The sequence below is a fragment of the Streptomyces sp. NPDC051364 genome, assembly GCF_040682115.1.
In the GTDB taxonomy this organism is placed as follows: domain Bacteria; phylum Actinomycetota; class Actinomycetes; order Streptomycetales; family Streptomycetaceae; genus Streptomyces.
The window spans coordinates 1-56,320 of the sequence record NZ_JBFBAH010000012.1; the positions used below are offsets into that span (position 1 = coordinate 1).

Below are 56,320 nucleotides of genomic sequence, written 5' to 3' on the forward strand. Positions count from 1 at the left end.
GCACCCTGGTACGTCCAGTACAAGCGTGCCGCTCCGCCTTGCGATGCACCGCACCGGACGACGCGAAAACGAAACCCCACTTCCCCGAGGCCGCTCAGGCCACCGGAAGGACCGCGTGCACCCGGTAGCCGCCCCCGTACCGGGGCCCGGCGAAGCAGGAGCCGCCCAGCGCCGTGGCCCGCTCGCGCATGCCGAGCAGCCCGTGGCCGCCGCCCGCGCCGTCGTCCGCGGGGAGCTCGGCGGTGCCGCCGTCGTCCAGCACGGTCACCTCCACCGAGGGGCCGACCCGGACCACGCTGACCTCGGCCCGGACCTCCGGGCCCGCGTGCTTGCGCACGTTGGTCAGGGCCTCCTGGATCACCCGGTACGCCGCCAGGTCCACGGCGGCCGGCAGCGGGTCCCGCTCCCGGCCCATCTCGACCATCACCTTCACCGGCAGTCCGGCGTGCCGGAAGGTGTCCACCAGTTCGTCCAGTACGGCCAGCCCCGGCGCCGGTTCGGTCGGCGCCTCCGGGTCGCCGGACTGGCGCAGCAGGCCGACCGTGGCCCGCAGCTCGTTCAGCGCCGAGCGGCTCGCGTCCCGTACGTGGGCCAGGGCCTCCTTGGCCTGGTCGGGACGCTTGTCCATGACGTGCGCGGCCACCCCCGCCTGCACGTTGACCAGGGCGATGTGATGGGCCACCACGTCGTGCAGGTCGCGGGCGATCCGCAGCCGCTCCTCGGCGACCCGCCGCCGGGCCTCCTCCTCGCGGGTCCGCTCGGCCCGTTCGGCCCGCTCCCGTATCGCGTCGACGAACGCCCGTCGGCTGCGCACCGCGTCGCCGGCCGCCGCGGCCATCCCGGTCCAGGCGAAGATGCCGATGTTCTCCTGCGCGTACCAGGGCAGCGGGCCGGCCAGCATGGCCACGCCCGTCAGCCCGGCCATCGTGAGCAGGGCGATCCGCCAGGTGGTGGGCCGGTCGGTGCGGGAGGCCAGCGTGTACAGGGCGATCACCGTGGACATGGCGACGGGGGCCCGGAGCTCGCCGGTGGTCAGCTCCAGCAGGCAGAGCCCGATGGTCACGGCGAGCACGGTGCGCGTGTGCCGCCGCCGGAACACCAGCGCGGCCGCGCCCAGCACGATCAGCAGCAGGGAGAACGGCTCGGGGGTCCGGGTCCCGAAGGTGGGCCCGTGCGGGCCGTGCGGATCGGCGAACGAGCCGACGACCATGGAGACGAGCGCCCCGAGCGCGAGAACGGCATCAGTGGCGAGCGGATGGGTCCGCATCCAGTGCCGGGTGGGGGCGAACGGCCCGAGGTCTGTCGTCACCCCGATACGGTACGGCCTGCCTCCGGCCGGGCGGACGGCGTCAGAAGCCGGGACGCTGCGGGGGCAACGGGGTGGCCGGGGGCGGGCGCCGGCCGAGGGGGGCGCGGGAGCGTGCCGGGCCCCATTTCGCGCGGACCACGCACACCGCCATGACGGCGGCGATGGCCGCGAGATGCTCCTTGCCCGCCAGGTTGTCCTTGACCAGCACCTCGCCGATCATCACCACGATCACTGCGGCGCCGGTCAGGTACGCCCGGTAGCGCCAGCAGACGTAGATCGCGAGGCCGACCACCGCCGCCGACGGGCCGGTGTCGTTGACGACGCGGTCGGACACCGGCAGGCCGAAGGGGTGGTCGGGGCCCAGCGAGAGCCCGATCCGCGCGTACGTGGTCCCGGCGAGGGTGGCGACGTAGCCGATCAGCAGCGTGCGCCACCAGCCGATGCAGATCTCCGAGATCCCGAAGACCAGCAGGATCTGGGCGAGGGCCCCCCACACGGGCAGGTCGAGGGCGGGGACGAACAGGGACAGCGGGGTGCGCAGCACGGCCAGCCACAGCGGGTCGACGGCCTTGACCGACCCGAGGTTCTGGACCGGCTGGAAACCCCAGGCCGTGTTCTGGACGATCTGGAAGACCGACGTCAGGCAGACGGCCCCCAGCGTCATCGGGGCGGCCCGCCACGTGTCGCGGACGAGGGCGTCCCGGACGGTCCAGAACAGGGGCCCCCACTCGCGGCGGGCAAACCGCCGGAGGGGGGTGGTCGTCCACGCCGTCAACGATTGGTCTCCAGATGTCTGCGGTTCAGCCACTTCGGCAGCCCGGGAGCCTCCAGGAAGCCCTCGGCCCGGCCCGCCGCGATACCGATCCGCAGCAGGTCGGAGCTCTTCTCGAAGAGCATGAACCGCGGTTCCCAGATCGGTCGGTATTTGGCGTTGGCCCGGTAGAGGGACTCGATCTGCCACCAGCGGGAGAAGAAGCTCAGCAGCGAGCGCCACATGCGCAGCACCGGACCCGCGCCGAGCTTGGACCCCCGCTCGAAGACGGAGCGGAACATCGCGAAGTTGAGCGAGACCTGTGTGACGCCGATCTCCTTGGAGCGTTCCAGGAGTTCGATGACCATGAACTCCATCAGACCGTTCTCGGAATCACGGTCGCGGCGCATCAGGTCCAGCGACAGACCCTTGGGGCCCCACGGCACGAAGGACAGCACGGCGCGCAGATCGCCGTTGCCGTCGGTGCACTCCAGCATCACGCACTGGCCGTCGCCGGGATCGCCCAGTCGGCCCAGCGCCATGGAGAACCCGCGCTCGGTCGCACCGTCGCGCCAGTCGTCGGCCCGGGTGAGGAGTACGTTCATCTCCTCGGCCGGGATGTCGGCGTGGCGGCGGATCCGGACCGTGTACCCGGCGCGCTTGACGCGGTTGTAGGCCTGCCGGACGGTCCGCATGGCACGGCCCTCCAGGGTGAACTCGTCGGTCTCGACGATGGCCTCGTCGCCCAGCTCCAGCGCGTCCAGACCGTGCCGCGCGTAGATCTGCCCGGCTTCCTCGCTCGCGCCCATCACGGCCGGCACCCAGCCGTGCTCGCGGGCCTCGGCCAGCCAGGGCTCGATGGCGCCGGGCCAGGCCTCGGGGTCGCCGATCGGGTCGCCGGAGGCCAGCGAGACCCCGCCGACGACGCGGTACGTGACGGCGGCCTTGCCGGTGGGGGACCAGATGACGGACTTCTCGCGGCGCAGCGCGAAGTAGCCGAGCGAGTCGCGGTCGCCCTGCTTGGCGAGCAGCGCGCGCAGCTTCTCCTCGTCCTCCTCGGTCAGCGGGTCGACGGCGCGGCGCGAGCGGAAGGCGGCGAGCAGCACGGCGATCAGCAGCAGCGTCGACATGACGTTGATGACGATGTCCACCCAGCCGGGCGTGGTGATCGCCGCGTAGTCGCGGGCGTTGGGCTCCAGGGTGATGAGCCGCATCACGCCGTACCGCCAGCGGGCCAGGAACGTGGCGTCGGCGGCGTCCGGGTCGGTGTTGGCGGCGCCGACGATCAGCGCGGCGAGCAGCGAGGTGACCAGCAGGCCGACGGCGCCGACGATGGTGGCCAGCCTGGGGTTGGAGCGGTCGCCCTTGGCGTAGAACTCCCGGCGGCCGAGCAGCAGGGCGCCGACGAAGGCCGCGGTCAGCGCGAGGGAGACCCAGTTCTGGGTGTGGTCCCGGAACTCCGGGTAGCAGAGGTTGAAGTCGCCGCTGGTGCACGGGGCGAAGGCCGCGGTGGCGAAGGCCAGCAGCAGCATGCCGCTGAGCACCAGGTTCAGGATCCACGCGGCCCGCTTGCGGCGGCCCATGGTGACCGCGAGCAGCAGCGAGAACAGGCCGGACGCGAAGCCCGCCGTGAGCAGGTACGGGGTGTAGAAATCGGCGGTGTTGTGCCGGCGCAGGTCCTGCCCGAGTGAAAGCCACACCGCGCTGAGGAAGTTGACGAAGGTGACGGCGCGCAGGTACCAGACCGCGAACGCGGCGCTGCGCCGTGACCGGGCGGAACCCCGGGCGGAACCCCGGCCGGTCTCCCGGCCGCCCCCTTCGTTTTTCCTGCTGTTCGTGTCCTTGCCGGATCCCTGTGCTGCCTTGGCAGCCTGTGCGGGCCGGTCGATGTCTGCGCTGGTCAAGCGGGCCTCTCCCATAAAACGCGATCATATGGGGCGCCGCCGACCGGTTGCTCAGTCCTTCGGCTCCTCCGGCTGCTGGGCCGCCTGCTCCGGGAGTTCCGCCGAGAGTGCGGCGGCCGCCTGGACCAGGGGGAGAGCCAGCAATGCCCCGGTTCCTTCTCCCACAGTGACGCCGTGGTCGAGCACCGGGTTGAGTGCCATCCGGTCCAGGGCCTTCGTCTGGCCCGGCTCGCCGCTGGCCTGCCCGGCCAGCCACCAGTCGGGGGCCCGGAACGCGGCGCGCTGGGCCACCAGCCCGCAGGCTGCCGAGACGATGCCGTCGAGGATGACCGGCGTACGGCGGACCGCGCACTGGAGCAGGAAGCCGGTGATCGCGGCCACGTCGGCGCCGCCGACCGCCGCGAGCAGGGCCACCTGGTCGCCGAGGACCGGGCGGGCCCGGCGCAGCGCGTCGCGGATCGCCGCGCACTTGCGCATCCACGTCAGGTCGTCGATGGGCAGTCCGCCGCGCCCGGTGACCACAGAAGCATCGGTTCCGCACAGGGCGGCGACGAGCACCGCCGCGACCGTGGTCCCCCCGACGCTCACGTCCCCCAGGACCACGAGGTCGGTGCCGGAGTCGGCCTCCTCGTCGGCGATCCGCATCCCGAGCCGCAGGGCCGCGTCGGCCTCCTCGAGGGTGAGCGCGTCCTCGATGTCGATCCGCCCGCTGCCGCGGCGCACGCGGTGGCGGACCACGTCCTCGGGCAGCAGCCCGGGCTCGCAGTCCAGGCCGGCGTCCACGATCCGTACGGTGGCGCCGAGGCGCCCGGCGAGGATCGAGACGGGGCTGTTCCCGTCGAGCACGGAGCGCACCAGCTCGTGCGCACTGCCGGCGGCGCGGGCGGAGACCCCCTCGGCGGCGATCCCGTGGTCGGCGGCGAACAGCACGACGCGGGGCCGCTCGATCGGCCGGACGGGCACCCGCCCCTGCGCGGCGGCGAGCCACTCGGCGAGCTCGTCGAGCCGCCCCAGCGCTCCGGCCGGCACGGCCAGCCGCTCACGGCGTTCCTCGGCGTCACGCCGGACGCCCCCGTCGGGGCGCTCGATCAGATCGGAGAAGTCGTCGAGATTCAGCGTGGTCATCTGCCAGAGCGTACAGCGGGTAAGGCCCTCCCCAAGCCCCGTCCGCGCTGCTCGCCGGGCGGGGTGCGGAGTCAGTCCTTAAGGACCACCGCCTGCCCCGCGACCACCATCAGGACGTGCTCGCACTCGGCGGCCACCAGGCTGTTCAGGCGCCCCAGTTCGTCGCGGAAACGCCGACCGGACGCGGTCGCGGGAACGATGCCCGAGCCCACCTCGTTGCTGACGGCCACCACCGTGCGGCGGGTCGCCCGCACGGCCGCCACCAGCTCCGCCACCCGTTCCCGGAGCTCCTTTTGACCCTGCGCCGCCCAGACGGCGTCGTCCCAGGCCCCCGCCCGGTCCATCGCGTCGGTCAGCCACAGCGCCAGACAGTCGATCAGCAGCGGCGGCCCTCCCTCCACCAGCAGCGGCGCCAGCTCGCACGTCTCCACCGTGCGCCAGCTCCCCGGCCGCCGCTCCCGGTGCAGGCCGATCCGCGCCGCCCATTCCGTGTCGCCGTCCCGAGAGCCGCCGGTGGCCACGTAGACCACCTCCGGGAAGCTCCCCAGCCGCCGCTCCGCCTCGAAGGACTTCCCCGAGCGGGCGCCGCCGAGCACCAGCGTCCGGCGCGGCAGGTCCGGCACCGAGTGGTACTCGCCGACCGTCACCGTCGTCCCGTCCGGCACCGCCCGCGCCCCGGCCGCCGCGCACCGGCGCGCCAGCTCCCGGCCCGGCGGGGTGTCGTGGTCCAGGTGGACGGCGATCACGTCGGTGGTCGGCCCGGCGGCGCCGCTCGCCCGCAGCCGCGCCAGCGCCTCCGGCCGGCCCAGCACGTCCGCGAGGACCAAGTCGTACGGGCGCTGCCCGACGGCGCCGTTCGTTCCGGCCGGCGCCCCTCCGGGCGGCAGGTACAGCAGCCGGCTCCCGTCCGGCCCGGTCACCTCGTACCCGGTGCCCGGCGCGTCCATGGGCACCGCCCGCACCCGGTGCCCGCTGATCACCGCGAGCTCCCGTCCGTCCGGTACCCGCCCGGCGGCCGGCAGCCCCGGCGGCAGTTCGACCGGCGGCCCGTCGTGCGGATGGGTGAGCAGGACCTGCCGTACGCCGGCCAGCGAATGCCCCGCGCGGGCGCCGGCCAGCACCGCCCCGGGGGTCAGGTCGAGCAGCAGCGCCCCGTCGACGAGGAGGGACGTCGCGGCGCGCGACCGGGGGCCGACGGAGACCGCGCAGGCCGCGCAGGGACAGCCGGGGCGGGGCAGTCCTTCGGGTGTGCCGGTGCCGAGCAGAGTGAGTTCCACGAGAAGATCCTCCCGCGTCGCCGGGACTGCTGCGCGCCCGGCTACTCTGCGGGCAGACTCAAGACGAAGAGCGTGCGGGAACGTGCGAGCAGCGGACGAGCAACGGAGGCGGACATGGCGTGGACGTGGCGGTTCGAGAAGGCCGACGGCACCGAGACGAGCCCGGCGGTCGAGCCGGAGGAGTTCACCACGCAGGGCGACGCCGAGTCGTGGATCGGCGAGGTCTGGAAGGAGCTGCTGGAAGGCGGCACCGAGCAGGTGAAGCTGTCCGACGACAACGGCACCGAGCTGTACACGATGAGCCTGCGTGAGGCTCTGAACGCCTGAGCGGCGGCTGCCGATGCAGGAAGCCCGGACCCCGTCGGGGTCCGGGCTTCTCCGGAAGTCGTGCCGGGGGCGGGTCAGCCCCGTACGCCGCACAGGTGCAGCAGCGCCGCGACCCCGCGGTACGGGTCGGTCCGCCCGGCGCGGTCCTCGGCGGCCAGCAGCCGCTCCAGCTCCTCGTCCGGGGGAAGTTTCTCGCCGGCCTCGGTCCCGTCGGTGAAGACGCGTACGCCGTACCAGGCCTGCAGCGGTGCGCCGATCCCGGAGAGCGTGGCCGTGAGCCCGGCCAGCCGGTCGGCCCGTACGTCCAGGCCCAGCCGGTTCGTGTAGTCGATGGTGTCGAAGGCGGCCAGGGCGGCCGGCCAGTCGGCGTCCAGTCCGGGCCGCATCGCGAGGGCGTCGCCGTTGCGCACCAGCAGGGACAGCAGTCCGCCGGGCGCCAGCATCCGGGCCAGCCCGGCGAGCATCGCGTCCGGCTCGGGCACGTACATCAGAACGCCGTGGCACAGCACCACGTCGAAGCTGCCCGGCAGGAAGTGCGCGCCGGTCTCGCGGCCGTCGCCCTCCATGAGCCGGACCCGGTCCTGGATCCCGGCGGGCTCGGCCGCCAGCGCCTCCTGTGCGACGGAGAGCATCGCGGGGTCCTGCTCCAGTCCGGTGACCTTGTGCCCGGCGCGGGCGAGACGCAGCGCCTGGGTGCCCTGGCCCATGCCGACGTCCAGGACGCGCAGCCGCTGCCCGACCGGGAAGCGGTGCGCGATCTGTTCGTCGACCTGCCGGCCCACGAGTTCCTGGCGGACGGCGTTGCGCAGTCCGCCCAAGCCCTCGAGCCACAGCCTGGCGCCCCCCGCGAAACCGTCCCCCGACGCTCCGGGCTTCCCTCCGGTCAGGGCCGTTCCCCGCGCTTGACCTGCGGCTTCGGCAGGCGCAGCCGGCGCATCTGGAGGGTGCGCATCAGGCCGTACGCGATGGCGCCGCGGCGCGGCTCGTCGGGGAAGCGCTCGGCGAGGGCCTTGCGCATGCGGAAGCCCATGGCGATGGAGTCGACGAGGATCAGGGCGATCACCGCGAGCCACAGCAGCAGGGCGATGTTCTGGATGGACGGCACCCGCACCATGCTCAGCACCAGGATGATCACTGCCAGCGGCAGGAACATCTCGGCGACGGAGAAGCGGGAGTCCACGTAGTCGCGGACGAACTTGCGCACGGGGCCCTTGTCGCGGGCCGGCAGATAGCGCTGGTCGCCGTTGGCGAGGGCCTCGCGCTGCTTCGCCATCTCTTCGCGACGGCGCTCGCGGGCGCGCTTTGCATCCTCCTTGCGATTGCCGGTCGATGCCACGACGGCCTTGCGCTGCGACTGGGCCACAGCACGCTTCGGGGTCGGGCGGCCCTTCGGGGCCTGCGGGTCACGGGGCTGCGAGAGGTCGGCGGTCACCTTGTCGGTGGCTGCGGCCTTCTCTTCCTTGGAGGAACGGCTACCAAACACAAAACCCAAGCCTACGTGGTTGCGGGCGGGTACCCCACTCTGCCGGGGAACGATCCGGCAACGGCGGGCGTCTTCCCTGTGCAGGGTTCGTACAGCGGGTCGGGCCTTCCCGGACCCTCCGGCGCCCGTCGGGGGAGCACCTACTCCCTACGCCTGACAAGGGCGGGGGCGGAGTCGTCCTGGAGGAGGAGCGCATCCGTACACGAACAGTGCGGTAATGGAGACAGGGCCCGTACTGTGGGTTCTGATGGTGGTCGGCCCGGCAGGCCGGGGTGATCGCCATGGCTGGTGACCTGGAGCGAAGTCCGTCAGAAGGGGGCGCGCGAAGCCCATGAGCGGTGTCATGAAGCGTATGGGGATGATCTTCCGCGCGAAGGCGAACAAGGCCCTGGACCGGGCCGAGGACCCGCGCGAGACCCTCGACTACTCGTACCAGAAGCAGCTGGAGCTGCTTCAGAAGGTGCGCCGCGGCGTCGCCGACGTGGCGACCTCCCGCAAGCGCCTGGAGCTGCAGCTGAACCAGCTCCAGGGCCAGTCCGTCAAGCTCGAGGACCAGGGCCGCAAGGCCCTCGCCCTGGGCCGCGAGGACCTGGCCCGCGAGGCGCTGTCCCGGCGCGCCTCGCTGCAGCAGCAGGTCAGCGACCTGGAGGTGCAGCACCAGACCCTGCAGGGCGAGGAGGAGAAGCTGACCCTCGCCGCGCAGCGCCTCCAGGCCAAGGTGGACGCCTTCCGTACGAAGAAGGAGACCATCAAGGCCACGTACACGGCGGCGCAGGCGCAGACCCGGATCGCGGAGTCCTTCTCCGGCATCTCCGAGGAGATGAGCGACGTCGGCCTGGCCATCCAGCGGGCCGAGGACAAGACCGCCCAGCTGCAGGCCCGTGCCGGCGCGATCGACGAGCTGCTGGCCTCCGGCGCCCTCGACGACCAGAGCGGCCTCGGCTCCAAGGACGACATCCAGGCCGAGCTGGACCGCCTCTCCGGCGGTACGGACGTGGAGCTGGAGCTCCAGCGGATGAAGGCCGAGCTGGCGGGCGGTCCGTCGGCGCAGCAGCAGGCCATCGAGGGCGGCGCCCCGGGCAACGCCCAGCAGCCGCAGACCCAGCACCGGTTCGACAAGCAGTAGGACGGGGCCCGTCATGATTGTCCGCATCATGGGGGAAGGTCAGGTGCGGGTGGCCGACAGCCACTTCACCGAGCTCAACAAGCTGGACGACGACCTGCTCGGCGAGATGGAGAGCGGCGACGAGGAGGGCTTCCGGCGCACGCTGGGCGCGCTGCTCGAGGCCGTACGGCGGCTCGGCGAGCCGCTGCCGGACGATGCGCTGGAGCCGTCCGAGCTGATCCTGCCCGCGGAGGACGCCTCGCTCGACGAGGTCAGGGAGATGCTCAGCGACGACGGCCTGATCCCGGGCTGAGCCGCCCGGCAGCAGGACACGGAAGTGACGGCGCCCGGCCGTCCCCCTGCGCGGGGGCGGGCCGGGCGCCCCCGTGTCCAAGCGGCCTCGGGGGCGTGCCCCACTTCCCCGAGGCCGCTTAGTGCTTCGTCGGCTTCGGGACCGCCGCCCGCTCCGGATCCGGGGTCCCGCCGATGAAGTTCTCGAACTTGCGGCGCGGGGCCGCCCAGCGCCGGTCGTGATGGAACGCGCGCAGCTTGGCCTTGGCGCGGGCCCGCGGGCGTTTCGCGTAGAACCTCTTCGCGTACGGGGAGCCGGGCCGGGCCAGCCGGATCGCCCCGATCAGCGCCACGAAGGGGACGACCGTGCCGAAGAACGCGGTCCGCGCCTTGCCCTTCCACAGGGCGATCAGGGCCAGGAAGAAGTTGGTGGCGGTGTTCATGATGATGAGCCCGCGGCTCTGCCGTTCATCGGCGGTCAGGTCGTTGACGCCGAACGGCAGGAACCCGCCCAGCACCAGCGCCACCAGCGCGGCCGTCAGGACCACGATCTCGACGCTCTTGCGGCCCTGCTCGCTCCAGTAGACGTCGTCGAGGTGCAGGATCAGCGCGAACTCGTCCAGCACCAGGCCGGCGCCCAGCCCGAAGATGACGGCGGAGAGCAGCGCGCCGAAGCCGTACCGGCCGCTGCCGACGGCCCCGAACCCGCCGATGATCACGAGGACGACGCCCGGCACCACGTGGTGGATGTGCACGCCGCCCGGGGTGATGTTCTTGAACGGTCCCCGCCCGGCCCGGATCAGCCGGGTGATCACGCGGGTGACGAGGAACGACATGACGAACGAAAGCAGGGCGAGGAGCAACGGGAGCTTCCCCGGTTCGACGATGTTCCGGTACCACCAGTGACCCATATCGCCGGCTCCCTGTTGTGGGCAGCTCCCCAATTTTCCTGTATGCGGCAATTTACCGCCCTCGGCGAACGGGTAGCGTTCGCGCCGATGAAAGATTCGTTCGACGACCCACCCCCCGCGTCGCCCCTGACGCCGCCCGCGGAGCGCGCCTCGCTGCGCGACGGCCTGCGCTTCGCCTTCGGCACGCTCACCGTGCTGCCCGCCCGCATCACGCGCTGGGACCGGCCCGCGGCCCGCACCGGCATGGCCTGCGCGCCGCTCGCCGGGCTCGTCGTGGGCCTGCTCGCGGCCGTGCCGGGGGCGCTGCTGCTGGTCCTGGGCGGCGGCCCGCTGCTCGCGGCGGCCGTCACCGTCGCCGTACCGGCCGCCCTGACCCGGGGGCTGCACCTCGACGGCCTCGCCGACACCGCCGACGGGCTGGGCAGCGCCAAGCCGGCCGAGGCGGCGCTGCGCATCATGAAGCAGTCCGACATCGGCCCCTTCGGGGTGGTGGCGCTGCTGCTCGTGCTGCTCGTCCAGGTCGGGGCGCTGGCCGACCTCTACGCCGAGAGCTGGGTCCACGGGGCCCTGGCGACGGTCATCGCGGCCGTCACCGCCCGGCTGGCCATGACGCTGGCCGCCCGTGACGGCGTACCGCCGGCCCGCCACGAGGGGCTGGGGGCGGCGGTCGCCGGGGTGCTCCCCAAGGGCTCGGCCGCCGGCATCGCCGCACTGGTGGCCGTCCTGGCCGGGGCCGCCGCCCTGCCGGTGGGCCCGGGGGCCGCCGTGCAGTGCGCGGGCGCGGTCCTGATCGCCCTGGCGGCGGCGGAACACCTGCTCCGCCGCTGCGTACGCCGCTTCGACGGGGTCACCGGCGACGTCTTCGGCGCCCTCGCCGAGATGGCGGCGACCACGGCCCTCGTCATCCTGGCCCTGGGCTGACCCCCCTGCCCCCGGAGGGGAACACGTAGGGTTCGGGGCGTGGAAGAGACGCCGACGACCATCAGGGTGCTGCTCGCCGACGACCAGGCCCTGCTCCGCAGCGCCTTCAAGGTGCTGGTCGACTCCGAGCCCGACATGGAGGTCGTCGGCGAGGCCTCCGACGGCGCCCAGGCCTGCGAACTGGCCCGGCAGACCCGGCCCGACGTGGTGCTCATGGACATCCGGATGCCCGGCACCGACGGCCTCGCAGCCACCCGCATGATCAGCGCGGACCCCGAACTCGCCGCCGTCCGCGTGGTCATGCTGACTACCTTCGAGGTCGACGAGTACGTCGTCCAGTCCCTGCGGGCCGGCGCCTCCGGGTTCCTCGGCAAGGGCGCCGAGCCCGAGGAGCTGCTCAACGCCATCCGCGTCGCCGCCGCCGGGGAGGCCCTGCTGTCCCCGGCCGCCACCAAAGGGCTCATCGCCACCTTCCTCGCCCAGGGCGGCGGCGCCGACCCCGGCGGCCCCGCCGCCGTGCACGCCGAACGGCTCGCCGCGCTGACCGTCCGGGAGCGCGAGGTCCTCGTCCACGTCGCCGCGGGCCTGTCCAACGACGGGATCGCAGGCCGGCTCGAGGTCAGCCCGCTCACCGTCAAGACCCATGTGAACCGGGCCATGGCCAAACTCGGCGCCCGCGACCGGGCCCAATTGGTGGTCATCGCCTACGAATCGGGACTGGTCCGGCCCCGGGCCGAATAAGCGGCCTCGGGGAAGTGGGGTTTCGTTTTCGCGTCGTGCGGTGCGGTGCATCGCAAGGCGGAGCGGCACGCTTGTACTGGACGTACCAGGGTGCTGCGACAACGCGGCGAGGCGCCGTGCCGGGCGGCGCGGGGGCGTGCCCCACCTCCCCGAGGCCGCTTAGCGCCGCTGCCGCCCGCGGGCCGACGCGTACGGCCGGCGCGCAGCGGCGTGGAGTACGGCCGCGTACTGCGGACGCGGTATGCGGCACATAAAGACGCGGCACCTGGGGGCGACGCAGCACCGCCCCGGCGTGCGGAAGGCTGAAGGCCCGCGGCCTTCAGGCCCAGCCCCGCGCACGCCACAGCAGAGAGATCCCACCCATGTCCTGGCTGTCCCGCTTCAGCCTGGCCCAAAGAGCGCTGATCGGCCTCGTGTCGATCACCGCACTGCTCTTCGGCGCCATAGCCATCCCGCAGCTCAAGCAGCAGCTGCTGCCGTCCATCGAACTGCCGATGGTGTCCGTGCTCGCGCCGTACCAGGGCGCCTCGCCCGACGTGGTGGAGAAGCAGGTCATCGAGCCGATCGAGGCCACGCTCAAGGGCGTCGACGGCATCACCGGCATCACCTCCACCGCCAGCGAGGGCAACGCCCTCATCATGGCCAAGTTCGACTACGGCGACAGCGGCACGAAGCAGCTCGTCGCCGACGTCCAGCAGGCCGTGAACCGGGCCCGAGTACGGCTGCCCGCCGAGGTGGACCCGCAGGTCGTGGCCGGCTCCACCGACGACATCCCGACCGTCGTCCTTGCCGTCACCTCGGACAAGGACCAGCAGGCACTCGCCGACCAGCTGAACCGTTCGGTCGTCCCCGTCCTCGAGGACATCGCGGGCGTCGGTCAGGTCAGCGTGGACGGGGTCCAGGACCTCCGGGTCGCCGTCACCCCCGACAACGCCAAGCTCGCGGCGGCCGGCCTCGACGGCGCCGCCCTCGCGCAGGGCCTCCAGGCGGGCGGCGCGACCGTCCCCGCCGGCTCCTTCGACGAGGCGGGCAAGAACCGGACCGTCCGCGTCGGCGGCGGCTACACCTCCCTCGCCCAGCTCGAGGACCTGCGCCTGAGCGCCGGCCCCGGCAAGCCGGCCGTGCGCCTGGCCGACGTCGCCACCGTCAAGCAGGAGCCCGCCAAGGCCGTCTCCATCACCCGCACCAACGGCAAGCCCAGCCTCGCCCTCGTCCTCACCATGGACAAGGACGGCAGCGCCGTCGCGATCTCCGACGCCGTCCAGGACAAGCTGCCCGGGCTGCGCACCGCGCTGGGCGCCGGCGCCGAGCTGACCGTCGTCAGCGACCAGGGCCCGCCCGTCGCCAAGTCCATCTCCAGCCTCACCACCGAGGGCCTGCTCGGCCTGCTCTTCGCGGTGATCGTGATCCTGGTCTTCCTGGCGTCGCTGCGCTCGACGCTGGTCACAGCGGTCTCCATCCCGCTGTCCGTGGTCCTCGCGCTGATCGTGCTGTGGACCCGCGACCTGTCGCTCAACATGCTGACCCTGGGCGCGCTCACCATCGCCATCGGCCGCGTCGTCGACGACTCGATCGTGGTCCTGGAGAACATCAAGCGCCACCTCGGCTACGGCGAGGAGCGCGAGGCCGCCATCATCGCCGCGGTCAAGGAGGTCGCCGGCGCGGTCACCTCCTCCACGCTCACCACCGTCGCCGTCTTCCTGCCGATCGCGTTCGTCGGCGGCATGGTCGGCGAGTTCTTCGGCCCGTTCTCCCTCACCGTCGCCGCGGCCCTGCTGGCCTCGCTGATCGTGTCCCTGACGGTCGTGCCGGTGCTCTCGTACTGGTTCCTGCGCGCGCCGAAGGGCGTGGCGGCGGGGGACCCCGAGAGCGCAGCGAAGGCGCGGCGCGAAGCCGAGGAGAAGGAGGCGAAGAGCCGCCTCCAGCGCTTCTACGTACGGGCCCTGGGCCTGGCCACACGCCGCCGGATCGCCACCCTGGCCGTCGCGGTCGTCGTCCTCATCGCCACCTTCGGGATGGCCCCGCTGCTGAAGACCAACTTCTTCGACCAGGGTGAGCAGAGCGTCCTGACGGTCAAGCAGCAGCTGCCCCCGGGCACCTCGCTGGCCGCCTCCGACGCGGCGAGCCAGAGGGTCGAGAAGGCCCTGACCGAGGTCAAGGGCGTCAAGGACTACCAGGTCACCGTCGGCTCCTCCGGCTTCCTGGCCGCCTTCGGCGGCGGTACGGGCTCCAACCAGGCCTCGTACCAGGTCACCCTCGAGGACTCCGGCGACTCCGATGGCGTCAAGAAGCGCATCGAGGACGCCCTCGGCAAGCTCGACGGCATCGGTGACACCAGCATCTCGGCGGGCGGCGGCTTCGGCAGCCAGAACCTGAGCGTGGTCGTCAAGGCGGGCGACGCGGCCGTCCTCGCCCAGGCCGCCGAGCAGGTCCGGGCCGAGGTGGCCACGCTCGACGACGTCACCGACGTACAGAGCGACCTGTCCCAGTCCGTGCCCCGGATTTCGGTGACCGCCACCCCGAAGGCCGCCGAGGCGGGCCTGAACCAGGCCGCGCTCGGCGCGATCGTGGCCCAGGCCGTACGGGGCAACCCGGCGGGCAAGGCCGTACTGGACAACACCGAGCGGGACATCGTCATCAAGTCCGCGCAGCCGGCCACCACCCTGGCCGAACTGCAGGCGCTCCCCGTCGGCCCGGTCAAGCTCGGCGACGTCGCCGAGGTCAAGGAGGTCCCCGGCCCGGTCTCGATGACCCGGATCGACGGCGCCCGCGCCGCCACCGTCACCGCGAAGCCGGTGGGCGACAACACCGGCGCGATCGGCGCCGCGCTCCAGACGAAGATCAGCGCACTGGACCTGCCCGAGGGGGCCACGGCCACCATCGGCGGCGTCTCCGAGGACCAGGGCGAGGCCTTCGCCTCCCTGGGCCTGGCCATGCTCGCGGCCATCGCGATCGTGTTCATGCTGCTCGTGGCCACGTTCCGCTCGCTGATCCAGCCGCTGATCCTGCTGGTGTCGATCCCGTTCGCGGCGACCGGCGCGCTCGGCCTGCTGCTGGTGACCGGCACCCCGCTGGGCGTCCCGGCGATGATCGGCATGCTGATGCTCATCGGCATCGTCGTGACCAACGCGATCGTCCTGATCGACCTGGTCAACCAGTACCGTGCCCAGGGCCTCGGCGTCGTCGAAGCCGTCATCGAGGGCGGCCGGCACCGCCTGCGCCCGATCCTCATGACGGCCCTCGCGACGATCTTCGCGCTGCTCCCGATGGCGCTCGGCGTCACCGGCGAGGGCGGGTTCATCTCGCAGCCGCTCGCGGTGGTGGTGATCGGCGGCCTCGTCAGCTCGACCCTGCTGACGCTGCTCCTGGTGCCGACGCTGTACACGATGATCGAGCTCCGCAAGGAGCGCCGCCGCGCGAAGCACGAGGCCAAGCGCACGGCCCGCCTGACGGTGGTCCCGACGCCGGACGAGTCCTCGGACGAGGAATCCCCGGTCACAGTCTGAGCACGTACAAGGGTGGAGGGGCGTCCCGCAACGGCGGGGCGCCCCTCCTCGGATCTGCGGCAGGTACGCGGCCAACTCCCCCTTCGTACCGGGGAGGTTAAACGAAAGGGGCACCCGTCGGGGTGCCCCTTTCGCTGATCGGTGCCGTGGCTACGGCAGCGCGAGCATGCGCTCCAGGGCGAGCTTCGCGAAGCTCTCCGTCTCCTTGTCGACCTGGATCTGGTTCACCAGGGTGCCCTCGGCCAGGGACTCCAGGGTCCACACCAGGTGGGGGAGGTCGATGCGGTTCATCGTCGAGCAGAAGCAGACCGTCTTGTCGAGGAAGACGACCTCCTTGTCCTCCGCGGCGAATCGATTCGCCAGGCGGCGGACGAGGTTCAGCTCGGTGCCGATGGCCCACTTGGAGCCGGCCGGGGCCGCCTCCAGCGCCTTGATGATGTACTCCGTCGAGCCGACGTAGTCCGCGGCCGCCACGACCTCGTGCTTGCACTCGGGGTGGACGAGGACGTTCACACCGGGGATGCGGGCGCGCACGTCGTTGACCGAGTCGACCGAGAAGCGGCCGTGCACCGAGCAGTGGCCGCGCCACAGGATCATCTTGGCGTTGCGCAGCTGCTCGGCGGTCAGGCCGCCGTTCGGCTTGTGCGGGTTGTAGAGCACGCAGTCGTCCAGGGACATGCCCATGTCGCGGACGGCGGTGTTGCGGCCCAGGTGCTGGTCCGGGAGGAAGAGGATCTTCTCGCCCTGTTCGAAGGCCCAGTCGAGGGCCTTCTTCGCATTGGACGACGTGCAGATCGTGCCGCCGTGCTTGCCGGTGAACGCCTTGATGTCGGCGGAGGAGTTCATGTACGAGACGGGGACCGTCACGTCGGCTATGCCCGCCTCGGTGAGCACGTCCCAGCACTCGGCGACCTGCTCGGCGGTGGCCATGTCGGCCATCGAGCAGCCGGCCGCGAGGTCGGGCAGGACGACCTTCTGGTCGTCCGAGGTCAGGATGTCCGCGGACTCGGCCATGAAGTGCACGCCGCAGAAGACGATGTACTCGGCCTCCGGCTTCGCGGCCGCGTCCTTGGCCAGCTTGAAGGAGTCGCCGGTGACGTCGGCGAACTCGATCACCTCGTCACGCTGGTAGTGGTGGCCGAGGATGAAGACCTTGTCCCCGAGCTTCTCCTTGGCCGCGCGGGCGCGCGCGACCAGGTCCGGGTCCGACGGCGAGGGCAGGTCGCCGGGGCACTCCACCCCGCGCTCGCTCTTGGGGTCGGCCTCACGGCCGAGCAGCAGCAGGGCAAGGGGCGTCGGCTGGACGTCCAAAGGCTGGGCGGTGGTCACGACACGCACCCTTTCTGTTCTGCGACAAGGGGAACTTCTGAAGCAGAGCTTCGACTTCTCGTCTATTTGACGCTATCTATCATAGCTGCTTCACGTCACTTTGACGATGCCGATAGTGTCGATGTGACGAATTCCCCTGAGATGAAGCACTCGGTCCGTCGGGCCCAGCTGCCCACGACGGTGTGCGAGCATGAATATCTAAGACATACGTCGGGTCCGGAATGAATCCGCGGCCCCGCTCGTTGCCATCGACGGCAAGAGTCCGACGTTTCCCTGCTTCCGGCGGGGAGCCGCCCACCCCGGGAGTGAATGCAGATGTCCGTACAGGACGACAAGACCACTGTGAGCGACGGCATCCTCCTGTCCGACGCCGCCGCCGAGAAGGTCAGGACCCTGCTGGAGCAGGAAGGCCGCGAGGACCTGGCGCTTCGCGTCGCCGTCCAGCCCGGCGGCTGCTCCGGCCTGCGCTACCAGCTCTTCTTCGACGAGCGCTCCCTCGACGGTGACGTCGTCAAGGACTTCGACGGCGTGAAGGTCGTCACGGACCGGATGAGCTCCCCGTACCTGCACGGTGCCTCGATCGACTTCGTCGACACCATCGAGAAGCAGGGCTTCACGATCGACAACCCCAACGCCACCGGCTCCTGCGCCTGCGGCGACTCGTTCAGCTAAGCCGGTCGTCCGGCTGAGCCCGGAGCGAGCCCGTACGACGAAAGGCCCCCGGCACCGAGAGGTGCCGGGGGCCTTTCGTCGTACGGGGCTACTGCCGGGGGAGCGGCTTGCCCGAGGTCACGTCGACCACCTTGCGCTCGCCGAGCGGCTGCTGGAGGGTCGTCGACACCGTCATCTCCTGGGCGATCATGATGCAGGCCCGGCCCGGCTCGTTCGGGGTGTCTGTGATCTTCACCATGACCGACCCGGCCTCCTCCCGCGCCTCCAGGGCGTAGGTGCTGCACACCCCGCCCCAGAAGTTCACGGTCAGCTTCTTGTCGGCCTCCTTGTAGGAGAACCCGGGCACGGTCTTGCCGCCCTTGGGGGCCGAAGGCGCAGTCGAGCCGTTCTCACCGGCCGGCTGGACCACCGTGCGCCCGGGCCCGCCGTTGCTGCCCGCCACCTCGAACAGCCAGGCCGGCACGAGCCCGCGCGCGCCGTCCACGGTCCCCGGGGCCAGCCCGAGCACGGCCCCCTTCACGGTCTCCGTCCGCGGCGGCTTCATCGGGCGCGGCTCCGGGTTGCAGGGCGGCGTGTCCGAGGGGCCGACCGGGGTGTCCGGGGTCAGCGGAACCGAGGTCGCGCAGCCGCTCGGCCCCGGGTCCGTACCGCCCGTCCCGGCCGAGGACCGGTTCAGCCGGGCCAGCGCCTCGACGGCCCCGACCACCGGCTGCTCGGCGGCGCGCACGGGCGCCTTCAGCTCGCCGCTGCCCGCCACCACCTGGGAGTCCGCGCCCACGCTGACCTTCGTGGACCAGCCCTGCGTGGGCAGCCCGTCGATCACCGGGTCGGCGTTGACCACGCGGACGGCGCCCTGGACGAGCCGGGCGTCCAGCTTGGCCCCACCCTGGCCGGCGGCCGCGAGCACCGGGGCGGCGGCGGCCCTGGCGGCCTCCTCGCTCACCGGTGTACCGCCCTTGCCGCCCGCGCCGTCCGCCTCCTGGGCGCCCTGGGGGAGCGTGGCCGGGCCGCAGGTGTCCTTGCCGCGCTTGCAGTCGTCACCGGCGCCGCCCGTCCCCTGGAAGCGGGAGAAGTTCCAGGTGCCGGGCGCCTTGCGGCTCACCGTGAGCCGGGGTCCGGCGCCGTCCGCGGTCTCCCCGGCCTGCCAGACGTCGCCGGTCAGCCGCGGGGTGCCCGGGATGCCGAGGGCCGTCGCGAGCCGGGCCACCTCCTCCGAGGTGACCTCGCCGGTCGCGGCGAAGGCCGGCGCGGTCGCCGGAGCCTCGGGAAGGGCGATGTCCGCCCGGTACGTCACCCCGCTGCCGTGCGGATCCGGCTCTCCGGGGGCGATGCCCGGCCCGGAGGGGCTCGGCGCGACGCGGGGCGCCGAGGCCGCGCTGTCACCCGTACGGCCGCCCGGCGTACCGTCGCCGTAGGCCGTCGACGCCCAGTACGCCGTACCGCCGCCGGTGAGCAGGACGGCGGCCGCGATCGAGCCGATGGCCCAGGCCGGCCGCCGCCGTGTGCCGCGTGATGTGTCGGGTTGTTCGCTGGTCACCGCTTGCTCCTTCGCCCGTACCGCAGTGGCTGATGCGGCTGTGACGGAACAGACGGCGAACCGGTTCCGCAGCTCCGGGAGGAGCTTCCGGAAGGAGCTTCCGGAAGACCGGCCCTACTCGCCGTACTCGGCCGTGGAGGCGATCAGGCGGGCCGAGGCCGGCGGGACGCTGATCCCGTGGATCTGGGAGGGCGCCACCCGGTCCGGCCGCGGGTCCGCCGGGACCGTCCAGTGCGGGGCCATCCTGGCGCAGTCACCCAGCAGCCGGGCGAAGCCGGGCTGCGTGTCGGCCGTCTTCTCGGCGTTTCCGCCGTTCGCGGCGTACCCGAAACCATCGGAATAGGTCATGGGGCACGGTAGGCACGGCGCAGCGGGCGAAGAAAGACCTACTACGGGGTAGTTTCGTGCGGTCGGCCGCAGGGCAGCGACCGGGTAGTTTTGAATGTCCCCCTCGCCGTCCCTCGCAGGAGCGTCCACGCCGTGCGTATCGCCATCACCGGCTCCATCGCCACCGACCACCTCATGACCTTCCCCGGCCGCTTCGCCGACCAGTTCGTCGCGGACCAGCTGCACACGGTCTCCCTCTCCTTCCTCGTCGACAACCTCGACGTACGGCGGGGCGGTGTCGGCCCGAACATCTGCTTCGGCATGGGCCAGCTCGGCATCCGCCCGATCCTGGTCGGCGCGGCCGGGTACGACTTCGACGAGTACCGCGCGTGGCTGGACCGGCACGGCGTCGACACCGACTCCGTGCGGATCTCCGAGGTCCTGCACACCGCGCGCTTCGTGTGCACCACGGACGCCGACCACAACCAGATCGGCTCCTTCTACACGGGCGCGATGAGCGAGGCCCGCCTGATCGAGCTGAAGGCGGTCGCGGACCGGGTGGGCGGGCTCGACCTGGTCCTCATCGGCGCCGACGACCCCGAGGCGATGCTGCGCCACACGGAGGAGTGCCGGACGCGGGGGATCCCGTTCGCGGCGGACTTCTCGCAGCAGATCGCCCGGATGGACGGCGAGAACATCCGCACCCTCATGGAGGGCGCGACGTACCTCTTCTCGAACGAGTACGAGAAGGGCCTCATCGAGTCGAAGTCCGGCTGGTCGGACGAGGAGATCCTCGCCAAGGTCGGCACCCGGGTGACGACGCTGGGCTCGCGGGGCGTGCGGATCGAGCGGGTCGGCGAGGAGCCGATCGTGGTCGGCTGCGCCGAGGAGACGGCGAAGATCGACCCGACGGGCGTCGGCGACGCGTTCCGCGCCGGGTTCCTGACCGGTCTGGGCTGGGGTGTGGGGCTGGAGCGGGCCGCGCAGGTCGGCTGCATGCTGGCCACGCTCGTGATCGAGACGCTGGGCACCCAGGAGTACACGCTGGCGCGTGCGCACTTCATGGAGCGCTTCACGAAGGCCTACGGCGAGCCCGCCGCTTCGGAGGTCCGCGCCCACCTGGCGGCGTAGCCGCTGGGGCTGGGATGGGCCGGCGGGGCTGAAATCAGCCCCGTCGGCGTCACACCCGCCGGCGGACCGTGTACGCCACCCCCACCGGGCGGGGGGCTTCGCCCACGTATGTGTGGCCGCGCATCGTGCACCAGGCCGGGATGTCCAGGCGGGCCACCTCGTCGTCCGACAGGACGGTCACGGTCCCGCCGACCGGGACCGTGCCGATGACCCGGGCCAGCTCGATCACCGGCTGTGGGCAGCGCAGGCCCAGCGCGTCGATCTCCCGCGCGTCCGACACCGGCGCCACGGCCACCGGTTCGCCCACGCCGAGCGTGGCGCGGGCCCCCGCCACCACCCCGGGCAGGACCTCCAGGAAGCCGTTCACCTCCTCCGCCGTCGTCCCCGACGGCAGGGAGACCCGTACGTTTCCCTCCGACAGCACGCCCATCGCCTGAAGCACATGACTCGGGGTCAGCGTGGAGCTGGTGCAGGAGGAGCCCGACGAGACGGAGTAGCCCGCCCGGTCCAACTCGTGCAGCAGCGTCTCGCCGTCGACGTACAGGCAGGAGAACGTGACCAGGTGCGGCAGCCGCCGCTCCGGGTCACCGACCACCTCCACGTCCGGCACCAGCCGCGCCACGCGCCGCCGGATGCGGTCCACCAGGATCCGCAGCCGGGCCGCCTCCGTGTCGGCCTCGGCCCGCACCGCCCGCAGCGAGGCCGCCGCCGCCACGATCGCCGGGAGGTTGGTGAAGCCGGGGGATCGGCCCGACTCCCGTTCGTCCGCGGGGAATTGGGGCGAGAAGCGGACGCCCTTGCGGACCGCCAGCAGCCCGACTCCCGCCGGGCCGCCCCATTTGTGCGCGCTCGCGGTGAGCACCGACCAGCCGCCCTCGACCGGGCCCCAGCCCAGCGACTGCGCCGCGTCCACCAACAGCGGCACCCCCGCCGCCGCGCAGACCTCGGCCACTTCCGCCACCGGCTGGACCGTGCCCACCTCGTGGTTGGCCGACTGGAGGCAGGCCAGGGCCGTCGTCGCGTCCAGTACGGAGGCGTACCCGGCCGGGGACACCGCCCCCGCGCGGTCCACCGGGACCTGCGTCACCGTCCCGCCGGCGGCCTCGTGCGCCTCCGCCGCATGGAGGACAGAACTGTGTTCGACCGCTGATACGACCAGATGACCGCCGACGCGCCGGCGCCCGGCGAGGGCTCCCGCGACCCCGGTGTGAACCGCGTGCGTCCCCGAAGGAGTGAACACGAGCTCGTCGGGGCGACAGCCCACGGCCTCCGCCGCCGCCTCGCGCGCCGCGTCCAGCAGCAGCCTCGCGCGCCGGCCCTCCCGGTAGAGCCGGGCGGGGTCCGCCCACCCCTCGTCCAGGGCGGCCTGCAGCGCCTGCCGGGCCACGGGGTGCAGGGGAGCGGCGGACGCGGTGTCGAAGTAGGGCATCCGGCCACGCTAACCGGAGGCCGGCACCGTTCGAGGTCAGGGGCCGTCAGATGCCCCCCGGAGGCCGCCATTCAGGGGGTGTTGGGCCGTCCCCCGTACGGCGGATCCATCCCTTCGGGGGCAGTAGCGGCGCGTTGGGCACCCTCCCCGCGCGACCCCAAATAGCGTCCAGTAGGGTTTGGTCCGCATAAACATCCAAACCCCTGCCTGCGTCAGGGCCGGCGACCGACCCGAATACGGCCGCGGCCGGCCGCGCGGGCCGAGACTCTCGGGAAGGCGCTACGTGAGTCCCTACGGCTCCGACCGCTCGCCGCGGCGCCCGATGCGGCGGAAGCTGCTGCAGGCGCTGACTGCGGGCGCGGTCCTGGCGACCGCCACTGGTTGCTCGTACAACTGGCAAGACTTCCCCCGGCTCGGAATGCCCTATCCGGTCACGGAGGAGGCGCCTCGCATCCTGTCCCTGTGGCAGGGGTCGTGGGCAGCTGCCCTCATCACGGGCATCCTGGTCTGGGGCCTGATCATCTGGAGCGTCATCTTCCACCGGCGCAGCCGGACGAAGGTGGAGGTCCCCCCGCAGACCCGGTACAACATGCCCATCGAGGCGCTGTACACCGTGGTACCGCTCATCATCGTCTCGGTGCTGTTCTACTTCACCGCGCGTGACGAGTCGAAGCTGCTCGCGCTCACCCCGAAGCCGGCGCACACGATCAACGTGGTCGGCTTCCAGTGGAGCTGGGGCTTCAACTACGTCGAGAACGTCGACGGCGATGCGGTGACCCCGAAGGCGGGCGAGGTTCCCAAGGAGCTCGCCAACATCCCGGACCGCTTCACCAAGGAATTCCCCGCGGGCGCCGAAGGCGTCTACGAGAAGGGCGTTCCCGGCGACCGCAACCTGGAGACCGGCAACCCCGGCCCGACGCTGTGGCTGCCCAAGGGTGAGAAGGTCCGCTTCATCCTGTCGTCGAACGACGTCATCCACTCCTTCTGGGTGGTCCCCTTCCTGTTCAAGCAGGACGTCATCCCGGGCCACACCAACGTCTTCGAGGTGATCCCGTCCCAGGAGGGCACCTTCATGGGCAAGTGCGCCGAGCTCTGCGGCGTCGACCACTCCCGGATGCTCTTCAACGTCAAGGTCGTCTCGCCCGAGGCCTACCGGGCGCACCTCAAGGAACTGGCCGAGAAGGGGCAGACCGGCTTCCTCCCGGCCGGCATCAAGCAGACTGACCCGGCCCGGAATGCGGAGACGAACAAACTGTGAGCATCCTCAACGAATCTCAGGGTGCCGCCGCCGACTCGTATGAAAACGAGCTGCCGGTGCGGCGCAAGCAGCCGGGCAATGTCGTCGTGAAGTGGATGACCACTACCGACCACAAGACCATCGGCACGATGTACCTGGTCACGTCGTTCGTGTTCTTCATCATCGGCGGTCTGCTGGCGCTCGCCATGCGCGCCGAGCTGGCCCGTCCGGGCACGCAGATCATGTCGAACGAGCAGTTCAACCAGGCGTTCACCATGCATGGCACGATCATGCTGCTGATGTTCGCCACCCCGCTCTTCGCGGGCTTCGCGAACTGGATCATGCCGCTGCAGATCGGCGCGCCCGACGTGGCGTTCCCGCGGCTGAACATGTTCGCGTACTGGCTGTACCTCTTCGGCTCGACCATCGCGGTGGCCGGCTTCGTCACGCCGAACGGCGCCGCCGACTTCGGCTGGTTCGCCTACTCCCCGCTGTCGGACGCGGTCCGCTCGCCGGGCATCGGCGCCGACATGTGGATCATGGGTCTGGCCTTCTCGGGCTTCGGCACGATCCTCGGCTCGGTCAACTTCATCACCACGATCATCTGCATGCGCGCCCCCGGCATGACGATGTTCCGCATGCCGATCTTCACCTGGAACGTGCTGCTGACCGGTGTCCTGGTCCTGCTCGCCTTCCCGGTGCTGGCCGCCGCGCTGTTCGCGCTGGAGGCCGACCGCAAGTTCGGTGCGCATGTATTCGACGCCTCGAACGGCGGGGCATTGCTCTGGCAACACCTCTTCTGGTTCTTCGGACACCCAGAGGTGTACATCATCGCGCTACCGTTCTTCGGAATCGTCTCCGAGATCATCCCGGTCTTCTCCCGCAAGCCGATGTTCGGTTACATCGGTCTGATCGGTGCGACGATCGCGATCGCCGGCCTCTCCGTGACCGTGTGGGCCCACCACATGTACGTCACCGGCGGTGTGCTGCTGCCGTTCTTCTCCTTCATGACCTTCCTGATCGCGGTACCGACCGGTGTGAAGTTCTTCAACTGGATCGGCACCATGTGGAAGGGCTCGCTGTCCTTCGAGACCCCGATGCTCTGGACGATCGGCTTCCTGGTCACCTTCACCTTCGGTGGTCTGACCGGCGTCATCCTGGCCTCGCCCCCGATGGACTTCCACGTCTCCGACTCGTACTTCGTCGTCGCGCACTTCCACTACGTCGTCTTCGGCACCGTGGTGTTCGCGATGTTCGCCGGCTTCCACTTCTGGTGGCCGAAGTTCACGGGCAAGATGCTGGACGAGCGCCTCGGCAAGATGACCTTCTGGACGCTGTTCATCGGCTTCCACGGCACGTTCCTGGTGCAGCACTGGCTGGGCGCCGAGGGCATGCCGCGTCGTTACGCGGACTACCTCGCGGCCGACGGCTTCACCGCCCTGAACACGATCTCGACGATCAGCTCGTTCCTCCTGGGCATGTCGATGCTGCCGTTCATGTACAACGTCTGGAAGACGGCGAAGTACGGCAAGAAGATCGAGGTCGACGACCCGTGGGGCTACGGCCGTTCGCTCGAGTGGGCGACGTCCTGCCCGCCGCCGCGGCACAACTTCCTCACTCTGCCGCGGATCCGTTCCGAATCCCCGGCGTTCGACCTGCACCACCCTGAGATCGCGGCCCTCGACCACCTCGAGGACCACAGCGTCGCGGCCAAGGCCGTCACCGGCGGCAAGGAGGCCGGCAAGTGAAGATCCAGGGCAAGATGTTCCTCTGGCTCTCCTTCTTCATCCTGATCATGGCCGTCGTGTACGGCGTGTGGTCGAAGGAGCCCGTCGGAACCACCGCGCTCTTCCTGGCTTTCGGCCTGAGCGTCATGATCGGCTACTACCTGGCCTTCACGGCCAAGCGCGTCGACGAGATGGCCCAGGACAACCTGGAGGCCGACGTCGCCGACGAGGCGGGCGAGCTGGGGTTCTTCTCCCCGCACAGCTGGCAGCCGCTCTCGCTGGGCATCGGCGGTGCGCTCGCGTTCATGGGCGTCATCTTCGGCTGGTGGCTCATGTACTTCTCGGCCCCGATCATCGTGATCGGCCTGTGGGGCTGGGTGTACGAGTACTACCGCGGTGAGAACCAGAACCAGTAGCACCGCAGGCAGAACGAAGACCAGGGGCCCGGACACCTCCAACGGAGGAGTCCGGGCCCCTCGTTTGCAGTCACCCCGCGCGCAGTAATGGTCATACCTTCATAGCGTTGGCTCCATGAAGCACTCACCGCGTCTTTGGACGGTACTCAGCTGCTCCGTGCTGGTCGCGTCCCTGGGGGCCGGCGCCACCGCCTGCGGGCCCGGAGACAACCCGCTGTCAGCCCGCCCGTACGACGCGGGCGACCAGGTCGTCTTCAACCAGCCCCCCGGCGGCCGGCCCCTCGACCCCGAGAAGCCCTTGGAGATCACCGCCAAGGGAACCGGCGGCAACCGGATCACCGACGTGTCCGCCGTGGACGCCCAGGGCCGCCGGCTCGCCGGCGAGCTGAGCGCCAAGGGCGACCGCTGGCACAGCACCGCCCCGATGGCCGCCGGCGTCCATTACACGGTCCTGGTGAACACCGAGGACGAGCGCGGGGCTCCAGGGCAGCGCAGGCTGACGTTCGAGACCACTCCGGCCAAGCAGGTCCTGAAGGTCGAATTCGGGCCGGACGAGGGCAAGTACGGCGTCGGACAGCCCATCACGGCCGAACTGAACGAGCCCATCACGGACAAGGCCGCCCGCGCGATCGTGGAGCGGGGCCTGGTCGTCGACACGCCGCCGGGTGTCGAGGGCGCCTGGCACTGGGTGGACGACAAGCACCTGCACTTCCGCCCGAAGGATTACTGGCCCGCCCACTCCGCCGTCTCCGTACGGAGCAATCTGGAGGGCATCAAGATCTCCGACGAGTTCCACGGGGCCGCCAGCAAGCCGCTGGCGCTGGAGATCGGGGACCGGGTCGAGGTCACCACCGACGCGTCCTCGCACTACCTCACGTTCGAGCGCAACGGAGAAGTGATCAACACCATTCCGGTGACCACCGGAAAGCCCGGCTTCTCCACCCGCAACGGGGTCAAGGTGGTACTCGGCAAGCAGTACTTCGTCCAGATGCGCGGCGACACCGTCGGCATCGGCGGCAGCGAGTACTACAACCTGCCCGTCTACTACGCGACCCGCGTCACCTGGAGTGGTGAATACGTGCACGCCGCGCCGTGGTCCGTGGGCTCGCAGGGCTACGAGAACGTCAGCCACGGCTGCACCGGCATGAGCACGGGCAACGCCGCCTGGTTCTACGAGAACATCACCGAGGGCGACATCGTCCGGGTGATCAACAGTATCGGCGACGACATGGAACCCTTCGGCAACGGCTTCGGCGACTGGAACCTGGACTGGAAGGACTGGCGCGAGGGCAGCGCCCTCCTCAAGGGCACCCAGGAAGGCCGCAGCCCGATCGACAAGGCCCGCCTGCGGCCGACTGTCTAGTCGGGGTCGGCTTCGCCTCCGGGGCCGCCGGTGTCGGCTCCAGGAGGGCGTGCGTCCTCAGAACCTGCTCGTACCTCGCAGGTTCCTCCGGGCGCTCGCCCTCCTTCGCCGACGCGGCCCCTCCGGCTCAGCCGACCCGTGCAGCCTTCGGCCGGGCACGGGCGGTGGTGCTCCCCGGCGGGAGCCGAGGGGCCGGTCAGGCGGAGTTGGCGGCGAGGCGGGGGCGCAGCAGGCCCGCCAGGGCGTCCGCGAACTCCACCGGGTCGACCGGCAGGGTCACCGCCGCGTCCGCACGGCTCCAGGTGGCCAGCCAGGCGTCCTGCGGGCGCCCCATCAGCAGCAGCACAGGCGGGCATCGGAAGATCTCGTCCTTGATCTGCCGGCACACGCCCATGCCCCCGGCCGGAACCGCCTCGCCGTCCAGCACGCACACGTCGATCCCGCCCGCGTCCAGCTCGCTCAGGACGGCCGGGAGGGTGGCGCATTCCACGAACTCGACCGGCGGCAGGTCCGCGGCCGGCCTGCGCCCGGCCGCCAGCCGCACCTGCTCCCGGGTGCTCGCATCGTCGCTGTAGACCAGAACCCGTGCAGTCGACCGCATTTCGTTCCTCCACGGTGCCGTGAATAACGTTGATGTTGCGCGGGATGCTACTCCGTCCGACCCGGTGTCAACATCGGTTCGGACAGCCTCGCCGATGAACGCGCCGGGCCGATCTGATGGGCCGTTCGGGCCTTGCACACGCCCCTGACACTCCGAACGGCACCCCCCGGGGTGAGGGCGGGATAAGCGACCGACATAATGTCGGTCGTGGCGACAGCAACGACAGTAGATACCGGGCACGCGCACCCGACGGTCAACCGGCCGAACCTCGTCAGCGTCGGAACCATCATCTGGTTGAGTTCCGAGCTGATGTTCTTCGCGGCCCTCTTCGCGATGTACTTCACCCTGCGATCCGTGACAGGTGCCGAGTACTGGGCAGAGCAGGCTTCGGCCTTGAATCTGCCCTTCTCGGCGACGAACACGACGATCCTGGTGCTTTCCTCCCTCACCTGCCAGCTCGGCGTATTCGCCGCAGAGCGCGGTGACGTGAAGAAGCTCCGGTCGTGGTTCATGATCACGTTCGTCATGGGTGCGATCTTCATTGGCGGCCAGGTGTTCGAGTACACCGAGCTGGTCAAGCACGAGGGCATGAGCCTCTCGTCCGGTCCGTACGGCTCCGTGTTCTACCTGACCACCGGGTTCCACGGTCTGCACGTGACGGGCGGTCTCATCGCCTTCCTGCTGGTCCTCGGCCGGACGTACGCGGCCAAGAGGTTCACCCACGAACAGGCCACGTCGGCCATCGTCGTGTCCTACTACTGGCACTTCGTCGATGTCGTCTGGATCGGCCTCTTCGCGACGATCTACCTGATCAAGTAGCGAACACGTCACCGGGCGAGACCCGGCACTCCATCCAGAAACACCGACGCAGAAGATCCTGACACCGGGGTAATCCGTGAAAAAGCTCTCCGCACGACGACGCCATCCGCTGGCGGCGGTCGTCGTTCTACTCCTCGCGCTGGCGGCCACTGGGGGGCTGTACGCCGCCTTCGCCCCCGCGGGCAAGGCGCAGGCCGATGAAACCGCCCAGTCCCTCGCCATCGAGGAGGGCAAGAAGCTCTACGCCGTGGGCTGCGCAAGCTGCCACGGAACCGGCGGTCAGGGTTCCACTGACGGCCCCAGCCTGGTCGGCGTCGGCTCCGCGGCCGTCGACTTCCAGGTGAGCACGGGCCGCATGCCCGCCCAGCAGCCCGGCGTGCAGGTGCCGAAGAAGCCGGTCATCTACGACCAGGCGCAGATCGACCAGCTCGCCGCCTACATCGCCTCCCTCGGCGCCGGCCCGATCGTGCCGACCGAGAAGCAGTACGACCCGGCGGGCGCCGACATCGCCAGGGGTGGTGAGCTCTTCCGCAACAACTGCGCGCAGTGCCACAACTTCACCGGCGAAGGCGGCGCACTGACGAACGGCAAGTACGCCCCCAACCTCGAGGGCGTCGAGCCGAAGCACATCTACGAGGCCATGCTCACCGGCCCGCAGAACATGCCCTCCTTCCCGGACAGCACCATGCCGACGAAGGAGAAGAAGGACATCATCGCGTACATCCAGCACGTGAACGGCGAGAAGTCGGTCAGCCCTGGCGGCCTGAAGCTCGGTGGCCTCGGCCCCGTCTCCGAGGGTCTGTTCGGCTGGATCTTCGGCCTGGGTGCGCTGATCGCTGTCGCCGTCTGGGTCGCGGCCCACACCGCTAAGGCCAAGAAGTCATGAGTAGCCAAGACATTCCCGAAGAGAAGCACCTGCCGAGCGAGCAGGGCGACGCGCACCACGGTGGCGTAGCAGTCGCGGACGACCCGTTCGCCGACCCGGGCCTGCCGGTCCACAAGCCCCGTATCCAGGACATCGACGAGCGGGCCGCGAGGCGCTCCGAGCGCACCGTGGCGATGCTGTTCACGCTGTCGATGCTGGCCACGATCGGCTTCATCGCCTCGTACGTGACCATCCCGGTCGACAAGATCGTCTACATCTTCCCCATCGGGAAGGTGAGCGGGCTCAACTTCGCCCTGGGCATGACCCTGGGCGTCGCCCTCTTCTGCATCGGCGCGGGCGCGGTCCACTGGGCCCGCACCCTGATGTCCGACGTGGAGGTCGCCGACGAGCGCCACGAGATCGCGGCGCCGCCGGAGGTCAAGGCGAAGGTCCTGTCGGACTTCGCCGACGGTGCGAACGAGTCCGCCATCGGCCGCCGTCCGCTGATCCGCAACACGATGCTGGGCGCGCTGGCCATGCTGCCGCTGTCCGCCGTCATGATCATGCGCGACCTGGGTCCGCTGCCCGAGGACAAGCTGCGCCACACGGTGTGGGCCAAGGGCAAGCTGCTCATCAACGACAACACGAATGAGCCGCTGCGTCCCGAGGACGTCCAGGTCGGTTCGCTGACCTTCGCCAGGCCGGAGGGCCTGGAGGAGGAGCAGCACGACTTCCAGACGCAGATCGCCAAGGCCGCCCTGATGATCGTCCGGATCAAGCCGGAGGACATCAAGGACAAGCAGGAACTCGAGTGGTCCCACGAGGGCATCGTGGCCTACTCGAAGATCTGCACCCACGTCGGCTGCCCGATCAGCCTGTACGAGCAGCAGACGCACCACGTGCTCTGCCCGTGCCACCAGTCCACTTTCGACCTCTCCGACGGCGCCCGTGTCATCTTCGGCCCGGCCGGCCACGCGCTTCCGCAGCTGCGGATCGGCGTGAACGGCGAAGGCTTCCTCGAGGCGCTCGGCGACTTCGAAGAGCCCGTCGGTCCTGCATTCTGGGAGCGCGGATGAGCACTGCCACCGATTCGAAGCGCAAAGCGCCGGCCGGCGAGCGGGTAGCCGACTGGGCGGACGGCCGCCTGGGCATCTACAGCCTGGCCAAGTCCAACATGCGCAAGATCTTCCCGGACCACTGGTCCTTCATGCTGGGTGAGATCTGCCTCTACAGCTTCATCATCATCATCCTCACGGGTGTGTACCTGACGCTGTTCTTCCACCCGAGCATGAACGAGGTCGTGTACCACGGCTCGTACGTGCCGATGCAGGGCGTCCAGATGTCCGAGGCCTTCGCCTCGACGCTGGACATCAGCTTCGACGTCCGCGGTGGTCTGCTCATCCGGCAGATCCACCACTGGGCGGCCCTGATCTTCGTCGCGGGCATGGTCGTGCACATGATGCGCGTCTTCTTCACCGGCGCGTTCCGCAAGCCGCGCGAGGTCAACTGGATCTTCGGCTTCCTGCTGCTGGTCCTCGGCATGTTCACCGGTTTCACCGGTTACTCCCTGCCGGACGACCTGCTCTCGGGCACCGGTGTCCGCTTCATGGAGGGCGCGATCCTGTCCGTGCCGATCGTCGGCACGTACATCTCGTTCTTCCTCTTCGGCGGCGAGTTCCCCGGCGGCGACTTCGTCGCCCGGTTCTACTCGATCCACATCCTGCTGCTGCCCGGCATCATGATGGGCCTGCTGGTGGCCCACCTGATCCTGGTCTTCTACCACAAGCACACCCAGTTCGCGGGTCCCGGCAAGACGAACAACAACGTCGTCGGCATGCCGCTGCTGCCGGTCTACATGGCCAAGGCCGGAGGCTTCTTCTTCCTGGTCTTCGGTGTCATCGCGGCCATCGCGGCGATCGCCTCGATCAACCCGATCTGGGCGCTCGGCCCGTACCGTCCGGACCACGTGTCCACCGGTGCGCAGCCCGACTGGTACATGGGTATGCCGGAAGGCCTGATCCGTGCCATGCCGGGCTGGGAGATCAACCTGTGGGGCCACACGCTCGTCCTGGGCGTGTTCATCCCGCTGCTGATCTTCCCGGTGGTCCTCGGTGCGATCGCCGTCTGGCCGTTCATCGAGTCCTGGGTCACCGGGGACAAGCGCGAGCACCACATCCTGGACCGCCCGCGCAACGTCCCGACCCGCACGGCCTTCGGTGTCGCCTGGATCGCGGAGTACATCGTGCTGCTGATCGGCGGTGGAAACGACATGTTCGCGCAGTACTTCCACCTCTCGATCAACAACATCACGTGGTTCGTCCGGATCGGCTTCTTCGTCGTCCCGGTCCTCGCGTTCATCGTCACCAAGCGCATCTGCCTCGGCCTGCAGCGCCGGGACCACGACAAGGTGCTGCACGGTCGCGAGACCGGCATCATCAAGCGCCTGCCGCACGGTGAGTTCGTCGAGGTCCACGAGCCGCTCTCGCAGGGCAAGCTGCACACGCTGACCGCGCACGAGCAGTACAAGCCGATCGAGATCGGCCCGACGGTCGACGAGAACGGTGTCGAGCGCAAGGTCGGCCGCATGGAGAAGCTCCGCGCGAAGCTCAGCAAGGGCTTCTACGCCGAGAACAACCAGATTCCGAAGCCTTCGGTGGAGGAGTACAAGGAGATCCAGAGCGGCCACGGCCACCACTGATCCCGCTTGAGGGACTGATTTCGGTCAGTCCTCGTGTCGCCACGGCGAGAGCCCCGTCCAGTGTCCGGACGGGGCTCTTTGCCGTCCCCGGGGCTGGATAGGCTGGAGCCCTGCCCATTCGACCTGGACCCCGATATCGGGTGGCCGACCAACAGCAGGAGCGGACCATGAACGTTGTGACCCCGGCAGGCGGCGACAGCGTGGCGGCCCGCGGCTGGCCGGGCGTCCTCGACGCCCTGCTGAACGGCCAGGACCTGCGCGCCGAGGAAACCGCCTGGGCCATGGACCGGATCATGCGCGGGGAGGCCACCGACGCCCAGATCGCCGGCTTCGTGGTGGCGCTGCGGGCCAAGGGGGAGACCGTCGCCGAGATCAACGGCCTCGTACGGTCCATGTACGGGCACGCCAACCTGATCGAGGTGCCGGGCCGGACGGTGGACATCGTCGGCACCGGCGGCGACGGGGCCAAGACGGTGAACATCTCGACGATGTCGTCGATCGTGGTGGCCGGTACGGGCGCCAAGGTGGTCAAGCACGGCAACCGGGCCGCGTCGAGCGCGAGCGGTTCCTCGGACGTGCTGGAGAAGCTCGGGGTCAACCTGGACCTCAGCCCGGCGCGGGTCGTCGAGGTCGCGGAGGAGGCCGGGATCACCTTCTGCTTCGCGGTCAAGTTCCACCCGGCGCTGCGTCACGTGGCCGCGGCCCGCAGAGAGCTGGGCATCCGGACCACCTTCAACTTCCTCGGCCCGCTGACCAACCCGGCGCGGGTACGGGCACAGGCCACGGGCGTCGCGGACGCCCGGGTGGCCCCCATCGTGGCGGGCGTGCTGGCGGAGCGAGGCTCCTCGGCGCTGGTGTTCCGCGGCGACGACGGCCTGGACGAGCTGACGACCACCGCCACCTCCCGGGTGTGGTGGGTCCGCGACGGCCGGGTGGACGAGCAGTCCTTCGACCCGCGCGACGTGGGCGTCCCGCTGGTCGACGTCTCGGCGCTGCGCGGCGCGGACGCCTCGTACAACGCGGACGTCGCCCGCCGCCTGCTGGCCGGCGAGACCGGCCCGGTCCGCGACGCGGTGCTGCTGAACTCGGCGGCGGCCCTGGTGGCCCTGGACCCCGGCACGGGCTCCCTGGAGGACCAGATCCGCGCGGGCATCGCCCGGGCGGCGGAAGCCGTCGACTCGGGCTCCGCCCGGGCGGCCCTGGACCGCTGGGTGGCGGCCAGCAACGCGTAGCGGTACGAGAAAGGCGTGAAACAGGTGGCCCCGGTCCAGTATGCGGACCGGGGTCTTGCGCGTGAGGGATCTTGTGGCAGGATGCAGACCAGGTCACGAGTGACAGCGTTTAGGCCCCGGCTTGCTGTCCGGCAACCCTCCTTCCGTGGCGGGGTGCCCCGGGTGATGACCAGGTCGTAGGCAGAAAGGCCTACGGCAAGCGCGGATCCCTCGACACCAGGGGTCCTGGTCTCTCGAGGAGCTTTTTCCGTGAGCAAGCGAATGCGATAGGGCGACTCCGCCCCTTCTTCACCCTCCGCACGGTCCTCAGCCGCGTCCGTGCGTCGAGGCAATTCCCGTACCCCACTGCCGCATGCGCGTCCGCGCATCCGTGCACCCGCGTACGGGCCGTCCGAAGCCATTCAGCCTGTCCCGCCGGGAGATACCGCCATGTCCACGTACCCGAACGCCGTCGCCACCGCCGTCGTGACCGCCCCCGTTGCCGCCCCTGCCGACCCCGCCTGTGCCGAGCCGCTGCCGGTCCTCGGCCGGGACGTCACCGTCCCGCTCGTCACCGGCGGCGAGGTCACGTACGCGGCCCTCGACTACGCGGCCAGTGCCCCCGCGCTCCAGCGGGTCTGGGACGACGTCGCCGCGTACGCCCCCTATTACGGCAGCGTGCACCGCGGCGCCGGGTACCTCTCCCAGCTCTCCACCGACCTGTTCGAGCAGAGCCGCGCCACGGTCGCCGAGTTCCTCGACTGCCGCCCCGCCGACCAGATCGTCTTCACCCGGTCCACCACCGACTCGCTGAACCTGCTCGCCGCCGTACTCCCGGCCGGCTGCCAGGTCTTCGTCTTCGAGACCGAGCACCACGCCTCGCTGCTGCCGTGGGCCGACGCACAGGTCACCTACCTCAACGCCCCGCGGACCCCGGCCCAGGCCGTCGAGACCCTCGAGCGGGCGCTGGCCGACCGTGCTGCATCAATTGAAGAGGGCTACGGCCCGGCGCTGGTCTGCGTCACCGGCGCGTCCAACGTCACCGGTGAGCTGTGGCCGGTGAAGGAGCTCGCCGCTGCCGCGCACGCCCACGGCGCGCGGATCGTCCTGGACGCCGCCCAGTTGGCCCCGCACCACCCCGTCTCCGTGCAGGAGCTGGACGTGGACTGGGTGGCCTTCTCCGGGCACAAGCTGTACGCGCCGTTCGGCTCGGGCGTGCTGGCCGGCCGCGCGGACTGGCTGCAGCAGGCGGAGCCGTACCTGGCCGGCGGCGGCGCCTCCCGGAAGGTCGCCCGCCGCGCGGACGGCGGCGTCGACGTCGAGTGGCACACCACGGCCGCCCGCCACGAGGCCGGCTCCCCGAACGTCATCGGCGTGTACTCGATCGCCTCCGCCTGCAAGGCCTTGACCGAGGCGGGCTTCGACAGCCTCGTCGCCCGGGAGCGCCACCTGATCGCCAAGGTCCGGAGCGGCCTGGCGGAGGTCCCGGCGGTCCGGGTCCTCTCCCTCTTCGGGGACGAGGCCCCGCGGGTCGGCGTCATCTCCTTCGTCGTGGACGGCTGGAACAGCTCGCACTTCGCGGCCGCACTGTCGGCGGAGTACGGGATCGGCGTCCGCGACGGCCTGTTCTGCGCCCACCCGCTGGTCCGCACCCTGCTGGGCAGCGAGCCGCAGGCCCAGGGCGATTGCGGAGCCCCCGAGGCGGCCCCGGGGGAGCGCTCGCTGAACGCGATCCGCGTCAGCTTCGGCGCAGGCACCCCCGACGAGCACGTCGACCGCTTCGTCCGCGCGGTCAGGGAACTCGTCGCCGACGGCGCCAAGTGGCAGTACCGCACGGAGGAAGGCCGCTGCGTGCCGGCCGTGTGACACGCATCCGCTGTGGTGGGGCGACCGGGTGAGGTACCCCCAGCGCCTCAGACGCCGGCGGGGCTCGATCTGTCCGGCCCGGGCCTCACAGGGAGAGCGGAGGCGGGGCGCGGTCGGACACCGGCAGGTGGGGTGGGGGCACTGCGGTGGTGAGCCGAGGACGAGAGGTCACCGCCGCCGGGTGCAGCTCTGATGCGGCCGGGATCCGCGAGCCGGGACGAACTGGGCAGCGCTACGCGTCGAGGCCGATGGCGAACGCGGCTTCCAGGTCGTGCTGGGAGTACGTGCGGAACGCCACGTGGGTGTCCGTCGCCTCCACGCCCGGGATCTTGCTGATGCGGCCCGGGATGATGTCCGCCAGGTTCTCGTGGCGGGCCACGCGGACCAGCGCGATCAGGTCGTACGTCCCCGTGACGGAGTAGACCTCACTGACGTTGTCCAGCGCGGCGATCGACTCGGCGATCTCGGGGATGCGGTCCACGCTGGTCTTGATGAGCACGATCGCGGTGATCACGGCTGGCTGTCTCCCTCGGTGGCCGTCGCTGGTCTCCTCACTCTAGTCGTACGCCGATACCGCACCCACGCGTAGACGAAGCCGAGCGAGAAGCCCACCACATGGGCCAGGTACGCCACCCCCGGGCCGCTGCCCGCGCGGTGCGCCGCCAGCCACTGGAGGCCGAACCAGAACAGCAGGACGATCCAGGCCGGGAAGCGCAGCGGCAGGAAGAGGAGGAACGGGAACAGGCTCGTGACCCTCGCCCGGGGGAACAGGCACAGGAAGGCCCCCAGCACCGCCGAGATCGCACCCGACGCGCCGACCAGGGTCTGGGCCGAGGCGGCGTTGGCCGCCGCGTACGCCGCCAGGGCCAGGTAACCCGTACAGACGTAGAAGGACAGGAATTCCGGTCGGCCCATCCGCTCCTGCGTCATCACGCCGAAGACGTAGAGGAAGAGCATGTTGCCGAGCACGTGCAGCCAGCTGCCGTGCACGAACAACGCGGTGAGCGGGGTCAGCAGCGCCCGCGCCGACCCGGTGAACAGCTCGTCCGGGACCACCCCCCAGCGCCGGAAGTATGCGGTCCCCGTCTCCAGTAACCGCTCGCCCGTGCCGTACGAGGGGTTCAGCCCCGAGGCCGGGCCGAGCAGGAACACCACGCAGCAGCCGGCGATCAGTGCGTGGACGACCACCGGGCCCCGGACGGCCTCCCGGAGGGCCTGCCACCTTACGATCATGCGGTTGAGCATGACCCAAGCGGACCCACCCGGAGCACCGGCAGGCCGTAGGGTTACGTGCTGCGGTCCGCCGATTGACGCAGACGGCGGCTTTAATTGAAACAGCTACGAAGGAGAGAGCGGCCTGATGACGGTTCCCCTGCCGACCGACACCACCCGGTGGCGCTGCACGCTGTGCGGCAACCTCACGCGTTTCGACGTCACTCGTTCGTCGAAGGTCGTGGAGTACGTCCACCTGGATCTTGCCGGGGAGCCCAAGGTCGAGGAACGCGAGGTGGTCAATGAGACCATCGAGTCGGTCCGCTGCCGGTGGTGCAACGCGGTGGACCAGATCGAGCTCGTGGACAGGCCGGGCACGGACTCCTGACGGAGCCGGGCCCACAGGTAGATCACGGTAGGGGTGACGGATTGTGGAGCCAGCAAGCGGCGCTGAGCCGGCCGACGCGGCCGGCGACGCCGCAGAGGTGCTCGACCGCCCGCTGCCGGAAGGCGTGCGGCGCCGGGTCGTCGCGCTCGTCTCGGACGCCTTCGGCGGACTGACGGTCGCGGACCTCCCGGCGCAGCTGCGCCAGTACGCCCGGTTCACCCCGACCCGGCGGGCCAAGTTCGCGGGCAACGCCATGGCCGCGGCCGTGGAGGCGGATGGCGTCTTCCGGGGCCGCGTCGCCGAGAAGCTGCGCGAGGCGCAGGCCGAGCTGGCCGGTGCGCTGGAGTCCGGTGCGCCGCCCGCCGCCGCGGACCCGCTGGACGTGGCGGCCGCCGCGTACGTGCTGCGGCCGGTCGGCTGGGTCAAGCTGGTGGCCGCCGCAGGCGAGGAGGCGCAGCGCGCCGACGCCGAGCGGTTCGGCGAGGAGACCCGGCGCGAACTGGACCGGCTCCGCGAGGAGCTGGCCCACGCACGGGACCTGCAGCGCCTCGGCGGCGAGCAGGTGCGGGCCGAGCTGGACGGGGCGCGCAAGGAAGCGGAATCGCTTCAGCGCAAGCTGCGCAGCGCCCAGAGCGATGTGAAGCGCGGCGAGGCGGCCCTGCGCAAGGTCACCGCCGAGATCGACGGGATCCGGGGCGAGGCGGCCGCACACGTGGCCGCCGCCGAGAGCGAGACCCGGCGGCTCAAGTCCCGCCTCGCGGAGGTCGAGGCGGCGCTGGAGACCTCCCGCCGGGCCACCCGCGAGGGCCGCAGCGTCGAGGACATGCGGTTGCGGCTGCTGCTGGACACCGTGCTGGACGCGGCCCAGGGGCTGCGCCGCGAGCTGGCGCTGCCGCCGGTGTCGACGCGGCCGGCCGACACGGTGGACGCGGTGGAGCCGGGCCGGATGACCCCGAAGGACATCGCGGCGCGGGCCCTGTCGGAGACCGATCCGGCGCTGCTGGACCAGTTGTTGGCGCTGCCCCAGGCCCATCTGGTGGTCGACGGCTACAACGTGACCAAGACCGGCTATCCGACGATGCCGCTGGAGAAGCAGCGGCTGCGGCTGCTGGGCGGGCTGTCGATGCTGGCCGCACAGACCGGCGCGGAGATGACCTGTGTCTTCGACGGCGCGGAACTGGCGGCCCCGGTACTGCTCGCGCCGCCGCGCGGGGTGCGCGTGCTGTTCTCGAAGGCCGGTGTGACGGCGGACGAGCTGATCCGCCAGCTGGTGCGCGCGGAGCCCCCCGGCCGGCCCGTGGTCGTGGTCTCCACGGACCGCGAGGTGGCCGACGGCGTGGCGAAGGCCGGTGCCCGGCCGGTAACGTCCGCTTTGTTGCTGAAGCGGCTTTCGCGCGTTTCGTAACTCGTCGACGGAATGCCCGATTTGATATGGCCGACAGGGAACGTACCGTCAAGTGCCCTGCACAGAGCGTGGGCTGTAGGTAAAGAACCTGGTCGGCAAGCGATTTTTTTCTCGACAGGATTTGAACTGATCACAGCCGGGTCACTAGGGTCTGTTCAAACCTTCGTGCGGTAGATCACTCATTCAGGGTGGCGGCGAAGGTGTCGCCGAGTTGCGTTCCTTCGGCGGTTCCAGGAAGAAGGAGCTCGCCTTCGTGGCGTCCCACCGTCGACCCAAGCAGCCGACCCGCACTCGTGTGACCGTGCTCACCGTCACGGCAGCCGCGGCCGTCGCCCTCTCCGCACACGGCGCCTCCGCCGCTCCGGCCCAGCCGAGCAAGGACGAGGTCAAGGCCAAGGTCGACTCGCTCTACGAAGAGGCGGAGCAGGCCACCGAGAAGTTCAATGGGGCCAAGGAGCGCCAGGAGAAGCTCGAGAAGGAGATAGGCCAGCTCCAGGACCAGGTCGCCCGCGGCCAGGACGAGCTCAACCAGCTGCGCACCACGCTGGGTTCGATGGCCAGCGCCCAGTACCGCACCGGCGGCATGGACCAGTCCGTCGCCCTCTTCCTCTCCGGAGATCCCGAGACCTACCTCGACAAGGCCTCCACCCTGGAGCAGCTGAGCGGCAAGCAGGTCGAAGCGGTCCAGAAGATCCAGGCCAAGCAGCGCTCGCTCGCGCAGCAGCGCCAGGAGGCCTCCGGCAAGCTCGCGGACCTCGACGCCACCCGCAAGGAGCTCGGCGAGAAGAAGAAGGCCTCGCAGGACAAGCTCGCCGAGGCCCAGGCCCTCCTCAACACCCTGACCGCGCAGGACCGCGCGGCCCTCAAGGACGAGGACACCCGAGCCAGCCGCAGCGACAGCGACCGCGCCGACCTCGGTAACGTCAAGGCCTCGGGCCGCGCCGGCGCCGCCCTGGCGGCCGCCAAGACCAAGCTGGGCAGCGCGTACGTCTCCGGCGCGACCGGCCCGAGCGCCTACGACTGCTCGGGGCTGACCCAGTGGGCCTACAAGCAGGCCGGCGTCAGCATCACGCGCACCACCTACACCCAGGCCAACGACGGCACGCGCATCGGCAAGAGCCAGCTGCAGCCCGGCGACCTGGTGCTCTTCTACGGGGACCTGCACCACGTCGGCCTGTACGCGGGCAACGGCATGGTCCTGCACGCCTCCAACCCGCGCGGCGGCGTCAAGTACGAGTCCATCAACAACATGCCGTTCCAGTTCGGCGTCCGCATCGGCTGACGCTCCCGGGTCTCCCTCGCGGGACGCGCCGTACACCGCCCATCCGGGCGAATTCCGCGGCCCCGCTGTGACCACACGCCCCGCCGGTGACCTGCGTCTGAGGCGGGGCGTCACTGTGTGTGCCCTTCGGCGGTCGTTGGCCGGTGTGTGGCCGCGCGGCTACTGTCTGCCAGCGCGGAACCCGGCACACGGCCGTCCACGGGGGGCGGACCCGGTCCCGCGCAGCGGAAGGGAGCGGTTCCTCGTGGCGTCCCATCGCCGGCCCGGGCTCGGCAGTCTCGACCGGAGCACCAAGGCCACCGTCCTCACCGCCGCCGCGGCCACCGCCGCGGCAGCCATGGCGGGCGGGGCGGCGAGCGCGGCCCCGGCCCAGCCGCAGGAGCCCCCGGCCGGCGCCCGCGCCCAGGTCGACCGGCTCTTCGAGGAGGCCGAACAGGCCACCGAGCGCTACAACCAGGCGGGCGAGCGGGCCGACCGGCTGCGCACCGAGATCGACCGGGCCCAGGACGCACTGGCCCGCGGCCAGGACCGCATCAACACCATGCGCGGCGTCCTCGGCACCTTCGCCGGCGCCCAGTACCGCTCCGGCGGCATCGACCCCGCCGTCGAGCTGATGCTCTCCGAGAACCCGGACGAATACCTCGACAAGGCCTCCCAACTCGACCGGCTGACCGACCGGCAGGCCCGTCGGCTCGACGAACTGCGCAAGGAGCAGCGCCGGCTGGGCCAGCAGCGCCACGAGGCCTCGCAGAAGCTCGCCGAACTCGGCGCCGTACGCGCCGACGTGGCCCGCCAGAAGCGCGCCGTCACCGCCAAGCTCGCCGCGGCCCGCCGGCTCCTGAACGCCATGCCCTCGCAGGAGCGGGCCGACTTCGAGCGGGCCTCGCGCTCCGGCGACCGCCCGGAGGGCCTGCCCGAGCCGAACTCGTTCGGCCCCTCCTCGGGGCGCGCCGCGACCGCCGTGATGGCGGCCCGGGCCGCGGTCGGCCGCCCGTACATCTGGGGCTCCACCGGGCCCTCCGGGTTCGACTGCTCCGGGCTGATGGTGTGGTCGTACCGGCAGGCCGGCGTCTCCCTGCCGCGTACCTCGCAGGCCCAGCGGTACGCCGGCCGCCAGGTCCCGCTCTCGCAGGCGCAGCCCGGCGACCTGGTCACGTACCGCTCGGACGCCAGCCATGTCGGCATGTACGTCGGGAACGGACAGGTGGTGCACGCCCCGTACCCGGGTGCGCGGGTGCGGTACGACCCGGTCGGGATGATGCCGGTGTCCTCGGTGACGCGCCCTTGATGCAGGCCGTGCGTACGATCGTCGGATGTCCCCGGTCCGTCGGCTCCTCGTACGCGCGCTGCCGCTCCTGCTGAGCGTGCTGCTCGCGGGGTGCGGGGCGCCTGCGGCGCGGGACGCAGCCGAGGGGGACATCCGGCAGGCCGTGGCCGCCTGGTCACGGACACCGCCCGCGCAGCTCGCCGGGATCCCGCTGGAGGGATGGGCGTACGAGGTCTCCGCGGTCCGGCGGGACGGCGCCGAGGCCATGGCCCGGGCGGAACTGCACTACCGGCTCACCGGCTACGACACGGCCCCGGCCGGGTCGGCGCGCGAGGTGCGGCTGAGCCGGGACGGCGGGGACGGCGGACGGTGGCGGGTCACCGGGGACCGGCCCGCGCCGGGCGCCCCGCCGCAGCTGTGGGACCAGGGGCCGGTGGCGGTGGTCCGGGGCGCGCACGCGCTGGTGCTCGGCGTCGGCCGGTCCCCGCAGACCCTGTCCGAGATCGGGGCGGAGGCGGACCGGGCGGTGCCCGCGGCGAGCGCCGCCTGGCCGGGGCCGTGGGCGGGCCGGGTGGTCGTGCTGGTGCCGGACTCGCTGGAGCGGATGGCGGAGCTGCTGGGGCGGCCGGCTGCCGAGTACCGGGGCATGGGAGCCGTCACGACGGGCCGGGTGGGCGCCGCCGCGGCCCCCGCCGACCGGGTCGTCGTCAACCCGGAGGGCTGGGCGGAGCTCAGCGCGGCGGGCCGCGGCGTCGTCCTGACCCACGAGGTCACCCACGTGGCCACCCGCGCCGCGACCTCCGCCCGGACCCCGCTGTGGCTCTCGGAGGGCCTCGCGGACTGGGCGGCGTACCGCGGCGGCGCGACCACCCCGCAGCAGGCCGCGCCGGCACTGGCCCGCGCGGTCCGCCGCGGCGAGCTGCCGGGTACGCTCCCCGCCGACGAGGCGTTCGCCTTCGGCGGCGACCCGGAGGCACTGGCCCGCGCGTACGAGGGCGCATGGCTGGCCTGCCGCCTGATCGCGGCCAAGTGGGGCGACGCCACACTGGTCCGCCTCTACGAGCTGGCAGGCCGGGGGCCCCTGGCGACGGCCCTGGAGGAAACGATCGGCGGCGATCTGCCCGGCCTGACGCTGGCCTGGCAGGCGAGCCTCCGCCAGGAGCTGGGGGCGCCGTAGGGGTGTCCGGCGGCTGGGCAGGGGCCGCGTGGGGGCGTCCGGTACTTTGGCTGGCGATGCACAAGACGCTGATCGTGACCAATGACTTCCCGCCGCGGCCCGGCGGCATCCAGGCCTTCCTGCACAACATGGCGCTGCGGCTGGATCCCGACCGGATCGTCGTCTACGCCTCCACCTGGAAGCACGGCGCGGAAGGCCGCGAGGCCACCGCCGCCTTCGACGCCGAGCAGCCGTTCCAGGTCGTGCGCGACCGTACGACGATGCTGCTGCCGACCCCGCGGGTGACCCGGCGGGCGGTCGGGCTGCTGCGCGAACACGGCTGCGAGTCGGTGTGGTTCGGGGCGGCGGCCCCGCTGGGGCTGATGGGCCCGGCGCTCCGCCGCGCCGGGGCGAAGCGGATCGTGGCGACCACCCACGGGCACGAGGCGGGCTGGGCACAGCTGCCGGCGGCACGGCAGCTGCTGCGCCGGATCGGCGAGGGCACGGACACGCTGACCTACCTGGGCGAGTACACGCGCTCGCGGATCGCCTCGGCGCTGACGGACCGGGCGGCGGCGCGGATGGTGCAACTCCCGCCGGGGGTGGACGAGAAGACCTTCCACCCCGGGTCGGGCGGCGACGAGATCCGGGCCCGGCTGGGGCTGTCGGACCGGCCCGTGGTGGTCTGCGTCTCGCGGCTGGTCCCCCGCAAGGGACAGGACACGCTGATCGAGGCGATGCCGCGGATCCTGGCCGCGGTGCCGGACGCCGTGCTGCTGGTGGTCGGCGGGGGCCCGTACGAGGCGGACCTGCGGGCGCTGGCCGTCTCGACCGGGGTCGCGGACTCGGTGGTCTTCACGGGCGCGGTCCCGTGGGCCGAGCTGCCCGCCCACTACGGCGCCGGGGACGTCTTCGCGATGCCGTGCCGGACCCGGCGGGGCGGACTGGACGTGGAGGGCCTCGGCATCGTCTACCTCGAGGCCTCGGCGACGGGCCTGCCGGTGGTTGCGGGCGACTCGGGCGGGGCGCCGGACGCGGTGCTGGAGGGCGAGACGGGCTGGGTGGTCCGGGGCGGTGTCCCCGAGGACGCGGCGGACCGCGTGATCGCGCTGCTGCAGGACCCGGAGCTGCGCCGCCGCATGGGCGAGCGGGGCCGCGCCTGGGTCGAGGAGAGGTGGCGCTGGGACCTCCTGGCCGACCGCCTGCGCGAGCTGCTCTGAGCCCGGTCCCGTACTCCTCGTACTTCCTCGGCGATTACGCCGACCAGGGCGCGTCGGGGCCCCGGCCGTGCATGTCCCGCCGGACACGGAAGGCATGTCTGCGGACGTGCACGACGGTTGCGCGCCGGTGAGGAGTGGTGAGGACGATGGACGACGTGCTGCGCGGCACCGTGGCCCTGGTGACCGGCGCTTCGAGCGGGATCGGCCGGGCGGCCGCCCTGGCGCTCGCCGGGCGGGGAGCCACCGTCGCGCTCACCGCGCGGCGCGGGGACCGGCTCACGGAACTGGCGGCCCAGATCGAGGCCGGCGGCGGCACCGCGCTCGTCCTGCCCGCCGACATCGCCGACGAGGCCGAGGCCGCGCGCGTGGTCGAGCGCACGGTCAAGGAGCTCGGGCGCCTCGACACCCTGGTCAACAACGCGGGCCTGATGATCCTGGGCCGCGCCGGGCAGTCGGCCCTCGCCGACTGGAAGCGCATGGTGGACATCAACCTGACCGGCCTGATGCACACCACCCACGCGGCGATGCCGCACCTGGCGAACGCCGCCGGGGACGGGCGCCGACAGGTCTCCGACATCGTCAACGTGTCCTCCGTGGCGGGCCGCCAGGCCGCGGCCATGGGCGCCGCGTACTGCGCCACGAAGTTCGGCGTGGTCGCGTTCAGTGAGGCGCTGCGCCAGGAGCTGGCGCGGCAGCACGTACGGGTCTCCCTCGTCGAGCCCGGTAGCGTGGACACCGAGTTGCGCGAGCACAATGCCCCTGAGGTGCAGCAGGCGCTGGCGCAGATGCTCGGGAAGATCGAGCGGCTGCAGTCGCAGGACATCGCGGACGCGATCGTGTACATCGTCACGCGGCCGCGGCGGGTCGCGGTGGCGGAGATGCTCGTCCGGCCGACCGAGCAGGTCTGAGGCCGGTTCCGGCTCGCCCCGGACCGGCGCGGTGATCCTCCGCCACATCTGACTGTTCCTCAGAAGTCTGTCAACACCGCCTCTGGGTGGACGGCCGGATTCCGCCCATGATGCGGCCATGACACCTCAGCTGACGCGCCGTCACTTCCTCGGTATCGGCGCCCTCCAGACCGCCGCCGCCCTCGGCTTCACCCGCATAGGCCTGCAATCGGCCGCGGCCGCAGAGCCCGCCGCCGCGCAGTACGCCCCCGCCATCGTCGTGGGCTCCGGCTACGGCTCGGCCGTCGCCGCCCTCCGGCTCGGGCAGGCCGGCGTACGGACCGTCGTCCTCGAGATGGGCCGGCTCTGGAACACCCCCGGCCCGGACGGCAAGGTCTTCCCCTCCACCTCCGCCCCCGACCAGCGGTCCATGTGGTTCCGCACCCGCACCGAGGCCCCGCTCGCACAGTTCCTCTGGCTCGACGTAGTCAACCGCGACATCAGCCCCTACCCGGGCGTCCTCGACCGCGTGAACCACGGCGACATGTCCGTGTACGTCGGCCGCGGCGTCGGCGGCGGATCCCTCGTCAACGGCGGCATGGCCCCGACGCCCCGGCGCTCGTACTTCTCCGAGGTGCTGCCCCAGGTCGACGCCGACGAGATGTACGGCACGTACTACCCCCGCGCCCGCGCCATGCTCGGCGTCAACGACATCGACCCCGGCTGGTTCGAGTCCACGGAGTGGTACCGGTTCGCCCGGATCTCCCGCAAGCACGCCCAGAACACCGGTCTGCGGACCACCTTCGTGCCCAACGTGTACGACTTCCAGTACATGCAGCGCGAGGCCGCCGGCACCGCCACCCGCTCGGCGCTGGCCGGCGAGGTGATCTACGGCAACAACTTCGGCAAGAAGAGCGTCGACAAGACCTACCTCGCGGCCGCGATCGGCACCGGCAACGTCACCATCGAGACCATGCAGCGCGTCGTCGGCGTACGCCAGGACCCGGCCGGGGGCTACGTACTCACCGTCCGGACCAGCGATCTGACGGGAAGGGTCACCGAGGTCAGGGAACTCGGCTGCAAACAGCTCTTCCTCGGCGCCGGCAGCCTCGGCACCACCGAGATCCTGCTGCGCGCCCGGGAGCGGGGCACCCTGCCCGCGCTCAGCGAGAAGGTCGGGCTCGGCTGGGGCCACAACGGCAACATCATGACCGCCCGCGCCAACCACCTGTGGGACACGGTCGGCTGCAACCAGGCCACCATGCCCGCCCTGGGGATCGACGACTGGGACAACGCCGCCAACCCGGTGTTCGCGGAGATCGCCCCGCTGCCCATGGGCTTCGAGCACTGGATCTCGATGTACCTGGCCATCACCAAGAACCCCGAGCGCGGGCACTTCACGTACGACGCGGCCACCGACTCGGCGCGGCTCAACTGGCGCCGCGACCAGAACACCCCGTCGGTCCAGGCCGCCAAGAACCTCTTCGACCGGATCAACCGGGCCAATTTCACGATCTACCGGTACGACCTGTTCGGCGACAACAGGAACTTCGCCGACAACTTCACGTACCACCCGCTCGGCGGCTGCGTCCTCGGCGACGCGACCGACAACTACGGCCGCGCCAAGGGCTACCAGGGGCTGTACGTGGTCGACAGCTCCCTGATCCCGGGCTCGCTCGGGGTGAACCCGTTCGTCACCATCACCGCGCTCGCGGAGCGGAACATGGCGCGGATCCTCGCGGACCCCCGCTGATCAGCGGCCTCCGGCCGCGGGCCGTGCCTGCGGTCCGCCATCAGCCGCGGTACAGGGCCTCGATCTCGTCCGCGAAGTCCTTCGCCACCACATTCCGCTTCAGCTTCAGCGAAGGCGTGATGTGACCCGACTCCTCCGTGAACTGGGAGGGCAGAATGCGGAATTTCCGCACCGATTCCGCCTTGGAAACCGCCGCGTTGCCGTCGTCCACGGCCTTCTGGACGGCGGCGATGAGGTCCGCGTCCTCGCGCAGCTCCGCCGCCGTGACCCCGGCCGGCTTGCCGTGCTCCGCGGCCCAGCGGCCGAGGAACTCCTCGTCGATCGTGACCAGCGCGGCCACGAACGGCCTCGCGTCGCCGACCACCATGCACTCCGCGACCAGCGCGTGCGCCCGGATCCGGTCCTCGATCACCGCGGGCGCGACGTTCTTGCCGCCAGCCGTGACGATGAGCTCCTTCTTGCGCCCGGTGATCGCGAGGTAGCCGTCCTCGTCGAGGGTGCCGACGTCGCCGGTGTGGAACCAGCCGTCGGTCAGCGCCTCGGCGGTCGCCGCCTCGTTCTTCCAGTACCCGTTGAACACGTGCTCGCCGTGCAGCAGCACCTCGCCGTCGTCGGCGATCCGCACCACGGAGCCCGGCAGCGGCTGGCCGACCGTACCGATCTTCGTACGGTCCCACGGGTTGAAGGCCGTGGCGGCACACGACTCCGTCAGGCCGTAGCCCTCCAGGACCGTGAAGCCGATGCCGCGGAAGAAGTGGCCGAGCCGCTCGCCCAGCGGTGCCCCGCCGGAGATCGCGTACTCGCCGCGCCCGCCGAGGACCGTGTGGAGCTTGCTGTAGACCAGCTTGGAGAACAGCTTGTGCTTCAGCTTCAGGCCGAAGGACGGGCCGCCCGGGGCGTCCAGCGCCCGGCTGTACGCGATCGCCGTCTCGGCGGCCGCGTCGAAGATCTTGCCCTTGCCGTCGGCCTGCGCCTTGGCGCGCGCCGAGTTGTAGACCTTCTCGAAGACGCGCGGCACGCCGAGGATCAGCGTGGGCCGGAAGGACTGCAGCTCGTCGGTGAGGTTCTTGATGTCCGGTACGCAGCCCAGGCGGATCGGCGCCAGGACGGCCGCCACCTCCACCAGGCGCCCGAAGACGTGCGCGGCCGGCAGGAAGAGCAGCACGGAGCACTCGCCGGTGCGGAACAGCGGGCTCAGGCGCTCCACCACGTTGCCGCACTCGGCGAAGAAGTTGCGGTGGGTCAGCACACAGCCCTTGGGGCGGCCGGTGGTGCCCGAGGTGTAGACGATGGTGGCCGGGTCGTCGGCGTTCGCGAGCGAGCTGCGCCGGTCGACCTCGTCGTCCGGCACGTCCGCGCCGGCGGCCTGCAGCGTCGCCAGCGCGCCCTGCTCGAGCTCCCAGACCTCGCGCAGCTCCGGCAGCCGGTCGCGCAGCGAGGCCACGGCCGCGCTGTGCCCCGGGCTCTCCACGACCACGGCGACCGCGCCGGAGTCGCCGAGGATCCACTGGATCTGCTCGGGCGAGCTGGTCTCGTACACGGGGACGGTGACGGCGCCCGCGCTCCAGATCGCGAAGTCGAAGAGCACCCACTCGTAGCGGGTGCGGGAGATCAGCGCGACGCGGTCGCCGGGCTGGATGCCGGCCGCGATCAGGCCCTTGGCGGCGGCCCGCACCTCGGCGAGGAACTCGGTCGCGGTCACGTCCTGCCACTCGCCGTCGACCTTGCGGGCCATGACGGCTGTGTCGGGATGCTGCGAGGCATTGCGGCGGATGAGATCCGTCAGGTTCCCGTCCGACGGGACCTCGTACAGGGCCGGAAGGCTGAACTCGCGCAAGACTGCTGCTCCTCTGGGCGCCATCGCCACCATGTGGACCGACCGGACGTTACCCACCGGTAGTGGGTTCCGGATAGAGGGAACCGGCCAGATGTTCCGTGCGTCACACGCCACGGCCGTGCCATGCCGACAGTAGTCGACCCCGTTTGCGACCCGGAAGTAACCGCAGGTAGGGAGCCTGTGAAGGTTCCTCTACCCGCGGCACCCGGGCCCCCCTAGGGTGGGGCGCATGGGTGGCAGGAAAAGCAGTACGCGAGTCCACGTCGTCAGCGACGTCCACGGCAACGCCGAAGCGCTCGCCCGCGCCGGGGACGGCGCCGACGCGCTGATCTGCCTCGGTGACCTCGTGCTCTTCCTCGACTACGCCGACCACTCGCGCGGCATCTTCCCCGACCTGTTCGGCGTCGAGAACGCCCACCGGATCGTGGAGCTGCGCACCGCGCGCCGCTTCGACGAGGCCCGCGACCTCGGGCGGCGGCTGTGGGCCGGGCTGGACCGGGAACAGCTGATCGAGGGCGCGGTGCGCCGCCAGTACGCCGAGATGTTCGCCGCGTTCCCGCAGCCCACGTACGCCACGTACGGCAATGTCGACATCCCGGGTCTGTGGCCCGAGTACGCCGGCCCCGGCACCACCGTCCTCGACGGGCAGCGGGTGGAGATCGGCGGCCGCGTCTTCGGCTTCGTCGGCGGCGGACTGCCCTCCCCGATGCGCACCCCGTACGAGGTGGACGAGGAGGAGTACGCCGCCAAGGTCGAGGCGCTCGGCGAGGTGGACGTGCTCTGCTCGCACATCCCGCCGGAGGTTCCCGAGCTCTGCTACGACACGGTCGCGCGCCGGTTCGAGCGCGGCAGCGAGGCCCTGCTCGCGGCGATCCGGCGGACCCGCCCGCGGTACGCGCTGTTCGGACACGTGCACCAGCCGATGGCCCGGCGCATGCGGATCGGCGGCACGGAATGCGTGAACGTCGGGCATTTCGCCGCCACCGGAAGGCCCTGGGCGCTGGAGTGGTGACCTCAGGGCCCTGGAGCGGTGAGCCCCGGGCCCTGGAGTGGCGACGTCCGCACGCACGGTAGCCTGCACGCGGCGGCCGCAGGCCGCACACTTCCTCGAACAATCCCTGGAGGGGCGACCGCCATGGCCGAACACACCAGCTCGAGCATCACGATCGAGGCGGCGCCGGCCGACGTCATGGCCGTGATCGCCGACTTCGCCCGCTACCCCGAGTGGACCGGCGAGGTGAAGGAGGCCGAGGTACTGGCCACCGACGCCGACGGCCGCGCCGAAAAGGTCCGGCTGCTGCTGGACGCGGGCGCGATCAAGGACGACCACACCCTCGCCTACACCTGGAAGGGTACGGACGAGGTCAGCTGGACCCTGGACAAGTCGCAGATGCTGCGCCAGCTCGACGGCTCGTACCGGCTCGCCCCGCTGGAAGGCGGCAAGCACACCGAGGTCACCTACCAGCTGACCGTGGACGTCAAGATCCCGATGCTCGGCATGATCAAGCGCAAGGCCGAGAAGGTCATCATCGACCGCGCCCTGGCCGGCCTGAAGAAGCGCGTCGAATCGGCCTGATCCATGCACATCCTGCTGATCACCGGCCCCGGCGGGGCCGGCCGCACCACCGTGGCCGCGGCCACCGCCGTCGCCGCCGCGCGGACCGGGCAGCGGGTGCTGCTGCTCTCCGGTGACCCCGGGAACCCCCTGTCCGCACTGCTCGGGGAGCCCACGGGCCGGCCTGTCGAAGCCGCGCCCGGGCTGACGGCCGTACCCGCCGGCGGGGTCCTCGCGGCCCGCGTGGACACCGGCGAGGAGTTCCGCGGGGAGCTCGTCGCCCTCCAGGAGCGCGGATCCGCCCTGCTCGGCATGGTCGGGGCCCGTCCCCTCGGGGCCGAGGAGCTCACCGAGCTGCCCGGCGCCGAGCAGTTCGCCCTGCTGCGCGCCCTGCGCCGGGCCGCCGCCGCACCCGGCATCGACCTCGTCGTCGTCGACATGCCCCCGCTCCACCAGGCCGTGGCCACCCTCGCCCTCCCCGCGCAGCTGCGCCGCTACCTGGCCCGGCTGCTCCCGGCCGAGCGGCAGGCGGCCCGCGCCCTGCGGCCCGTACTGGCCCAGCTGGCCGGCGTACCCATGCCCGCGCAGTGGCTGTACGAGGCCGCCGCGCGCTGGGACGAGGAGCTCGCGGCCGTCCAGGCCGTCGTGGAGGCCCCCGCCACCTCGCTGCGGGTGGTCGCCGAGCCGGGACCGGGCGCCGACGCCGCGCTGCGGACCGGGCTGCTCGGCCTCGCCCTCGAACAGCTGCCGGTCGCCGGGATCGTCGCCAACCGGATGGTGCCGCAGGGCTCGCCCGACCCCTGGCTGGCCGGGCTCGCCGCCCAGCAGGAGAAGTACGCCGCCCAGTGGGCCGGGGCCGAGCCGGCCAGGGACATGCCCGTGCTGCCGCTGGGACACCTCGGGCGGGACCCCCAGGGGCCGGAGGACCTGGCAGGGCTCGCCGGGGCGGAGGGGCTCGTTCCGGCGGCCTGCGGGGAGGCCGGGGACAGGGCCCGGGATGCTGCCCGGGACCGCCGGGCCTGGGTGGTGGAGGACCGTCTCGCCGAGGACGGTGTACTCGTCTGGGTGGTGCCGCTGCCCGGCGCGCACAAGCGCGACCTCGACCTGGTCCGGCGCGGCGACGAGCTGCTGCTCGCGGCCGGCCCGTACCGCAGGATCGTTCCACTGCCCTCGGCGCTGCGCCGCTGCACGGTCTCCGGCGCCGCCCTCGCCGACGGGGAGCTCCGCATCCGCTTCACGCCGGACCCGGGGCTCTGGCCCCGCAGGCCCTGAACCGCGTACCCCCGTTCGGGTAACGTCGAAGGTAGTACGTACCGCACGCCCAGCAGCTGCCGCAGGAGAGTCCGCCATGAGCGAGGCCACCGACCGTCCCACCGACGACGACGCCTGGGCCAAGGCCTGCGCCGAGGATCTCGCCGCGGAGCAGGAGCGCCGCCGGGCCCGGCGGGGCGGCGCCGACGCCGGCACCGGGACCGCCGCCGAGGAGCTCTTCAAGCTGTTCGAGGCCGTCGCCGACAAGGTCTCCGGGCTGAACAACCCGCTGCTCGGCGCCGCCGCCCAGGGTGCGGTACGCCAGTTCGTCAACCAGGCGAAGGCCGCCGCCAAGCCCGTCGTCGAGCGCAATCCCGACGTCTTCGACCACCTCGCGACCGCCGGCTCCGAGCTGCTCGCCGCGTACCGCTCGGCCGTCGAGGGCCACGAGCGCCGCTGGACCCGCGACGAGCCCGCGGCGGGCGCGGGCTCGGACGGCCCCTCCGGCGACCGTCCTTCGGGCGACCGTCCCTCCGGGGACCATTCCGACCCCCGCGACGAGGGCGGGAGCGGTCCGACGCAGCGGATCGATCTCGACTGAGACACTGCCGCCCTCGGGTACCGTTGGCCGTGGCGGGGTTTGACCGGAAACCGAGGGACTAATGGGACTCACCATCGGCGTCGACATCGGCGGCACGAAGATCGCGGCCGGCGTGGTCGACGAAGAGGGCACCATCCTTGAGACGTACAAGGTGCCCACCCCGCCGACCGCGGACGGGGTGACGGACGCGATCTGCGCCGCAGTGTCCGAAGTCAGCAGCAGCCACACCATCGAAGCCGTCGGCATCGGCGCCGCCGGCTACGTGGACGACAAGCGCGCGACCGTACTCTTCGCGCCGAACATCAACTGGCGCCACGAGCCGCTCAAGGACAAGGTCGAGCAGCGCATCGGCCTGCCGGTCGTCGTGGAGAACGACGCGAACTGCGCCGCCTGGGGCGAGTACCGCTTCGGCGCGGGCCAGGGCCACGAGGACGTCATCTGCATCACGCTCGGCACGGGCCTGGGCGGCGGCATCATCATCGGCAACAAGCTGCGCCGCGGACGCTTCGGCGTCGCCGCCGAATTCGGGCACATCCGGGTGGTTCCGGACGGCCTGCTGTGCGGGTGCGGGAGCCAGGGCTGCTGGGAGCAGTACGCCTCCGGACGCGCGCTCGTCCGGTACGCGAAGCAGCGCGCCAACGCCACCCCCGAGAACGCGGCGGTCCTCCTCGCGCTCGGCGACGGCACCACCGAGGGCATCGAGGGCAAGCACGTCAGCGAGGCCGCGCGGGCCGGTGACCTGGTGGCCGTCGAGGCCTTCCGCGAGCTGGCCCGCTGGGCGGGCGCCGGCCTCGCGGACCTGGCGTCGCTCTTCGACCCGTCGGCGTTCATCGTCGGCGGCGGGGTCTCGGACGAGGGCGACCTCGTCCTCGACCCGATCCGCAAGTCCTTCAAGCGCTGGCTGGTCGGCGGCGCGTGGCGCCCGCACGCACAGGTGCTGGCCGCGCAGCTGGGCGGCAAGGCCGGCCTCGTCGGCGCGGCGGACCTGGCCCGCCAGGGCTGACGCCGTCCGTTGTCAGAACTGCCCGCCGCGCCCTCTGTGGCACGGCGGGCAGTCTGGCTATGTTGCGGTCCATGCTGCCGAACTCTGTGACGGAACCCGACGGTTCCGCGGTGATCCGAGCCCTCAGCTACAACATCCGCTCGATGCGGGACGACGAGGAGGCGCTGGCCAGGGTGATCCGCGCGTGCGCACCCGACCTGGTGTTCATCCAGGAGGCGCCGCGGTTCTTCCGCTGGCGCAAGCATGCGGCGCGGCTGGCCGCGAAGACGGACCTGGTGGTGCTGAGCGGCGGCGCCACGGCTGCGGGCCCGCTCCTGCTCTGTTCCCTGCGGGCCTTCGTGGAGCGGACGGAGGACGTCCTGCTCCCACTCACCCCGGGCCTGCACCGGCGGGGCTTCGCCACGGCGGTGGTCCGGTTCGGGGCTGCGCGGGTGGCGGTGCTGAGTGCGCACCTGTCGCTGGACGGGGCGGAACGCCGGGCGCAGGCCGACATCCTCCTGGACCGCCTCGCGTCCATGGACGCCCCGTACGCCATCGCGGCGGGCGACATCAACGAGACGCCGTCGGGCCCGGCGTTCCGCCGCCTCTCCACCGCCCTCCAGGACGGCTGGACGGTGTCGCCCTGGGGCGGCGAGCACACCTTCGTCCGCTCCGGCCCGCCGAGGCGGATCGACGCGATCTTCGCAACGCAGGGCGTGGAGATCCTGACCTGCGGCGTCCCAACCCCTCTACCAGGCATCACCAAGGACGACCTCCAGGCAGCCACGGACCACCTCCCGGTCCTGGCCACCCTCCGCCTCCCGGCCGGGAAATCCGGCCCCGCCGACGCCTGAGGCGAGGGGGTACCCCCGGACGGAGTCCGGGGGAGGGTCCGGGGCCGCGGCCTACACCACCGCGCCCCGGCCCGGGTCGTCGTCCTCGTCGTCGCCCTGCGACATCCGGGCCACCAGCGTGGCGAAGCCGCCGAGGAAGCCGCCGATGCCCAGGGCCGTGAGCCACCAGGTCATGTCCCACTGCAGCAGCACGGCCACCAGCAGCAGCACCGGCCCGCCGACCACCGCGAGCCACGCGAACTTCGCCGTCGTGTCCGCAGGCGGGAGCTCAGGCTCCGGCGGGACGAAGTGGCCCTCGTCCTTCCCGTCCGGCTCCGCCGGCGTGTGGTCCCGGGGCCCGGTCCCGGGACCGGTACCGCTCACGCCCACGCCCGGGGCGAACACCACCGAGCTGCCCAGCGCCGGAGCCGGGGGTTCCTTGTCCGCAGGAGGCTCCGGAGCCGGCTCCACGTCCTCCTCCGGCAGCATCAGGTTCTCGATCGGCCGGAACGGTCTCGACCCCGGCGGGTCCGGCGGCTCCTGCCCGTACCCGGCGACGATCGCCGCCCAGGCCGCCTCCTCGTCCAGCGGGGGGACACCCCCCGAGGACTCCTCGTGCTCAGCCACCGCTGGCCGCCCCCTCCCTGCCGACGCTCTCCGCGAGCCGCCCGACGAACGCATAACTGTCCGCGAAGATCTGCTCCGCGTCGTAGTCCAACGTCGCAACGTGGTAGCTCTGTTCCAGCAGCGTCTCGGTGACATCCGTCGACGAGATCCGCGCGAGGATCCGCGCCGAGTCGACCGGCGGTACGACATGGTCCTGCGGGCTGTGCAGCAGCAGCACCGGCTGCGTCACCTGCGGCAGCTCGGTGTCCAGCATCTGCAGGAACTTCCGCAGCGAGTGCGCGGCCCGGGTCGGGACCCGGTCGTACCCGACCTCGTCCGAGCCCGGCTTCGCGATGTCGCTCGCGATGCCCGGGGTCGAGCGGATGAAGTGCTTGGCCACCGGGAGGGCGACGGCCAGCGGGTCGTGCACCTTGTTGGCCGGGTTGACGAGCACGAGCCCGCTGATCGCGTCCCCGTGCTTCGCCGCCAGCCGCAGGCTCAGCGCGCCGCCCATGGACAGGCCGAAGACGAACACCTGCGTGCACCGGTCCAGCAGCTCCCGCAGCGCGCGGTCGACCTCCGCGTACCAGTCCTGCCAGCCCGTGAGCTGCATGTCCTGCCACCGCGTCCCGTGCCCGGGCAGCAGCGGCAGCGACACCGTCAGGCCCTGCCCGGCGAGATACTCGGCCCACGGGCGCAGCGACTGCGGGGAACCGGTGAAGCCGTGGCAGAGGAGGACGCCGACCTCTCCGCCCTCGTGGCGGAAGGGCTCAGCTCCAGGGAGGACGGGCACCAGGGTCTCCTTCGACGGGTGGGGGGTGCGTAGCGCTGTGTGACTTCACCGTACGCGACGGGGATGACACCGACCAGGGTCGTCGACCGCTCACGCCCGAGCCAGGGGATATGGTCTGTTCGACAGACACAGGAAGGCTTTCGAGTTGATCTACGGCGCAATGAAGTTCTCCATCGGGGGTTCCCTGAAGCTCGCCTTCAGGCCGTGGGTGGAGGGCCTCGAGAACATTCCCGCCGAGGGGCCGGCGATCCTCGCGAGCAACCACCTGTCGTTCTCCGACTCCTTCTTCCTGCCGGCCGTGCTGGACCGGAAGGTCACCTTCATCGCGAAGGCGGAGTACTTCACCTCCCCGGGCGTCAAGGGCAAGCTGACGGCCGCCTTCTTCAAGGGCGTCGGCCAGCTCCCGGTGGACCGCTCCGGCGCGCGCGGTGCGGGCGAGGCCGCGATCAAGAGCGGCATCGAGGTCATCGAGCGCGGGGAGCTGTTCGGTATCTACCCCGAGGGGACGCGTTCACCCGACGGCCGCCTCTACCGCGGCAAGCCCGGCGGTCTGGCCCGGGTGGCCCTGGCCACCGGTGCGCCGGTGATCCCCGTGGCGATGATCGACACCGAGAAGATCCAGCCGCCCGGCAAGGTCGTCCCGAAGCTGATGCGCCCGGGCATCCGGATCGGCAAGCCGCTGGACTTCAGCCGCTACCAGGGCATGGACAGCGACCGTTTCATCCTGCGCTCGGTGACCGACGAGGTCATGTACGAGATCATGAAGCTGTCCGGCCAGGAGTACGTCGACATCTACGCGACGGCCGCCAAGCGCCAGATCGCGGACGCGGAAAAGGCCGAGAAGGCCGCCAGGGCCGCCGCCGAGAAGAGCGCCGGCAACAGCGCGGAGTAGCGGAGCAGGGCGGGAAGGGCGGGAAGGGCGGGAAGAACGGGAAGAACGGGCGGCACCGCCCGCACGGGGTGGGGGAGATGGCGAAACGCGAACGCGTCGTGCGCATGTCGGTCGAGCAGCCGCTGTGGCGGGCCCTGACCGCCTACCGGCTGATCACCATGGTCTACGCGGCCCTGCTGTTCGCCTCGGCGTACAAGGACTTCGACCGCCCCTGGGTCGCGGCCGGCTACCTCGCCGTGCTCGCCGTCTGGACCGTGGCCACCCACCGCAAGGTGGCGAACGCCGTCAACTGCACCAAGCGGTTCCTCGGGGCCGACCTCACCGTCGCCCTCGTCGGGATCCTGCTCACCCCGGTCGCGGACACGTACGAGCGGATCGCCGGGGGTGGCCCCACCCTCCCCAGCATCTGGACGGCGGGCTCCGTCCTCGCCTTCGCGATCAAGGGCGGATGGCGCTGGGCGGGATTCGCCTCGACCTTCGTGGCCGCGGCCAACGTCCTGGTCCACGGCGGCAATCCCACCCGCGACACCCTGCACAACGTGCTGCTGGTCTGGGTCGCCTCCATCGCCATCGGGTACGTCGTCGAGGTCGCCCGGGCCAGTGAGGCCACCCTCGCCCGCGCCCTGGAGATCGAGGCCGCCACCCGCGAACGCGAGCGCCTCGCCCGCGACATCCACGACGGGGTCCTCCAGGTCCTCGCCATGGTCCAGCGGCGCGGCACCGAGCTGGGCGGCGAGGCCGCCGAGCTCGGCCGGATGGCCGGGGACCAGGAGGTGGCGCTGCGCACCCTGGTCTCCAGCGGGCTGCTGCCCGCCTCCCGGATCTCCCGCGACGAGTCGCTCGGCGCGCTGGTGGACGCGTACGAGGTGGAGGAGCCCGGCGCCGACGAGGGCGAGCTGGATCTGCGGGCCCTCCTCGCCCCGCACGCCGGATCGCGGGTCAGCTTCGCCGAGCCGGGCACGCCGGTGCTGCTGCCGGTGCCTGCGGCGAAGGAGCTGGCCGCCGCGGTCGGCGCCGCCCTCGACAACGTGCGCAAGCACGCCGGGGACGGGGCCAGGGCCTGGATCCTGGTCGAGGACTGGGGCGACGAGGTGATCGTGACCGTTCGCGACGACGGCCCCGGCATCCCGGCGGGCCGGCTCGACCAGGCCGAGGGCGAGGGCCGGATGGGCGTGGCCCTTTCCATCCGCAGCCGGCTGCGGGACCTCGGCGGCAGCGCCGAGCTGGTGTCCGTCCCCGGACAGGGCACCGAAGTGGAACTGAAAGTACCTAGGGGGAGAACCCAGTGAGCCAGACCGACGCGGCCAACGAGCGGAACGAGCTCGGCGCGATCAAGGTGATGGTCGTCGACGACCATCCGATGTGGCGGGACGCGGTCGCCCGCGACCTGGCCGCCGCGGGCTTCGACGTGGTCGCCACCGCCGGCGACGGCCCCGAGGCGGTCCGCCGGGCCGTGCCCGCCGCCCCCCACGTCCTGGTCCTCGACCTCAACCTGCCGGGCATGCCCGGGGTGCAGGTCTG

At 71.5% G+C, this 56,320-nt stretch carries 53 protein-coding genes and 1 riboswitch (1 of these 54 cut by a window edge); of the genes, 35 read left to right on the plus strand and 18 right to left on the minus strand.

The window, feature by feature from the left end:
• Positions 1-94 precede the first annotated feature (94 nt).
• The 5 genes from AB0M76_RS24280 to AB0M76_RS24300 all read right to left on the minus strand — a co-directional run bounded on the left by AB0M76_RS24280 (position 95) and on the right by AB0M76_RS24300 (position 6,366).
• A complete protein-coding gene (locus AB0M76_RS24280; protein ID WP_365955015.1) occupies positions 95-1,267 on the minus strand; it encodes a histidine kinase in 1,173 nt (390 codons plus the stop codon).
• Between the two features lie 82 nt (positions 1,268-1,349).
• Positions 1,350-2,084: a hypothetical protein gene (locus tag AB0M76_RS24285; RefSeq protein WP_365954861.1), complete on the minus strand. Its 735-nt coding sequence runs from the start codon at positions 2,082-2,084 to the stop codon at positions 1,350-1,352.
• Positions 2,081-3,979: a phosphatidylglycerol lysyltransferase domain-containing protein gene (locus tag AB0M76_RS24290; protein WP_365954862.1), complete on the minus strand. Its 1,899-nt coding sequence runs from the start codon at positions 3,977-3,979 to the stop codon at positions 2,081-2,083. Before AB0M76_RS24290 ends, AB0M76_RS24285 begins: the two co-directional genes overlap by 4 nt.
• A gap of 36 nt (positions 3,980-4,015) precedes the next feature.
• On the minus strand, positions 4,016-5,089 hold the full coding sequence (cobT, locus tag AB0M76_RS24295) for a nicotinate-nucleotide--dimethylbenzimidazole phosphoribosyltransferase (RefSeq protein ID WP_266994047.1): 1,074 nt from the start codon (positions 5,087-5,089) through the stop codon (positions 4,016-4,018).
• A gap of 71 nt (positions 5,090-5,160) precedes the next feature.
• Complete coding sequence (locus tag AB0M76_RS24300; protein WP_365954863.1) at positions 5,161-6,366, minus strand: bifunctional adenosylcobinamide kinase/adenosylcobinamide-phosphate guanylyltransferase; 1,206 nt, start codon at positions 6,364-6,366, stop codon at positions 5,161-5,163.
• Positions 6,367-6,480: 114 nt separating this feature from the next.
• Here AB0M76_RS24300 and AB0M76_RS24305 point away from each other — a divergent pair, with 114 nt between their 5' ends.
• Positions 6,481-6,693: a hypothetical protein gene (locus AB0M76_RS24305; protein ID WP_365954864.1), complete on the plus strand. Its 213-nt coding sequence runs from the start codon at positions 6,481-6,483 to the stop codon at positions 6,691-6,693.
• 74 nt (positions 6,694-6,767) lie between these two features.
• Here AB0M76_RS24305 and AB0M76_RS24310 read toward each other — a convergent pair whose 3' ends face one another.
• The gene (locus AB0M76_RS24310) at positions 6,768-7,511 is read right to left on the minus strand and encodes a methyltransferase domain-containing protein (RefSeq protein WP_365954865.1); all 744 of its coding nucleotides are present in this window, start codon (positions 7,509-7,511) and stop codon (positions 6,768-6,770) included.
• A 65-nt stretch (positions 7,512-7,576) separates the two neighbouring features.
• Positions 7,577-8,185: a DUF3043 domain-containing protein gene (locus AB0M76_RS24315; protein WP_365954866.1), complete on the minus strand. Its 609-nt coding sequence runs from the start codon at positions 8,183-8,185 to the stop codon at positions 7,577-7,579.
• Between the two features lie 322 nt (positions 8,186-8,507).
• Between AB0M76_RS24315 and AB0M76_RS24320 the strand changes: the two genes are divergently transcribed.
• Positions 8,508-9,302, plus strand: coding sequence for a PspA/IM30 family protein (locus tag AB0M76_RS24320; protein WP_365954867.1), 795 nt, complete (start codon positions 8,508-8,510; stop codon positions 9,300-9,302).
• A 13-nt stretch (positions 9,303-9,315) separates the two neighbouring features.
• Positions 9,316-9,594: a hypothetical protein gene (locus AB0M76_RS24325; RefSeq protein ID WP_365954868.1), complete on the plus strand. Its 279-nt coding sequence runs from the start codon at positions 9,316-9,318 to the stop codon at positions 9,592-9,594.
• A gap of 118 nt (positions 9,595-9,712) precedes the next feature.
• On the opposite strand, the gene AB0M76_RS24330 is transcribed toward AB0M76_RS24325, so the two are convergent.
• The gene (locus AB0M76_RS24330; protein ID WP_365954869.1) at positions 9,713-10,483 is read right to left on the minus strand and encodes a hypothetical protein; all 771 of its coding nucleotides are present in this window, start codon (positions 10,481-10,483) and stop codon (positions 9,713-9,715) included.
• An 87-nt stretch (positions 10,484-10,570) separates the two neighbouring features.
• Here AB0M76_RS24330 and AB0M76_RS24335 point away from each other — a divergent pair, with 87 nt between their 5' ends.
• From AB0M76_RS24335 to AB0M76_RS24345, 3 genes are all read left to right on the plus strand, one after another.
• Positions 10,571-11,404, plus strand: coding sequence for an adenosylcobinamide-GDP ribazoletransferase (locus tag AB0M76_RS24335; protein WP_365954870.1), 834 nt, complete (start codon positions 10,571-10,573; stop codon positions 11,402-11,404).
• 39 nt (positions 11,405-11,443) lie between these two features.
• Entirely contained in the window at positions 11,444-12,145 is a 702-nt protein-coding gene (locus tag AB0M76_RS24340) for a response regulator transcription factor (RefSeq protein ID WP_328621699.1), read from the plus strand.
• A gap of 362 nt (positions 12,146-12,507) precedes the next feature.
• Positions 12,508-15,651, plus strand: coding sequence for an efflux RND transporter permease subunit (locus tag AB0M76_RS24345; protein ID WP_365954871.1), 3,144 nt, complete (start codon positions 12,508-12,510; stop codon positions 15,649-15,651).
• Between the two features lie 150 nt (positions 15,652-15,801).
• On the opposite strand, the gene nadA is transcribed toward AB0M76_RS24345, so the two are convergent.
• Entirely contained in the window at positions 15,802-16,989 is a 1,188-nt protein-coding gene (nadA, locus tag AB0M76_RS24350) for a quinolinate synthase NadA (protein WP_365954872.1), read from the minus strand.
• 306 nt (positions 16,990-17,295) lie between these two features.
• Here nadA and erpA point away from each other — a divergent pair, with 306 nt between their 5' ends.
• Positions 17,296-17,652 (plus strand): iron-sulfur cluster insertion protein ErpA, encoded by a 357-nt coding sequence (gene erpA, locus AB0M76_RS24355; RefSeq protein WP_008738845.1) that lies wholly within the window; start codon positions 17,296-17,298, stop codon positions 17,650-17,652.
• A gap of 88 nt (positions 17,653-17,740) precedes the next feature.
• Here erpA and AB0M76_RS24360 read toward each other — a convergent pair whose 3' ends face one another.
• Complete coding sequence (locus tag AB0M76_RS24360) at positions 17,741-19,189, minus strand: hypothetical protein (RefSeq protein WP_365954873.1); 1,449 nt, start codon at positions 19,187-19,189, stop codon at positions 17,741-17,743.
• Positions 19,190-19,303: 114 nt separating this feature from the next.
• The gene (locus AB0M76_RS24365; protein ID WP_365954874.1) at positions 19,304-19,537 is read right to left on the minus strand and encodes a hypothetical protein; all 234 of its coding nucleotides are present in this window, start codon (positions 19,535-19,537) and stop codon (positions 19,304-19,306) included.
• A gap of 132 nt (positions 19,538-19,669) precedes the next feature.
• Here AB0M76_RS24365 and AB0M76_RS24370 point away from each other — a divergent pair, with 132 nt between their 5' ends.
• Complete coding sequence (locus AB0M76_RS24370) at positions 19,670-20,647, plus strand: carbohydrate kinase family protein (RefSeq protein WP_365954875.1); 978 nt, start codon at positions 19,670-19,672, stop codon at positions 20,645-20,647.
• A gap of 49 nt (positions 20,648-20,696) precedes the next feature.
• Here AB0M76_RS24370 and AB0M76_RS24375 read toward each other — a convergent pair whose 3' ends face one another.
• On the minus strand, positions 20,697-22,076 hold the full coding sequence (locus tag AB0M76_RS24375) for an aminotransferase class V-fold PLP-dependent enzyme (protein ID WP_365954876.1): 1,380 nt from the start codon (positions 22,074-22,076) through the stop codon (positions 20,697-20,699).
• A 283-nt stretch (positions 22,077-22,359) separates the two neighbouring features.
• Between AB0M76_RS24375 and coxB the strand changes: the two genes are divergently transcribed.
• The 4 genes from coxB (at position 22,360) to AB0M76_RS24395 (ending at position 26,819) form a co-directional block, all read left to right on the plus strand.
• Positions 22,360-23,334, plus strand: coding sequence for a cytochrome c oxidase subunit II (gene coxB / locus AB0M76_RS24380; RefSeq protein ID WP_266667753.1), 975 nt, complete (start codon positions 22,360-22,362; stop codon positions 23,332-23,334).
• Entirely contained in the window at positions 23,331-25,061 is a 1,731-nt protein-coding gene (ctaD, locus tag AB0M76_RS24385; protein ID WP_365954877.1) for a cytochrome c oxidase subunit I, read from the plus strand. Before coxB ends, ctaD begins: the two co-directional genes overlap by 4 nt.
• Positions 25,058-25,456 carry a cytochrome c oxidase subunit 4 gene (locus AB0M76_RS24390; protein ID WP_030291781.1) on the plus strand — a complete coding sequence of 133 codons (399 nt, stop codon included), beginning with the start codon at positions 25,058-25,060 and terminating at the stop codon, positions 25,454-25,456. The genes ctaD and AB0M76_RS24390 overlap by 4 nt, the downstream gene beginning before the upstream one ends.
• A 115-nt stretch (positions 25,457-25,571) precedes the next feature.
• Complete coding sequence (locus AB0M76_RS24395; protein WP_365954878.1) at positions 25,572-26,819, plus strand: Ig-like domain-containing protein; 1,248 nt, start codon at positions 25,572-25,574, stop codon at positions 26,817-26,819.
• A 196-nt stretch (positions 26,820-27,015) separates the two neighbouring features.
• Here AB0M76_RS24395 and AB0M76_RS24400 read toward each other — a convergent pair whose 3' ends face one another.
• A complete protein-coding gene (locus AB0M76_RS24400; protein ID WP_030291785.1) occupies positions 27,016-27,420 on the minus strand; it encodes a response regulator transcription factor in 405 nt (134 codons plus the stop codon).
• A gap of 198 nt (positions 27,421-27,618) precedes the next feature.
• On the opposite strand from AB0M76_RS24400, the gene AB0M76_RS24405 reads away from it, so the two are divergent.
• From AB0M76_RS24405 to AB0M76_RS24430, 6 genes are all read left to right on the plus strand, one after another.
• Positions 27,619-28,239: a heme-copper oxidase subunit III gene (locus AB0M76_RS24405; protein WP_266629975.1), complete on the plus strand. Its 621-nt coding sequence runs from the start codon at positions 27,619-27,621 to the stop codon at positions 28,237-28,239.
• 76 nt (positions 28,240-28,315) lie between these two features.
• Positions 28,316-29,125 carry a c-type cytochrome gene (locus AB0M76_RS24410; protein ID WP_365954879.1) on the plus strand — a complete coding sequence of 270 codons (810 nt, stop codon included), beginning with the start codon at positions 28,316-28,318 and terminating at the stop codon, positions 29,123-29,125.
• Positions 29,122-30,180 carry a Rieske 2Fe-2S domain-containing protein gene (locus tag AB0M76_RS24415; RefSeq protein ID WP_365954880.1) on the plus strand — a complete coding sequence of 353 codons (1,059 nt, stop codon included), beginning with the start codon at positions 29,122-29,124 and terminating at the stop codon, positions 30,178-30,180. The genes AB0M76_RS24410 and AB0M76_RS24415 overlap by 4 nt, the downstream gene beginning before the upstream one ends.
• The gene (locus tag AB0M76_RS24420) at positions 30,177-31,802 is read left to right on the plus strand and encodes a cytochrome bc complex cytochrome b subunit (protein WP_365954881.1); all 1,626 of its coding nucleotides are present in this window, start codon (positions 30,177-30,179) and stop codon (positions 31,800-31,802) included. Before AB0M76_RS24415 ends, AB0M76_RS24420 begins: the two co-directional genes overlap by 4 nt.
• 167 nt (positions 31,803-31,969) lie before the next feature.
• Positions 31,970-33,034, plus strand: a complete 1,065-nt coding sequence (gene trpD / locus AB0M76_RS24425; RefSeq protein WP_365954882.1) for an anthranilate phosphoribosyltransferase — start codon at positions 31,970-31,972, stop codon at positions 33,032-33,034.
• A gap of 91 nt (positions 33,035-33,125) precedes the next feature.
• A riboswitch (SAM riboswitch) is annotated at positions 33,126-33,242 on the plus strand.
• 257 nt (positions 33,243-33,499) lie between these two features.
• Entirely contained in the window at positions 33,500-34,879 is a 1,380-nt protein-coding gene (locus tag AB0M76_RS24430) for an aminotransferase class V-fold PLP-dependent enzyme (RefSeq protein WP_365955016.1), read from the plus strand.
• Positions 34,880-35,111: 232 nt separating this feature from the next.
• Here AB0M76_RS24430 and AB0M76_RS24435 read toward each other — a convergent pair whose 3' ends face one another.
• On the minus strand, positions 35,112-35,393 hold the full coding sequence (locus AB0M76_RS24435; RefSeq protein ID WP_030291798.1) for an Lrp/AsnC ligand binding domain-containing protein: 282 nt from the start codon (positions 35,391-35,393) through the stop codon (positions 35,112-35,114).
• Positions 35,390-36,112 (minus strand): rhomboid family intramembrane serine protease, encoded by a 723-nt coding sequence (locus AB0M76_RS24440; protein ID WP_365954883.1) that lies wholly within the window; start codon positions 36,110-36,112, stop codon positions 35,390-35,392. The genes AB0M76_RS24435 and AB0M76_RS24440 overlap by 4 nt, the downstream gene beginning before the upstream one ends.
• Before the next feature lie 127 nt (positions 36,113-36,239).
• On the opposite strand from AB0M76_RS24440, the gene AB0M76_RS24445 reads away from it, so the two are divergent.
• The 8 genes from AB0M76_RS24445 to AB0M76_RS24480 all read left to right on the plus strand — a co-directional run bounded on the left by AB0M76_RS24445 (position 36,240) and on the right by AB0M76_RS24480 (position 45,449).
• Positions 36,240-36,479 carry a hypothetical protein gene (locus tag AB0M76_RS24445; RefSeq protein WP_030291802.1) on the plus strand — a complete coding sequence of 80 codons (240 nt, stop codon included), beginning with the start codon at positions 36,240-36,242 and terminating at the stop codon, positions 36,477-36,479.
• 40 nt (positions 36,480-36,519) lie between these two features.
• Positions 36,520-37,884, plus strand: coding sequence for an NYN domain-containing protein (locus AB0M76_RS24450; RefSeq protein ID WP_365955017.1), 1,365 nt, complete (start codon positions 36,520-36,522; stop codon positions 37,882-37,884).
• 253 nt (positions 37,885-38,137) lie between these two features.
• The gene (locus AB0M76_RS24455; RefSeq protein ID WP_365955018.1) at positions 38,138-39,166 is read left to right on the plus strand and encodes an NlpC/P60 family protein; all 1,029 of its coding nucleotides are present in this window, start codon (positions 38,138-38,140) and stop codon (positions 39,164-39,166) included.
• A gap of 244 nt (positions 39,167-39,410) precedes the next feature.
• On the plus strand, positions 39,411-40,454 hold the full coding sequence (locus AB0M76_RS24460; RefSeq protein ID WP_365954884.1) for an NlpC/P60 family protein: 1,044 nt from the start codon (positions 39,411-39,413) through the stop codon (positions 40,452-40,454).
• A 25-nt stretch (positions 40,455-40,479) separates the two neighbouring features.
• Positions 40,480-41,610: a hypothetical protein gene (locus tag AB0M76_RS24465; RefSeq protein ID WP_365954885.1), complete on the plus strand. Its 1,131-nt coding sequence runs from the start codon at positions 40,480-40,482 to the stop codon at positions 41,608-41,610.
• A 56-nt stretch (positions 41,611-41,666) separates the two neighbouring features.
• Positions 41,667-42,809, plus strand: coding sequence for a glycosyltransferase family 4 protein (locus AB0M76_RS24470; RefSeq protein WP_365954886.1), 1,143 nt, complete (start codon positions 41,667-41,669; stop codon positions 42,807-42,809).
• A 146-nt stretch (positions 42,810-42,955) separates the two neighbouring features.
• Complete coding sequence (locus AB0M76_RS24475) at positions 42,956-43,717, plus strand: SDR family NAD(P)-dependent oxidoreductase (protein WP_365955019.1); 762 nt, start codon at positions 42,956-42,958, stop codon at positions 43,715-43,717.
• Between the two features lie 118 nt (positions 43,718-43,835).
• The gene (locus tag AB0M76_RS24480; protein ID WP_365954887.1) at positions 43,836-45,449 is read left to right on the plus strand and encodes a GMC oxidoreductase; all 1,614 of its coding nucleotides are present in this window, start codon (positions 43,836-43,838) and stop codon (positions 45,447-45,449) included.
• 40 nt (positions 45,450-45,489) lie between these two features.
• On the opposite strand, the gene AB0M76_RS24485 is transcribed toward AB0M76_RS24480, so the two are convergent.
• Complete coding sequence (locus AB0M76_RS24485) at positions 45,490-47,286, minus strand: AMP-binding protein (protein WP_365954888.1); 1,797 nt, start codon at positions 47,284-47,286, stop codon at positions 45,490-45,492.
• A 229-nt stretch (positions 47,287-47,515) separates the two neighbouring features.
• Here AB0M76_RS24485 and AB0M76_RS24490 point away from each other — a divergent pair, with 229 nt between their 5' ends.
• From AB0M76_RS24490 to AB0M76_RS24515, 6 genes are all read left to right on the plus strand, one after another.
• Positions 47,516-48,298 carry a metallophosphoesterase gene (locus AB0M76_RS24490; RefSeq protein WP_365954889.1) on the plus strand — a complete coding sequence of 261 codons (783 nt, stop codon included), beginning with the start codon at positions 47,516-47,518 and terminating at the stop codon, positions 48,296-48,298.
• A gap of 123 nt (positions 48,299-48,421) precedes the next feature.
• Complete coding sequence (locus AB0M76_RS24495; RefSeq protein WP_266667784.1) at positions 48,422-48,862, plus strand: SRPBCC family protein; 441 nt, start codon at positions 48,422-48,424, stop codon at positions 48,860-48,862.
• 3 nt (positions 48,863-48,865) lie between these two features.
• A complete protein-coding gene (locus AB0M76_RS24500) occupies positions 48,866-50,113 on the plus strand; it encodes an ArsA-related P-loop ATPase (protein ID WP_365954891.1) in 1,248 nt (415 codons plus the stop codon).
• A 76-nt stretch (positions 50,114-50,189) separates the two neighbouring features.
• On the plus strand, positions 50,190-50,693 hold the full coding sequence (locus AB0M76_RS24505; RefSeq protein ID WP_365954892.1) for a DUF5304 domain-containing protein: 504 nt from the start codon (positions 50,190-50,192) through the stop codon (positions 50,691-50,693).
• Between the two features lie 61 nt (positions 50,694-50,754).
• Positions 50,755-51,696, plus strand: coding sequence for an ROK family glucokinase (locus AB0M76_RS24510; protein ID WP_365954893.1), 942 nt, complete (start codon positions 50,755-50,757; stop codon positions 51,694-51,696).
• A gap of 59 nt (positions 51,697-51,755) precedes the next feature.
• Positions 51,756-52,529 (plus strand): endonuclease/exonuclease/phosphatase family protein, encoded by a 774-nt coding sequence (locus AB0M76_RS24515; RefSeq protein ID WP_365954894.1) that lies wholly within the window; start codon positions 51,756-51,758, stop codon positions 52,527-52,529.
• 51 nt (positions 52,530-52,580) lie between these two features.
• Here AB0M76_RS24515 and AB0M76_RS24520 read toward each other — a convergent pair whose 3' ends face one another.
• Together AB0M76_RS24520 and AB0M76_RS24525 are read right to left on the minus strand one after the other, a co-directional pair.
• Complete coding sequence (locus AB0M76_RS24520) at positions 52,581-53,135, minus strand: hypothetical protein (protein ID WP_365954895.1); 555 nt, start codon at positions 53,133-53,135, stop codon at positions 52,581-52,583.
• A complete protein-coding gene (locus AB0M76_RS24525) occupies positions 53,128-53,907 on the minus strand; it encodes an alpha/beta fold hydrolase (RefSeq protein WP_327362986.1) in 780 nt (259 codons plus the stop codon). The genes AB0M76_RS24520 and AB0M76_RS24525 overlap by 8 nt, the downstream gene beginning before the upstream one ends.
• Before the next feature lie 160 nt (positions 53,908-54,067).
• On the opposite strand from AB0M76_RS24525, the gene AB0M76_RS24530 reads away from it, so the two are divergent.
• From AB0M76_RS24530 to AB0M76_RS24540, 3 genes are all read left to right on the plus strand, one after another.
• Entirely contained in the window at positions 54,068-54,799 is a 732-nt protein-coding gene (locus AB0M76_RS24530; RefSeq protein ID WP_365955020.1) for a lysophospholipid acyltransferase family protein, read from the plus strand.
• Positions 54,800-54,876: 77 nt separating this feature from the next.
• Positions 54,877-56,088 (plus strand): DUF5931 domain-containing protein, encoded by a 1,212-nt coding sequence (locus tag AB0M76_RS24535; protein ID WP_365954896.1) that lies wholly within the window; start codon positions 54,877-54,879, stop codon positions 56,086-56,088.
• Between the two features lie 50 nt (positions 56,089-56,138).
• A protein-coding gene (locus AB0M76_RS24540) for a response regulator transcription factor (protein ID WP_048480546.1) crosses the window boundary here: on the plus strand, positions 56,139-56,320 show its beginning. 463 nt of this gene lie beyond the right edge of the window; 182 of the gene's 645 nt are visible here — the first part of the coding sequence; its start codon is at positions 56,139-56,141; its stop codon lies beyond the right edge, outside the window.

Excerpts from the sequence above, each read along its gene's own strand:
- AB0M76_RS24280 (WP_365955015.1), bottom strand. The coding sequence starts at position 1,267 with ATGCGGACCCATCCGCTCGCCACTGATGCCGTTCTCGCGCTCGGGGCG.
- AB0M76_RS24290 (WP_365954862.1), bottom strand. The coding sequence starts at position 3,979 with ATGGGAGAGGCCCGCTTGACCAGCGCAGACATCGACCGGCCCGCACAG.
- cobT (WP_266994047.1), bottom strand. The coding sequence starts at position 5,089 with ATGACCACGCTGAATCTCGACGACTTCTCCGATCTGATCGAGCGCCCC.
- AB0M76_RS24305 (WP_365954864.1), top strand. The coding sequence starts at position 6,481 with ATGGCGTGGACGTGGCGGTTCGAGAAGGCCGACGGCACCGAGACGAGC.
- AB0M76_RS24320 (WP_365954867.1), top strand. The coding sequence starts at position 8,508 with ATGAGCGGTGTCATGAAGCGTATGGGGATGATCTTCCGCGCGAAGGCG.
- AB0M76_RS24325 (WP_365954868.1), top strand. The coding sequence starts at position 9,316 with ATGATTGTCCGCATCATGGGGGAAGGTCAGGTGCGGGTGGCCGACAGC.
- AB0M76_RS24330 (WP_365954869.1), bottom strand. The coding sequence starts at position 10,483 with ATGGGTCACTGGTGGTACCGGAACATCGTCGAACCGGGGAAGCTCCCG.
- AB0M76_RS24335 (WP_365954870.1), top strand. The coding sequence starts at position 10,571 with ATGAAAGATTCGTTCGACGACCCACCCCCCGCGTCGCCCCTGACGCCG.
- AB0M76_RS24345 (WP_365954871.1), top strand. The coding sequence starts at position 12,508 with ATGTCCTGGCTGTCCCGCTTCAGCCTGGCCCAAAGAGCGCTGATCGGC.
- erpA (WP_008738845.1), top strand. The coding sequence starts at position 17,296 with ATGTCCGTACAGGACGACAAGACCACTGTGAGCGACGGCATCCTCCTG.
- AB0M76_RS24365 (WP_365954874.1), bottom strand. The coding sequence starts at position 19,537 with ATGACCTATTCCGATGGTTTCGGGTACGCCGCGAACGGCGGAAACGCC.
- AB0M76_RS24375 (WP_365954876.1), bottom strand. The coding sequence starts at position 22,076 with ATGCCCTACTTCGACACCGCGTCCGCCGCTCCCCTGCACCCCGTGGCC.
- AB0M76_RS24395 (WP_365954878.1), top strand. The coding sequence starts at position 25,572 with ATGAAGCACTCACCGCGTCTTTGGACGGTACTCAGCTGCTCCGTGCTG.
- AB0M76_RS24400 (WP_030291785.1), bottom strand. The coding sequence starts at position 27,420 with ATGCGGTCGACTGCACGGGTTCTGGTCTACAGCGACGATGCGAGCACC.
- AB0M76_RS24405 (WP_266629975.1), top strand. The coding sequence starts at position 27,619 with ATGTCGGTCGTGGCGACAGCAACGACAGTAGATACCGGGCACGCGCAC.
- AB0M76_RS24415 (WP_365954880.1), top strand. The coding sequence starts at position 29,122 with ATGAGTAGCCAAGACATTCCCGAAGAGAAGCACCTGCCGAGCGAGCAG.
- AB0M76_RS24420 (WP_365954881.1), top strand. The coding sequence starts at position 30,177 with ATGAGCACTGCCACCGATTCGAAGCGCAAAGCGCCGGCCGGCGAGCGG.
- trpD (WP_365954882.1), top strand. The coding sequence starts at position 31,970 with ATGAACGTTGTGACCCCGGCAGGCGGCGACAGCGTGGCGGCCCGCGGC.
- AB0M76_RS24440 (WP_365954883.1), bottom strand. The coding sequence starts at position 36,112 with ATGATCGTAAGGTGGCAGGCCCTCCGGGAGGCCGTCCGGGGCCCGGTG.
- AB0M76_RS24445 (WP_030291802.1), top strand. The coding sequence starts at position 36,240 with ATGACGGTTCCCCTGCCGACCGACACCACCCGGTGGCGCTGCACGCTG.
- AB0M76_RS24465 (WP_365954885.1), top strand. The coding sequence starts at position 40,480 with ATGTCCCCGGTCCGTCGGCTCCTCGTACGCGCGCTGCCGCTCCTGCTG.
- AB0M76_RS24470 (WP_365954886.1), top strand. The coding sequence starts at position 41,667 with ATGCACAAGACGCTGATCGTGACCAATGACTTCCCGCCGCGGCCCGGC.
- AB0M76_RS24475 (WP_365955019.1), top strand. The coding sequence starts at position 42,956 with ATGGACGACGTGCTGCGCGGCACCGTGGCCCTGGTGACCGGCGCTTCG.
- AB0M76_RS24480 (WP_365954887.1), top strand. The coding sequence starts at position 43,836 with ATGACACCTCAGCTGACGCGCCGTCACTTCCTCGGTATCGGCGCCCTC.
- AB0M76_RS24490 (WP_365954889.1), top strand. The coding sequence starts at position 47,516 with ATGGGTGGCAGGAAAAGCAGTACGCGAGTCCACGTCGTCAGCGACGTC.
- AB0M76_RS24495 (WP_266667784.1), top strand. The coding sequence starts at position 48,422 with ATGGCCGAACACACCAGCTCGAGCATCACGATCGAGGCGGCGCCGGCC.
- AB0M76_RS24500 (WP_365954891.1), top strand. The coding sequence starts at position 48,866 with ATGCACATCCTGCTGATCACCGGCCCCGGCGGGGCCGGCCGCACCACC.
- AB0M76_RS24505 (WP_365954892.1), top strand. The coding sequence starts at position 50,190 with ATGAGCGAGGCCACCGACCGTCCCACCGACGACGACGCCTGGGCCAAG.
- AB0M76_RS24510 (WP_365954893.1), top strand. The coding sequence starts at position 50,755 with ATGGGACTCACCATCGGCGTCGACATCGGCGGCACGAAGATCGCGGCC.
- AB0M76_RS24515 (WP_365954894.1), top strand. The coding sequence starts at position 51,756 with ATGTTGCGGTCCATGCTGCCGAACTCTGTGACGGAACCCGACGGTTCC.
- AB0M76_RS24530 (WP_365955020.1), top strand. The coding sequence starts at position 54,068 with ATGAAGTTCTCCATCGGGGGTTCCCTGAAGCTCGCCTTCAGGCCGTGG.
- AB0M76_RS24535 (WP_365954896.1), top strand. The coding sequence starts at position 54,877 with ATGGCGAAACGCGAACGCGTCGTGCGCATGTCGGTCGAGCAGCCGCTG.